The 56,621-nt window shown below is 69.6% G+C and carries 55 protein-coding genes (1 of these 55 running past the window's edge); 10 read left to right on the forward strand and 45 right to left on the reverse strand.

Annotated features, from left to right (window positions below; all coding sequences use genetic code 11):
- Positions 1-391: 391 nt before the first annotated feature.
- Complete coding sequence (locus ITJ62_RS16510) at positions 392-2,281, reverse strand: PQQ-binding-like beta-propeller repeat protein (protein WP_194604552.1); 1,890 nt, start codon at positions 2,279-2,281, stop codon at positions 392-394.
- 43 nt (positions 2,282-2,324) lie between these two features.
- A complete protein-coding gene (gene tyrS / locus ITJ62_RS16515) occupies positions 2,325-3,635 on the reverse strand; it encodes a tyrosine--tRNA ligase (RefSeq protein ID WP_121291724.1) in 1,311 nt (436 codons plus the stop codon).
- A gap of 168 nt (positions 3,636-3,803) precedes the next feature.
- Between tyrS and ITJ62_RS16520 the strand changes: the two genes are divergently transcribed.
- A complete protein-coding gene (locus tag ITJ62_RS16520; RefSeq protein WP_194604555.1) occupies positions 3,804-4,436 on the forward strand; it encodes a DNA-binding protein in 633 nt (210 codons plus the stop codon).
- On the forward strand, positions 4,433-5,032 hold the full coding sequence (locus ITJ62_RS16525) for a hypothetical protein (RefSeq protein WP_159879019.1): 600 nt from the start codon (positions 4,433-4,435) through the stop codon (positions 5,030-5,032). The genes ITJ62_RS16520 and ITJ62_RS16525 overlap by 4 nt, the downstream gene beginning before the upstream one ends.
- 9 nt (positions 5,033-5,041) lie before the next feature.
- Here the strand turns inward: ITJ62_RS16525 and ITJ62_RS16530 are convergent, their stop codons facing one another.
- The 9 genes from ITJ62_RS16530 to ITJ62_RS16570 all read right to left on the reverse strand — a co-directional run bounded on the left by ITJ62_RS16530 (position 5,042) and on the right by ITJ62_RS16570 (position 14,621).
- The gene (locus ITJ62_RS16530) at positions 5,042-5,659 is read right to left on the reverse strand and encodes a DNA-3-methyladenine glycosylase (protein WP_194604557.1); all 618 of its coding nucleotides are present in this window, start codon (positions 5,657-5,659) and stop codon (positions 5,042-5,044) included.
- A 15-nt stretch (positions 5,660-5,674) separates the two neighbouring features.
- Entirely contained in the window at positions 5,675-7,105 is a 1,431-nt protein-coding gene (gene argH, locus ITJ62_RS16535) for an argininosuccinate lyase (protein ID WP_194604560.1), read from the reverse strand.
- Between the two features lie 69 nt (positions 7,106-7,174).
- Positions 7,175-8,116: an ornithine carbamoyltransferase gene (argF, locus tag ITJ62_RS16540; protein WP_064294412.1), complete on the reverse strand. Its 942-nt coding sequence runs from the start codon at positions 8,114-8,116 to the stop codon at positions 7,175-7,177.
- A gap of 35 nt (positions 8,117-8,151) precedes the next feature.
- Complete coding sequence (locus ITJ62_RS16545; protein ID WP_194604569.1) at positions 8,152-9,336, reverse strand: acetylornithine transaminase; 1,185 nt, start codon at positions 9,334-9,336, stop codon at positions 8,152-8,154.
- Complete coding sequence (gene argB, locus ITJ62_RS16550; RefSeq protein WP_370581974.1) at positions 9,333-10,241, reverse strand: acetylglutamate kinase; 909 nt, start codon at positions 10,239-10,241, stop codon at positions 9,333-9,335. The genes ITJ62_RS16545 and argB overlap by 4 nt, the downstream gene beginning before the upstream one ends.
- Entirely contained in the window at positions 10,241-11,410 is a 1,170-nt protein-coding gene (gene argJ / locus ITJ62_RS16555) for a bifunctional glutamate N-acetyltransferase/amino-acid acetyltransferase ArgJ (protein WP_194604575.1), read from the reverse strand. The genes argB and argJ overlap by 1 nt, the downstream gene beginning before the upstream one ends.
- Positions 11,407-12,450, reverse strand: coding sequence for an N-acetyl-gamma-glutamyl-phosphate reductase (argC, locus tag ITJ62_RS16560; RefSeq protein WP_064294415.1), 1,044 nt, complete (start codon positions 12,448-12,450; stop codon positions 11,407-11,409). Before argC ends, argJ begins: the two co-directional genes overlap by 4 nt.
- 201 nt (positions 12,451-12,651) lie before the next feature.
- Complete coding sequence (locus ITJ62_RS16565) at positions 12,652-13,341, reverse strand: response regulator transcription factor (RefSeq protein ID WP_194604578.1); 690 nt, start codon at positions 13,339-13,341, stop codon at positions 12,652-12,654.
- A complete protein-coding gene (locus ITJ62_RS16570) occupies positions 13,338-14,621 on the reverse strand; it encodes a sensor histidine kinase (RefSeq protein WP_194604581.1) in 1,284 nt (427 codons plus the stop codon). Before ITJ62_RS16570 ends, ITJ62_RS16565 begins: the two co-directional genes overlap by 4 nt.
- A gap of 140 nt (positions 14,622-14,761) precedes the next feature.
- Here ITJ62_RS16570 and ITJ62_RS16575 point away from each other — a divergent pair, with 140 nt between their 5' ends.
- Together ITJ62_RS16575 and ITJ62_RS16580 are read left to right on the forward strand one after the other, a co-directional pair.
- The gene (locus ITJ62_RS16575; RefSeq protein ID WP_194604584.1) at positions 14,762-15,409 is read left to right on the forward strand and encodes a hypothetical protein; all 648 of its coding nucleotides are present in this window, start codon (positions 14,762-14,764) and stop codon (positions 15,407-15,409) included.
- Positions 15,410-15,445: 36 nt separating this feature from the next.
- Positions 15,446-17,005 (forward strand): UDP-N-acetylglucosamine 1-carboxyvinyltransferase, encoded by a 1,560-nt coding sequence (locus ITJ62_RS16580; protein WP_124769494.1) that lies wholly within the window; start codon positions 15,446-15,448, stop codon positions 17,003-17,005.
- A 73-nt stretch (positions 17,006-17,078) separates the two neighbouring features.
- Here the strand turns inward: ITJ62_RS16580 and pheT are convergent, their stop codons facing one another.
- The 10 genes from pheT to infC all read right to left on the reverse strand — a co-directional run bounded on the left by pheT (position 17,079) and on the right by infC (position 26,460).
- Positions 17,079-19,592, reverse strand: coding sequence for a phenylalanine--tRNA ligase subunit beta (gene pheT, locus ITJ62_RS16585; RefSeq protein WP_194604586.1), 2,514 nt, complete (start codon positions 19,590-19,592; stop codon positions 17,079-17,081).
- Positions 19,593-19,594: 2 nt separating this feature from the next.
- On the reverse strand, positions 19,595-20,635 hold the full coding sequence (gene pheS, locus ITJ62_RS16590; RefSeq protein ID WP_137243214.1) for a phenylalanine--tRNA ligase subunit alpha: 1,041 nt from the start codon (positions 20,633-20,635) through the stop codon (positions 19,595-19,597).
- Between the two features lie 91 nt (positions 20,636-20,726).
- Entirely contained in the window at positions 20,727-21,626 is a 900-nt protein-coding gene (locus tag ITJ62_RS16595; RefSeq protein WP_138944586.1) for an amino acid ABC transporter permease, read from the reverse strand.
- Entirely contained in the window at positions 21,623-22,270 is a 648-nt protein-coding gene (locus ITJ62_RS16600; RefSeq protein WP_079707378.1) for an amino acid ABC transporter permease, read from the reverse strand. Before ITJ62_RS16600 ends, ITJ62_RS16595 begins: the two co-directional genes overlap by 4 nt.
- Before the next feature lie 107 nt (positions 22,271-22,377).
- Positions 22,378-23,274: a glutamate ABC transporter substrate-binding protein gene (locus ITJ62_RS16605; RefSeq protein WP_064294420.1), complete on the reverse strand. Its 897-nt coding sequence runs from the start codon at positions 23,272-23,274 to the stop codon at positions 22,378-22,380.
- 91 nt (positions 23,275-23,365) lie between these two features.
- Positions 23,366-24,085, reverse strand: coding sequence for an amino acid ABC transporter ATP-binding protein (locus ITJ62_RS16610; protein ID WP_079707380.1), 720 nt, complete (start codon positions 24,083-24,085; stop codon positions 23,366-23,368).
- Between the two features lie 221 nt (positions 24,086-24,306).
- The gene (locus ITJ62_RS16615) at positions 24,307-25,107 is read right to left on the reverse strand and encodes an RNA methyltransferase (RefSeq protein ID WP_194604588.1); all 801 of its coding nucleotides are present in this window, start codon (positions 25,105-25,107) and stop codon (positions 24,307-24,309) included.
- Between the two features lie 102 nt (positions 25,108-25,209).
- On the reverse strand, positions 25,210-25,596 hold the full coding sequence (rplT, locus tag ITJ62_RS16620; RefSeq protein ID WP_064294422.1) for a 50S ribosomal protein L20: 387 nt from the start codon (positions 25,594-25,596) through the stop codon (positions 25,210-25,212).
- Positions 25,597-25,623: 27 nt separating this feature from the next.
- Positions 25,624-25,818, reverse strand: coding sequence for a 50S ribosomal protein L35 (gene rpmI / locus ITJ62_RS16625; RefSeq protein WP_056012069.1), 195 nt, complete (start codon positions 25,816-25,818; stop codon positions 25,624-25,626).
- 15 nt (positions 25,819-25,833) lie between these two features.
- Complete coding sequence (gene infC, locus ITJ62_RS16630; protein WP_194605353.1) at positions 25,834-26,460, reverse strand: translation initiation factor IF-3; 627 nt, start codon at positions 26,458-26,460, stop codon at positions 25,834-25,836.
- 269 nt (positions 26,461-26,729) lie between these two features.
- On the opposite strand from infC, the gene ITJ62_RS16635 reads away from it, so the two are divergent.
- Positions 26,730-27,101, forward strand: a complete 372-nt coding sequence (locus tag ITJ62_RS16635) for a DUF1844 domain-containing protein (RefSeq protein ID WP_056012072.1) — start codon at positions 26,730-26,732, stop codon at positions 27,099-27,101.
- A gap of 27 nt (positions 27,102-27,128) precedes the next feature.
- Here ITJ62_RS16635 and ITJ62_RS16640 read toward each other — a convergent pair whose 3' ends face one another.
- The 4 genes from ITJ62_RS16640 to hisB all read right to left on the reverse strand — a co-directional run bounded on the left by ITJ62_RS16640 (position 27,129) and on the right by hisB (position 30,012).
- Positions 27,129-27,956 carry an SseB family protein gene (locus ITJ62_RS16640; RefSeq protein ID WP_194604591.1) on the reverse strand — a complete coding sequence of 276 codons (828 nt, stop codon included), beginning with the start codon at positions 27,954-27,956 and terminating at the stop codon, positions 27,129-27,131.
- A complete protein-coding gene (gene priA, locus ITJ62_RS16645) occupies positions 27,940-28,686 on the reverse strand; it encodes a bifunctional 1-(5-phosphoribosyl)-5-((5-phosphoribosylamino)methylideneamino)imidazole-4-carboxamide isomerase/phosphoribosylanthranilate isomerase PriA (protein WP_079707068.1) in 747 nt (248 codons plus the stop codon). The genes ITJ62_RS16640 and priA overlap by 17 nt, the downstream gene beginning before the upstream one ends.
- A gap of 85 nt (positions 28,687-28,771) precedes the next feature.
- Positions 28,772-29,407 carry an imidazole glycerol phosphate synthase subunit HisH gene (gene hisH, locus ITJ62_RS16650; protein WP_194604594.1) on the reverse strand — a complete coding sequence of 212 codons (636 nt, stop codon included), beginning with the start codon at positions 29,405-29,407 and terminating at the stop codon, positions 28,772-28,774.
- Positions 29,404-30,012 carry an imidazoleglycerol-phosphate dehydratase HisB gene (gene hisB, locus ITJ62_RS16655; protein WP_079707070.1) on the reverse strand — a complete coding sequence of 203 codons (609 nt, stop codon included), beginning with the start codon at positions 30,010-30,012 and terminating at the stop codon, positions 29,404-29,406. The genes hisH and hisB overlap by 4 nt, the downstream gene beginning before the upstream one ends.
- A gap of 110 nt (positions 30,013-30,122) precedes the next feature.
- On the opposite strand from hisB, the gene ITJ62_RS16660 reads away from it, so the two are divergent.
- Positions 30,123-31,430, forward strand: a complete 1,308-nt coding sequence (locus ITJ62_RS16660) for a SufS family cysteine desulfurase (RefSeq protein WP_194604596.1) — start codon at positions 30,123-30,125, stop codon at positions 31,428-31,430.
- Entirely contained in the window at positions 31,427-31,864 is a 438-nt protein-coding gene (gene sufU / locus ITJ62_RS16665; protein WP_191941341.1) for a Fe-S cluster assembly sulfur transfer protein SufU, read from the forward strand. Before ITJ62_RS16660 ends, sufU begins: the two co-directional genes overlap by 4 nt.
- Positions 31,865-31,898: 34 nt before the next feature.
- Here sufU and ITJ62_RS16670 read toward each other — a convergent pair whose 3' ends face one another.
- The 3 genes from ITJ62_RS16670 to ITJ62_RS16680 form a co-directional block, all read right to left on the reverse strand.
- A complete protein-coding gene (locus ITJ62_RS16670; RefSeq protein WP_194604599.1) occupies positions 31,899-32,978 on the reverse strand; it encodes a histidinol-phosphate transaminase in 1,080 nt (359 codons plus the stop codon).
- A 31-nt stretch (positions 32,979-33,009) separates the two neighbouring features.
- Entirely contained in the window at positions 33,010-34,470 is a 1,461-nt protein-coding gene (locus ITJ62_RS16675) for an amino acid permease (protein WP_194604602.1), read from the reverse strand.
- Between the two features lie 89 nt (positions 34,471-34,559).
- On the reverse strand, positions 34,560-34,952 hold the full coding sequence (locus ITJ62_RS16680) for a LysM peptidoglycan-binding domain-containing protein (protein ID WP_137243224.1): 393 nt from the start codon (positions 34,950-34,952) through the stop codon (positions 34,560-34,562).
- Positions 34,953-35,223: 271 nt separating this feature from the next.
- Between ITJ62_RS16680 and lexA the strand changes: the two genes are divergently transcribed.
- Positions 35,224-35,922, forward strand: coding sequence for a transcriptional repressor LexA (gene lexA / locus ITJ62_RS16685; RefSeq protein WP_071262299.1), 699 nt, complete (start codon positions 35,224-35,226; stop codon positions 35,920-35,922).
- An 84-nt stretch (positions 35,923-36,006) separates the two neighbouring features.
- On the opposite strand, the gene metE is transcribed toward lexA, so the two are convergent.
- On the reverse strand, positions 36,007-38,334 hold the full coding sequence (metE, locus tag ITJ62_RS16690) for a 5-methyltetrahydropteroyltriglutamate--homocysteine S-methyltransferase (protein ID WP_194604605.1): 2,328 nt from the start codon (positions 38,332-38,334) through the stop codon (positions 36,007-36,009).
- Positions 38,331-39,329: a methylenetetrahydrofolate reductase gene (locus ITJ62_RS16695; protein WP_194604609.1), complete on the reverse strand. Its 999-nt coding sequence runs from the start codon at positions 39,327-39,329 to the stop codon at positions 38,331-38,333. Before ITJ62_RS16695 ends, metE begins: the two co-directional genes overlap by 4 nt.
- Positions 39,330-39,565: 236 nt before the next feature.
- Here ITJ62_RS16695 and ITJ62_RS16700 point away from each other — a divergent pair, with 236 nt between their 5' ends.
- Positions 39,566-40,480, forward strand: a complete 915-nt coding sequence (locus ITJ62_RS16700; protein ID WP_194604611.1) for a hypothetical protein — start codon at positions 39,566-39,568, stop codon at positions 40,478-40,480.
- Between the two features lie 9 nt (positions 40,481-40,489).
- Here the strand turns inward: ITJ62_RS16700 and hflX are convergent, their stop codons facing one another.
- Positions 40,490-42,094, reverse strand: a complete 1,605-nt coding sequence (gene hflX, locus ITJ62_RS16705) for a GTPase HflX (protein ID WP_228498742.1) — start codon at positions 42,092-42,094, stop codon at positions 40,490-40,492.
- A 41-nt stretch (positions 42,095-42,135) separates the two neighbouring features.
- Between hflX and ITJ62_RS16710 the strand changes: the two genes are divergently transcribed.
- A complete protein-coding gene (locus tag ITJ62_RS16710) occupies positions 42,136-42,759 on the forward strand; it encodes a class I SAM-dependent methyltransferase (protein ID WP_194604614.1) in 624 nt (207 codons plus the stop codon).
- A gap of 5 nt (positions 42,760-42,764) precedes the next feature.
- Here ITJ62_RS16710 and dapF read toward each other — a convergent pair whose 3' ends face one another.
- From dapF to ITJ62_RS16780, 14 genes are all read right to left on the reverse strand, one after another.
- Positions 42,765-43,646 carry a diaminopimelate epimerase gene (gene dapF, locus ITJ62_RS16715; protein WP_194604618.1) on the reverse strand — a complete coding sequence of 294 codons (882 nt, stop codon included), beginning with the start codon at positions 43,644-43,646 and terminating at the stop codon, positions 42,765-42,767.
- Positions 43,647-43,655: 9 nt separating this feature from the next.
- On the reverse strand, positions 43,656-44,570 hold the full coding sequence (gene miaA / locus ITJ62_RS16720; protein WP_194604621.1) for a tRNA (adenosine(37)-N6)-dimethylallyltransferase MiaA: 915 nt from the start codon (positions 44,568-44,570) through the stop codon (positions 43,656-43,658).
- The gene (gene miaB / locus ITJ62_RS16725) at positions 44,567-46,168 is read right to left on the reverse strand and encodes a tRNA (N6-isopentenyl adenosine(37)-C2)-methylthiotransferase MiaB (RefSeq protein WP_194604624.1); all 1,602 of its coding nucleotides are present in this window, start codon (positions 46,166-46,168) and stop codon (positions 44,567-44,569) included. Before miaB ends, miaA begins: the two co-directional genes overlap by 4 nt.
- 35 nt (positions 46,169-46,203) lie before the next feature.
- Positions 46,204-47,082, reverse strand: coding sequence for a regulatory protein RecX (locus tag ITJ62_RS16730; protein WP_194604626.1), 879 nt, complete (start codon positions 47,080-47,082; stop codon positions 46,204-46,206).
- 26 nt (positions 47,083-47,108) lie between these two features.
- Entirely contained in the window at positions 47,109-48,251 is a 1,143-nt protein-coding gene (gene recA / locus ITJ62_RS16735) for a recombinase RecA (protein ID WP_194604629.1), read from the reverse strand.
- Positions 48,252-48,532: 281 nt separating this feature from the next.
- Positions 48,533-48,757: a DUF3046 domain-containing protein gene (locus ITJ62_RS16740; protein ID WP_079707086.1), complete on the reverse strand. Its 225-nt coding sequence runs from the start codon at positions 48,755-48,757 to the stop codon at positions 48,533-48,535.
- Positions 48,758-48,849: 92 nt separating this feature from the next.
- A complete protein-coding gene (locus ITJ62_RS16745) occupies positions 48,850-49,158 on the reverse strand; it encodes a helix-turn-helix domain-containing protein (protein ID WP_056012120.1) in 309 nt (102 codons plus the stop codon).
- 219 nt (positions 49,159-49,377) lie between these two features.
- Positions 49,378-49,893, reverse strand: a complete 516-nt coding sequence (locus tag ITJ62_RS16750) for a CinA family protein (RefSeq protein ID WP_194604632.1) — start codon at positions 49,891-49,893, stop codon at positions 49,378-49,380.
- Positions 49,890-50,498, reverse strand: coding sequence for a CDP-diacylglycerol--glycerol-3-phosphate 3-phosphatidyltransferase (pgsA, locus tag ITJ62_RS16755; RefSeq protein ID WP_194604635.1), 609 nt, complete (start codon positions 50,496-50,498; stop codon positions 49,890-49,892). The genes ITJ62_RS16750 and pgsA overlap by 4 nt, the downstream gene beginning before the upstream one ends.
- A gap of 2 nt (positions 50,499-50,500) precedes the next feature.
- Positions 50,501-53,395 carry a DNA translocase FtsK gene (locus tag ITJ62_RS16760; RefSeq protein WP_194604638.1) on the reverse strand — a complete coding sequence of 965 codons (2,895 nt, stop codon included), beginning with the start codon at positions 53,393-53,395 and terminating at the stop codon, positions 50,501-50,503.
- A 77-nt stretch (positions 53,396-53,472) separates the two neighbouring features.
- A complete protein-coding gene (locus tag ITJ62_RS16765; RefSeq protein WP_194604640.1) occupies positions 53,473-53,964 on the reverse strand; it encodes a GNAT family N-acetyltransferase in 492 nt (163 codons plus the stop codon).
- A 58-nt stretch (positions 53,965-54,022) separates the two neighbouring features.
- Positions 54,023-55,261: an ABC transporter permease gene (locus ITJ62_RS16770; protein WP_138944604.1), complete on the reverse strand. Its 1,239-nt coding sequence runs from the start codon at positions 55,259-55,261 to the stop codon at positions 54,023-54,025.
- A complete protein-coding gene (locus ITJ62_RS16775; RefSeq protein WP_194604643.1) occupies positions 55,254-55,958 on the reverse strand; it encodes an ABC transporter ATP-binding protein in 705 nt (234 codons plus the stop codon). Before ITJ62_RS16775 ends, ITJ62_RS16770 begins: the two co-directional genes overlap by 8 nt.
- Positions 55,955-56,621 carry the 3' portion of a hypothetical protein gene (locus ITJ62_RS16780; protein WP_194604646.1) on the reverse strand. The gene runs 326 nt beyond the window's last position, so only the last 667 of its 993 coding nucleotides appear in the window; its start codon lies beyond the right edge, outside the window; its stop codon occupies positions 55,955-55,957. The genes ITJ62_RS16775 and ITJ62_RS16780 overlap by 4 nt, the downstream gene beginning before the upstream one ends.

Raw genomic sequence — 56,621 nt, forward strand, 5'->3', positions numbered from 1 at the left:
TGCACGCTGTTGAGTTCTCAAGGATCGGATGCTCCTGCCTTTGGCCATCACGACCGCCCTGCAGGGCAACTTCTCTAACTTACCACTTCTTCGGTTCTTGTCAAGTCGAGCCAGGAGCTGATCTGAGTGGACCGGAGTCCGTCTGATCCTCGCCGCTTCGATGACCCGAGAGCTGGGAAGTTCCAACCTAGTCTTGAAGTGAGACGATCTCAAGTGTGAGTTTGACTCACGTGGAGATGCTCGGCTTTTGGCTGGGTATCAGTCCCACTTGAGGCCGGGAAGCTCTTCCGCTTCCCGCACCTTTGGGGTGACGAGTGATTACTTTACGCAGACCGCCAGGGGCTGGCAAATCATGGCTGCATCCCGGGCGTGTCGCCCGGATCCACGCGCTTCAGTCCCGATCAGCGTCACCGATGCCGAGGACGGCCGCTGAGCCGGAACCGGCCGCGACGACCGTCGCGACGGCGAGTGGGCTTCCGCCCCAGGCGGTGAACGAGTACTCGTCTCCGGCGGAGTCGACCGACCAACCGCGCTCGCCCGTGGTCGCGTCGATGCCGACGAGCGTGCCGTCGAGCGTGAGCAGGAGGGTCCGGTCGCTGTATCCGACGAGGCTGCCCTCGGCGTCCTGCTCCTCGTATCGGATCTCACCGTCTCGAGCGCCGACCCCGGTGTACCCGCCTTCGCCGTCGCCGAGCATGATCGTGTCGCCCACGGTGTATGCGCCGTCCCAGGTGCTCGTCAGTCCGCTGCGCCACTCGACCTCGCCGGATCGCGGGTCGAGGCGGCGGACCCGCTCCCCCGACTGGTCGGCGACGACCAACAGCCCGCTCGCGTCGAGCACCACCGGCAGCGCCCCGGTCGCCTTCCAGCGCTCGGCGCCGGTGCGGTCGTCCACCCCGCGGATCGTGGTGTCGTTGCCGGAGTAGTCGATCGCTACGAGATCGCCGCCCACCTGCTGGTAGTACCAGGAGAGGTCGCCCTGCCAGTCGATGGTCGATCCGTCGTCGAGCGAGTAGACCGCACCGTCGTAGAAGAGCTTGTCGCCCGCGGTGGTCGCCCGCTCGCCGGCGTCACCGTTGACCTCCCAGACCGGGTCGGTCAGATCCGTCGACCGATAGCGGCCGACGGTCCCGGTGCCATCGGCCGTGGTCGACGAGATGAGCAGGTCACCCTCGAGCCCCGGGACGAACGCCGCCGGTGCGGCGAAGTCGGCGAAGCCGATCCCCTCGACACTCGAGTGCTCCTGCGAGGTGGAGACCACGTGCCCGTCGCGACGGCTCACGGCGACCATGAGGTCACCCTGGCTCAGCACGATCGCTGCCGCATCCGGTGGGGAGACGACCACCGGTGCGTCGAAGCGGTCGAACTCCGGAGAGAGCTCGGTGACGCGGCGGTCCCAGAGCGTGTGGCCGTTCGCCGTGTTCACCAGGGAGACCACCGTCTCGCCCGGAACGTCGTCGAGGGCCGTCTGATCCAGTGGCCGGTCGGTCGACCACACGAGCAGCGCGGTGTTGGGGCTCGCGGTGTACCCGTTGAGGTAGAGCTCGTCGCCCGCGGGCACCTCGTCGTCCAGCGGATGCGCGAGTTCCCACGTTCCGACGGTCGGTTTCGTCGGGAGGTCGCGGAGGAGCGCGAGCCCCTCGACGCGGTGGGGAACGGCCGCGACCACGAGGAGCACGATCGCGACGATCGCAGCGACCACGGCCAGCGCGAGTCCACCGAGGATGAACCGTCCTCGGCGCGAGGGGGTCCGCTTGACCGCGGTAGGCAACGAGTCGGGGTGCCAGAGGGCACGGGGCGCGGTCGGTTCCCCAGGTGCCTCCCCCGCGGCGCTTGCCGAAGCCGGCTCGTCCGCAGCGGCTGTCGCCGGGTGCGGAGTCGACGCCTGCGCCGGCGCCGGGTCGGTGGATTCGGGATCCGGGACCGGTGTCGGCACCGCGCTCGGCGCGATCGACGTCGCGGTACCGGGGTTCGTGGGCTCAGTCGTGTCGACGTCCGGCGAAGGCAGTCGATCGGCTTCCGCTGCTGGGGCACCGGTCTCGACGTGGGGTGCATCGGTCTCGACGAGGTCGCCGTCGTCGGCCGGCGTGGGCCGGTCGTCCGTCGACTCCGGCTCGGGCTCGGCCGCCGGCTCCGGCTCGTCCGCCGCCTCGGCCGGCGTCTCCACCGTCGACAGCTCGCCCGTGCGCAGCGGCAGCATGGCCCCACAACTCGGGCACACACCGTCGCGACGGTCGACGATCTCGGTCCCGCACGCCTCGCAGAGCTGCACTCGGAGCATCCCCTTAAGGTTCGATGACGACGACGATGCCGTCGTCGGCGGATCAGGCGGGCGCTCCGTCGAGGAACAGCCCGGCGAGGGTGCGCTTGCCGCGGCGCAGCACGGCCACCCCGCCCGTGAGGAACCGGTCGTCCAGGGTCGCGTCGACGTCGTCGATCTTGCGGTTGTTCACCGAGACGCCTCCCTGGGCGACCGCGCGTCGAGCCTCGCCGAGGCTCGAGCACAGCTCCGTGTCGACGAGCGCCTGGATGACGAGCGTCTCCGCGGCCACCCGCGCGTTCGGCAACTCGGTGACGGCCGACCGCAGCGTGTCCGCGTCGAGTGCGTCCAGATCGCCCTGACCGAAGAGCGCGGCCGACGCGGCGATGGCCGCATCCGTCGCGGCGACCCCGTGGACGAGCGCGGTGACGGCGTAGGCGAGGGTCTTCTGCGCCTCCCGCTTGAACGGTTCCGACTCGGTCGCGGCCGCCAGTCGCTCGATCTCCACCCGATCGAGGAACGTGAACACCTTCAGCCGGGCGATGACGTCCGCATCGTCGGTGTTGACCCAGAACTGGTAGAACGCGTACGGGCTCGTCATGCTCGGGTCGAGCCAGACCGCGTTGCCTTCGCTCTTCCCGAACTTCGTGCCGTCCGAGTTCGTGATCAGCGGGGTCCCGATCGCGTGGACGGTGGCCCGCTCGACCCGGTGGATGAGGTCGGTGCCGCTCGTGAGGTTGCCCCACTGGTCGCTCCCGCCGGTCTGCAGGACGCAGCCGTATTCGCGGTACAGCTCGAGGTAGTCCATCCCCTGGAGGATCTGGTAACTGAACTCGGTGTAGCTGATCCCCGCCTCCGAGTTGAGGCGAGCACTGACCGCGTCCTTCTTCAGCATCGTGCCGACGCGGTAGTGCTTGCCGATCTCCCGCAGGAAGTCGATCGCGGAGAGCGGTGCGGTCCAGTCGAGGTTGTTGACCATGCGCGCGGCGTTGTCGCCCTCGAAGCTGAGGAAGCGTTCGATCTGCGCGCGGAGCGACTGCACCCACTCGGCGACGGTGTCCGGCGTGTTCAGCGTGCGTTCGGCGGTCGGTCGTGGGTCGCCGATGAGGCCCGTCGAACCGCCGACGAGTCCGAGCGGGCGGTGTCCGGCCAGCTGCAGCCGACGCATGACGAGCAGCTGGACCAGGTTGCCCAGGTGGAGGCTCGCAGCCGTCGGGTCGAACCCGCAGTAGTAGGTGATCGGTGCTCCACCGAGCAGACGCTTCAGCTCCTGCTGATCCGTCGACACGTGGACGAGCCCGCGCCAGACGAGTTCGTCCCAGACGTCCTCGAAGGTCGGATCGTTGCGCTGGTCAGGAAGAGCGAGGTTCGACACGCTTGCAAGGCTATCAGCGCGGCATCGGCTGCTGGATCGGGCGCATCGGCACCGGCGCGATCGCGGCGACCGTGACGTGCAGGAATTCCTCTCATGCGTCAGAGTTGTGGAAATACCTGCATGTTGCGACTAGGGTGATCGAGCCGACCCACCGCCGAGAGGAGAGCCGTGTACGTGCTGACCGTCGATCAGATCGCGAGCCGGACCGGCCCTGATCGCGCCGCCGGTGTCATCGAGTCGATCAACGAACGGTTCTCGGACCGCCTGCTCCTCCAGGCCGAACGCACGGCGGGCGACGAGTTCCAGCTCGCCACCGAGGATGCCGAAGTCGCGCTCGCCATCGCCTTCGACCTCCTCCGGGATCGCGGCTGGAGCGTGGGCTTCGGCCAAGGCGACGTCCGGCGTCCGCTCCCCGAGTCGACCCGAGCCGCGACCGGTCAGGCCTTCTACGCCGCACGGGAGGCCGTCACGCGGGCCAAGCGGGCGCCCTTCCGATTCGCGCTCGAGGCGGCCGACCAGCAGGGCGGCGCCGACGTCGAAGCGCTCATCGTGCTCCTGCTCCACCTCCGCGACCGGAGGACCGCCGGCGGATGGGAGGTCGCCGACCTGCTCGCGGCCGGCGTGACCCAGTCCGAGGCCGCGGCACGACTCGGCATCACCGAGAGTTCGGTCAGTCGCCGGGTCGCGGCCGCCGGAGTACGAGCCGAAGCCGCGGCGACCACCGCGCTCATCCGCCTCCTGGCGAAGCTCGACCAGGACGCCTCCGTGCACCACCCCGACGACCGAAAGGACGAGCGATGAACCTCGTCACGCTCACGCCCATCACCTGGCCGACCGTCATCGGCCTCCTCGGAAGCGCGCTCGTCTTCCTCCTGCTGGCCCGGGTGCTGAGCGCGCGTCTCGCGGACCGTCTCATGGTCGTGGCGGCTGCCCTCATGGTGATCGGGGCCCTCCTGGTCGCGCTCGTCCCCTCGGTCCCGCCGACCGGTCCGGCACTCGTCCTCCTCGGCGTCTTCGTCCTCGCCGTCGCGGTCGCCGGCGGTGGCCCGGTCGCCTCCTTCGTCCTCGCCCTCGCGACGAAGGGCAGCGTCGCCCCCGGGATCCACGGCGGCATCCTCGTGGAGCACCGGAACCCGAGCGCCTCGCAGGTCGTCGGACGTCCGATCGAAGTGCTGCGCGGCGGGACCGCCATCGGGATCCTCGAACGGCTCGCCCTCGTCGCCGCGTTGTTCTCCGGCTATCCGGAGGCGATCGCGGTGATCGTCGCGGTGAAGGGTGTCGGACGCTTCACCGAACTCGACTCGGCCGAGGCGCGCGAGCGGTTCATCATCGGCTCGCTCGCCAGCCTCCTCTGGGCTGCCGGGGTGGCGTCGATCCTGCTGCTCGCGCGAGGCTGAGTCGGCGGGTCAGTCCACGGCCCTGGGCGAGCGGCGGTAGGGCGAGACGGTCGTCTCCCCCGGGAGCACGAACCGCCACGGGTAGGCGGCTCCCCCACCGACCCCGCTGACGCCCGTCCGCGGACCGGTCGCCGAGGCGAGCGGGCGCTCGGGCAGGAGCAGGTCGAAGGGCGGCTCGGCGAGGTCGTCACCCGACTGGTCGAGCGCGATCCCGAGCGCCACGGTGAGCCGCGCCGGTCCTCTGGCCAGGTCGCGATCCGGCACCCGTTCACCGCGTCGCAGCCGCGCGAGCTCCAGGCCCGCGACGACCTCGCCGGCGCGCAGGAGGACGGCCGACGCCGTGCCGACCGGTGAGCACACGACGTTGATGCAGACGTGCATGCCGTAGCTGAAGTACGCGTACAGATGCCCGGGCGGACCGAACATCGGACTCGTGCGCGGGGTCGGACCACGGTGCGCATGGGATCCGGGATCCTCGCCGACCCCGAGATAGGCCTCGACCTCGGTGAGACGGACCGACACGGTGCCCTCGGGCGTCGTGTGGGACAGCACCGCTCCGAGCAACGCGGGCGCGACCTCGAGAGCCGATCCCGAGGTCAGCGCCCGCAGCGGGCCGGCCGTCGTCATCGGACCCCGGCCCGTCTAAAGCGAGAGGGCCTGCGACAGCGCGCCAACCCGCCCGACGAGCGTCACGAGCTGGTCCTGGACCCGCTCCGGCGCAGTCCCACCGGCGCCGAGTCGGCTACCGATCGAGCCGTCGACGGTCAGGACGCTCCGCACGGCCGGCGTGAGATGTTCCGAGACACCCGCCAGTGCGGCGTCGTCCGGTTCGTCGAGTGCAAGGCCGCGCTCCTCGCAGTACCGCACAAGCTCGCCGCTGATCTCGTGAGCGTCGCGGAAGGCGACACCCTGCTTGACGAGCCACTCGGCGACGTCCGTCGCGAGGGAGAACCCCTCCGGTGCCAGCTCGCGCAGCCGTGCCGTGTCGAAGCGGAGCGTCGCCACCATCCCGGTGAACGCCGGCAGCAACACCTCGAGCTGGTTCACGGAGTCGAACACCGGTTCTTTGTCCTCCTGCAGGTCGCGGTTGTACGCGAGCGGCAGCGCCTTCAGCGTCGCCAGCAACCCGGTCAGGTTCCCGATGAGTCGCCCGGACTTCCCGCGGGCGAGCTCGGCGATGTCGGGGTTCTTCTTCTGCGGCATGATGCTCGAGCCGGTCGAGTAGGCGTCGTCGAGGGTCACGAACCCGAACTCACGGGTGTTCCAGACGATGATCTCCTCAGCGAACCGGGACAGGTTGATCCCGATCAGCGAGGTGATGAACGCGAACTCGGCGACCACGTCGCGGCTGGCGGTGGCGTCGATCGAGTTCTCGGTCGGCCGGTCGAGCCCGAGCTCGTGTGCGACGAGCACCGGGTCGAGGCCGAGGGAACTGCCGGCGAGCGCTCCGGAACCGTACGGCGAGGCGCTCGCCCGGGCGAGCCAGTCGCGGAGCCGTTCCAGGTCGCGGGTGAGCGGCCAGGCGTGCGCGAGCAGCTGGTGGGCGAGCAACACCGGCTGGGCGTGCTGCAGGTGCGTGCGGCCGGGCATCACCGCGTCCGGGTGGGCTTCGGCCTGGGAGACGATCGCGTCGATCAGGTGGATGACGTCGCGGGCGATCACCCGTCCGTGATCGATGAGGTAGAGGCGCACGAGCGTCGCGATCTGGTCGTTCCGGCTTCGTCCGGCGCGCAGCTTCCCGCCGAGTTCCTTGCCGGCCCGTTCGACGAGCCCGCGTTCCAGCGCCGAGTGGACGTCCTCATCGCTCTCCGCCGCGACGAACGTCCCGTCGGCCACGTCGGCGTCCAGGACGTCGAGGGCGGCGAGCATCCCACCGAGCTCGTCCTCGTCGAGGTACCCCGCCGACGCGAGCGCTTCGGCATGCGCACGGGAGCCCGCGATGTCGTATGCGGCGAGGACCCAGTCGAACTGTGTGGACTTGCTCAGACGGGCGAGTTCCGGCGACGGTCCGCTCGCGAAGCGTCCACCCCAGAGTGCCCCGGATTCGCCTGCTCGGTTCTGCTGATCTGCCACGATGGGCCTCCTGTACTGCTGGCGTCCGGAGTGCTCCGGACTGGTCGGTCGGCCGCAGCCGGGGAAGGGTCAGGCCGCGGAGCCGGCGTGCTGCTGCTCGAGCAGCCACACGAGCAGGGCCTTCTGCGCGTGGAGGCGGTTCTCCGCCTCGTCCCAGATGATGCTCTGCGCACCGTCGATGACCTCGGCCTCGACCTCGAAGCCGCGATCGGCGGGCAGGCAGTGCATGAAGACGGCGTCGGACGCTGCGAGCCCCATGAGCCTGCGGTCGACGCGGTAGCCGCCGAAGATGGCGACGCGTTGCGCCTTCTCGTCCTCCTTGCCCATCGACACCCAGGTGTCGGTGATCATCACGTCGGCATCCGCCGCCGCCGTGTCGGGGTCGGTGGTCACGAGCACGGAGCCGCCCGTCGTCGCGGCGATGCGCTCCGCGTCGGCGACGACGTCCGCAGCCGGGGCGAACTCGGCCGGGGCGGCGATGCGGACGTGCATCCCCGCCGTCGCGCCGGCCAACAGGTAGGAGTGGGCCATGTTGCTCGCACCGTCGCCGAAGAACGACATCGTCAGACCGGCGAGCTCGCCCTTGTGCTCGCGGATCGTGAGGAGGTCGGCGAGGAGCTGACACGGGTGGAAGTCGTCGGACAGCGCGTTGACGACGGGCACGGTCGTCCCGGCCGAGATCTCCTCGAGACCGGACTGGGCGTAGGTCCGCCAGACGATCGCCGCAACCTGACGTTCGAGGACGCGAGCGGTGTCGGCGGCCGTCTCCTTGCCGCCGAGCTGGCTGTTGGCCGTCGAGATGATGAGCGGTGATCCGCCGAGGTCGGCGATCCCCACGGCGAAGGAGACGCGTGTCCGCGTCGAGGACTTGTCGAAGATGACCGCGACGGTCTGCGGGCCTTCGAGCGGCTTCCGCGACCAGCGGTCGCGCTTCAGCTCGGTGGCGAGGTCGAGGATCTCGGCCTGCTCGGCCGGGCTGAGGTCGTCGTCGCGGAGGAAGTGACGGGTCATGGCTGGTGGTCCTGTTCGTGTGGGTCGATGGCCGATCAGGCCTGGACGGCGTCGAGCGCCGCGCGGAAGAGGGAGGTGAACTCGTCGATCTCGGCGTCGCCGATGATGAGCGGCGGCGCGATCCGAATGCTCGTCGCGTTCGGGGCGTTGATGATGAGCCCTCGGTCGAACGCCGCGGCCGACAGCTCGGCCGCCACCGGGGCGCTCAAGCCGATGCCGATGAGCAGCCCGTGTCCGCGGACCTCCTCGACGAGCGGGGACCCGATGGCGGTGATGACGGCCCGCAACTGCTCACCGCGCGCAGCGGCGTTCTGCACGAGACCGGCGCGCTCGATCTCCTCGAGCACCGCGTTCGCCGTCGCGGTCGCGAGCGGGTTGCCGCCGAAGGTGCTGCCGTGCTGGCCGGGTCCGAACAGCTCGGAGGCGGCGCCGAAGGTGACGAGGGCGCCGATCGGCATTCCACCGCCGATCCCCTTGGCGACGGTGATCGCGTCCGGGACGATGCCGTCCCGCTGGAACGCGAACCATTCCCCCGTCCGACCGGCCCCGGTCTGGATCTCGTCGATGATGAGCAGCACGCCATGTGCCTCGGTGAGTGCCCTGGCACGGGCGAGGTAGCCCTCCGGCAGGTCGATGACGCCGGCTTCGCCCTTGATCGGTTCGAGGATCAGCGCGGCGACCCGGTCGTCGATCGCCGCCTCGAGTGCCTCGATCGTGGTCGGGATGTGCTCGACGCCACCCGGGAGCGGGTGGAACCCCTCCTGCAGGGCGGGCTTGCCGGTCAGGGCGAGCGCCCCGAAGGTCCGCCCGTGGAAGGAGTTCTCCAGGGTGAGGACCCGGGTCCGCGATCCGTCGCCGTGGTTGAGTCGGGCGAGCTTGAACGCCGCCTCGTTCGCCTCGGCACCGGAGTTCGCGAAGTACACCCGACCGCCCTCGCCCGCTCCGGCGAGACGCTTCAGTCGGGCCGCGAGCTCGAGCTGCGGCGGACTCGAGAAGTAGTTGGAGACGTGCGCAAGCGTGCTCGCCTGTCGCGTGATCGCGCCGACGAACGCCGGATGCGCATGTCCCAGTGCGTTCACCGCGATGCCCGCGAGGAAGTCGAGGTAGCGGTTGCCCTCGGCGTCCCAGACGTGGCATCCCTCACCGCGCGTCAGCATGGCGATCGGCGTGTTGAACGTGCGCATCATGTCGCGGTCGACGCGGCTCTTCCAGTCGCTCATGAGTCCTCCGGGACGACCTCGGTGCCGGAGCCGTTCTGGGTGAACACCTCGAGCAGGATGGAGTGGGGTACGCGGCCGTCGATGATGGCCGCCTTGGCGACCCCGCCGTCGACGGCGTCGAGACAGGCGGTCATCTTCGGGATCATGCCCGATTCGAGCGTGGGCAGCATGGCTCGGAGCTCACCCGTCGTGATCTGCGAGACGAGCGAGTCGCGGTTGGGCCAGTCGCTGTACAGCCCGGCGACATCGGTCAGGATGACGAGCTTCGCGGCACCGAGTGCCACCGCGAGCGCCGCGGCGGCCGCGTCGGCGTTCACGTTGAGCGTCTGGCCGGGCTGGTCGAGGTCGGGGGCGATCGAGGAGACCACCGGGATGTTACCGGCGTCGAGGTAGGCCTGCACCGAGGTGGGGTCGACGCTGACGACGTCGCCGACGAGCCCGATGTCCACGGTCTCGCCGTCGACGAGGATCGAGCGACGACGCCCGCCGAACAGGCCCGCGTCCTCGCCGGACAGTCCTGCGGCGAGCGGGCCGTGTTCGTTGATCCGCCCCACGAGCTCGGGGTTGACCTGACCCGTGAGGACCATCCGCACGACCTCCATGGCCTCGGGGGTCGTGACCCGGTACCCGCCGCGGAACTCGCTGTGGATGTCGAGCCGGTCGAGCATCGCGGAGATCTGCGGGCCGCCACCGTGCACGACGACGGGCTTCAGTCCCGCGTAGCGCAGATAGACCATGTCCTCGGCGAACGCCTGCGCGAGCTCGTCGCTCACCATCGCGTTGCCGCCGAACTTGACGACGATCGTCTGGTCGCGGAAGGTCTTCAGCCAGGGAAGCGACTCGATGAGGGTGGCGGCCTTGATCGCCGCCTCCTCGGGAGAGTTGTCTCGATACTGGGTCATCATCAGCTCGCGTACGCGCTGTTCTCGTGCACGTAGTCGTGCGTGAGGTCGTTCGTCCAGATGGTGGCTCCCGTGTCACCGGCGTGGAGGTCGATGAGCACGTGCACGGCGCGCGGCGACAGGTCGACGAGGTCGCGCGACTGATCCGGCTCGCCGGCCGTGCACACCTGGACGCCGTTCATGGCCACGTCGATCCCGTACGGGTCGAACTCGGCGCCCGTGGTCCCGACGGCCGCGAGCACCCGGCCCCAGTTCGGGTCGTTGCCGAAGATGGCCGCCTTGAAGAGGTTGCTGCGGGAGACCGCGCGGGCGACCTCGACCGCGTCGTCCTCGGACACCGCGCCGACGACCTCGATCGCGACGTCGTGGGCCGCGCCCTCGGCATCGGCCTGCAACTGCAGGGTGAGGTCGCGACAGACCTCCGTCAGCGCCTCGGTGAAGGCGGACAGCTCCGGGGTCACGCCACTCGACCCGGACGCGAGGAGCGACACCGTGTCGTTGGTGGACATGCAGCCGTCGGAGTCGAGGCGGTCGAAGGTGACACGGGTCGCGCTGCGGAGCGCCTGGTCGAGCTGTGCCGGCTCGAGCACGGCGTCGGTCGTGATGACGACGAGCATCGTCGCGAGCCCGGGGGCGAGCATGCCCGCGCCCTTCGCCATGCCGCCGACGGTCCATCCGTCCGCGCTCCGAACGGCCTGTTTCGGCTTCGTGTCGGTCGTCATGATCGCGGTCGCCGCGGCGAGGCCGGCCGCTTCGCTCGCACCGTCCTCGTCGGCGACCGCGCGGGTGGCGTCCCAGACGCCCGCGGTCAGCTTGTCGAGGTCGAGCTGTTCGCCGATGAGCCCCGTGGAGCAGACGAGGACGTCGCCGGCCGAGACCGCGAGTCGCTCTGCGACGGCCTCCGCGGTCGCGTGCGTCGTCTGGAAACCGCGCGTCCCCGTATAGCAGTTCGCGCCGCCGGAGTTCAGGACGATCGCCGAGACGATGCCGTCCTGCATGACCTGCTCGCTCCAGAGGACCGGGTTGGCCTTGCACCGGTTGCTCGTGAACACCGTCGCCGCGTGCTGCAGCGGACCGACGTTGTGGACCACCGCGAGGTCGAGGCCCCCGGAGGTCTTGAGGCCGCAGGCGACGCCCGCCGCGAGGAACCCTGCTGCTGCTGTCACACTCACGGTGCCACTCCATTCACACTCAAGCCGGTCGTCTCGGGGAGCCCGAGCGCGATGTTCGCCGATTGGATCGCCGCGCCGGCGGTCCCCTTCACGAGGTTGTCGACGGCGGTCACGACGACGACCCGTCCCACCGTCTCGTCGACGGCGAGTCCGATCAGCGCGGTGTTGGCGCCGAGGACGTCGGCCGTCCGGGGGAACGAGCCCTCGGGCAGCACCTGGACGAACGGCTCGTCGGCGTAGGCCGTCTCCCAGGCCTCGCGGACCGCTGCCGCCGTGGTGCCCGGGACGATGCGTGCCGTCGAGGTGGCCAGGATGCCGCGCGACATCGGGACGATGACCGGGGTGAACGAGATGGACGCGCGATCGGCACCGGCCGCCCGGAGGCTCTGCGTGATCTCGGGGATGTGACGGTGGGTACCGCCGACGGCGTACGGGTTGGCCGTGCCGAGCACCTCGCTCGCGAGCAGGTTGACCTTCAGGCTCTTCCCCGCGCCGGACGGCCCGACGGCGAGCACGGAGACGAGGTCGAGCGGCTCGATCACCCCCGCGGCGATGCCGGGCGCGAGGGACAGGGCGACGGTGCTCGCGTTGCATCCAGGAGCGGCGATCCGCTTGGCGCCCACGAGAGCGTCGCGCCCCCGACCGGTGGACGTCTGGAGCTCCGGCACACCGTAGGCCCAGGCGCCGAAGTAGTCGCCGCCGTAGAAGGCGTCCCAGTCGGCTTCGTCGACGAGCCGGTGGTCGGCTCCGCAGTCGACGACGAGGGTCTCCGGTGGAAGCGATGCCGTGACCTCACCCGACTTGCCGTGCGGCAGGGCGAGGAAGACGACGTCGTGTCCCGCGAGCACCTCCGGCGTCGTCGCCTCGAGGACGAGATGCCGGAGTGATCGGAGGTGTGGCTGGTGGTCGACGAGCGGTTGACCGGCGTTCGCGTGCGCGGTCACCGTCCGGACGTCGAAGTCGGGGTGGTCGGCGAGCAGCCGAAGCAGCTCGCCTCCTGCGTAGCCGGATGCTCCGGCCACCGCTACAGAGAAGGACATGGCTCTACCTTATTGAGTGGACGCTCGAGGGGCGGAGGCGGCGACTCCTGGACGACTGCACGGTCACCTGGACCGTGCGCGCACCGGGGTCGCCTATCGTCGCTCTGCGGTAGCGCGTGCGGACACGGGACGGCGGAGGGCGCGGAGCGTGATCGCCCGCGAAGAACCCTGTGCCTGGAAACGTGCCATGTCGAGAGCGTACTACGACGACGAGGATGCCGACGAATCCGCGCCCGGAGCAGCCCGCTCCGCGATGAGCGCGGCCTGGACCCGCGACCGTGCGTCGAGCTTCACGAGGATCCGGGACACGTGCGTGCGGGCCGTCGCCTCGGACAGCCCGAGCGCGGTCGCGATCCCGGCGTTGCTCAGCCCCGCGCGCAGCTGCTCGAGGACCTCACGCTCCCGTGGTGTGAGCGTGGCCAGACCGGGGTGCGCCGGAGCCGGTGCCGGCACGACCGGAGGTCTGGCCGCGGCGAGCCGTTCGAGGACTCGGCGGGTCACCTCAGGGGCGAGCACCGCCTCGCCCGCTTGCACTCGTCGGATCGCATCGACGAGGCCGGCAGCGGAGACCGTCTTCACCAGGAAGGCGTTCGCCCCGGCCGCCAGCGCCTCGTCGACGTACCGGTCGAGCGCGAAGGTGGTGAGCATGATGATGCTCGGCGGTGGGGCGACCGCGGCGAGGATGGCCGGGATCGCATCGATCCCGGAGGAACGCGGCATCTGGACGTCGAGCAACACGACGTCCGGTCGGTGTCGCACGGCTTGCGCGACGACGGCCTCCCCGTCCGCCGCCTCGGCGATGACCAGGATGTCGTCCGGCTCGTCGAGCAGCGCTCCCAGACCCGCTCTGACGGCCGCATGGTCGTCCGCGATGAGGACCGTGATGGTCATGACGCCCCTCCTGCGGTGACGACCGCGGGGGTGGCCGGCGACACCGGGGTCGGCACGGTGAGCGCTGTCCGCCAGTCGGGACCGTCCGGCCCTGCGACGAGGTCGCCTCCGACCAGGCGTGCCCGCTCGGCCAGGCCGACGAGGCCGACCCCACCGGACCCGGCGAGCACCGAAGACGCGGTCGCCGTCGGCAGCGGGTTGCTGAGCGTGACGGACAGGGCACCGGGCGGGAGCGAGACCTCGACCCGCACGGAGGCACCCGGCGCGTGCTTCGCGGTGTTCGTCAGGCCTTCGACGAGCGTGCGGAGCCCGACGATCGAGGTCTGCGCGGGGACCTCGGCGAGCGCCGCGTCGTCCGGTGCCCGTACCTCCACCTCCAGTCCGTTGGCACGGGCGACCTCGACCGCGCGGCGGACCGACTCGGCCGTGAGTCGGTCTGGTGCCTGGGCCAGCTCGTCGGCCGACTGGTCACCGCGGAGCACGTCGATCATCGTGCGCATGTCGGCGAGCGCGTCGAGACTGCTGGTCCGGACGAGTGCGAGGCTGCGCCGCAGCGCAACCGGGTCGGTGCCGTCGCGTCGTTCCAGGGCCGCCGCCGACTGCATCGCGATCGCCGAGAGGTGACCGGCGATGACGTCGTGCAGCTCCCGGCTGAGCTCGAGCCGTTCACGGGTCACGGCGTCCTGTCGGAGCGCAGCCGCTGCCTGGGCGATCGTGTCCGCGCGCTCGCGCTGGCGTTCGGCCTCGAGACGGGGATACCGGACCATCCTGCCGTACCAGATCGAACTCGCCAGGATGACCGGGACGATGATGAGCGAGCCGAGGACCACTCCCCGACCGAGCCGGGTGACGGCCTGGACGTCGTCGGTGAACCAGATCACCGCGAAGACACCGACCGACACGACGGCGAGCGCGGTGCAGGCGAACGCGGCGACGTCCATGACCCGGGACCGCGAGTAGAGCGCCGCCGCATAGGCGAGGTCGGACACGACGATGAGCATCCCGAGGCCGCTGCCTCCGGTGGTGAGCGCCTCGGCGAGGGCGATCAGGACGCCGACGGCCAGCGTGGTCAACGGACGTCGGCGGCGGAGCAGGTGCACCGCCAGGATGGCGACGAGGAACGCGAGCGTGAGGAGGAGCGGCGGTTCCGACACGGTCGTCCCCCAGGGGACATGGATCCCGAGGAGGGCGAACAGGAGTCCCATGGCCGCGCACACCGTGGTGATGACCGGCTCACGGTGTCGATCCACCCATGCGCGCGGTCCTTCGAGAGCAGCCATACCTCCATCACACCAGCTCGAGCCGCGCGGCGCGAGCGTCGGAGGGACGAGCCGGCGTACGCAGTTCCGCTGACCCAGTCGCCGGCGGATCAGCAGCACGGTCGATGTGGCACGGCATCACCCCGCGACACCATCGGAACATGGACAGCTTCACTGAACTCTTCGGCACGAGCCCACTCATCTGGGCCATCCTCGGCGCGGAGGCCGCGTTCTGGATCCTCCTCTTCGGCGGGCTCGCGGTCCGCTACCTCCTCCGGCGGCGCCGGCTCAGCGCGATCATGTTGATCGGTGTACCGGTCGTGGACCTCGTCCTCCTGGTCCTGACCGCGACCGACCTCGCGTCCGGCGAGGAGCCGAACGTCACGCACCTCCTCGCGACCATCTACCTGGGCTTCACGGTGGCGTTCGGCCACGCGCTCATCACGAAGGCGGACGTCTGGTTCGCACACCGGTTCGCGGGCGGTCCAGCACCGCGGCCGAAGCCGAAGTCCGGGCCCGCGTACGTCCGGGCCGCCTGGTCGGAGTGGCGTCGGGTGGTCCTCGCCGTCGCGATCGCGGTCGCCGGGCTCCTCGCGATGCAGGCCATGGTCGGCTGGACCGTCCCCGCCTCCTTCGCCCTCGCGAACGAGGACGTCATCTGGGGCATGATCATCAAGCTCGTCGCGGTCACCGCCATCTGGTTCGCCGCAGGCCCGGTGTACGCCGTCCTCTTCCGGAGCTCCGCGCCCGCGTCTGACACCACGGAGCGGGTTTCGAATTCCGTTCCGACATCTCAGGGGCGTCCCTAACGGCGCTCTATCTCATATCTGAGATAGAGTGACGACATGGAAGACACGGCAACGTTTGAACGAACGGACCCTGCGGCACCGCTCCGGCAGGTCGGAGCACTCATCCGCGGCGCCCGTCAGGGACGCAAACTCACCCAGGCCCAGCTGGCGGAACGCGTCGGCACGAGCCAGAGCGCGATCAACCGGATCGAGCAGGGCAGTCAGAACATCAGCATCGACCTCCTGAGCCGGATCAGCACCGCGCTCGAGAGTGAGATCGTCAGTTTCGGCGAACAGAAGAAGAACTCGCACCTCCGCGTCCAGGGTGGCCGACAGCTGCACGGGACCATCGCGGTGCGTTCGAGCAAGAACGCCTCGGTCGCGCTCCTGTGCGCCGCGCTCATGAACCGCGGCCGCACCACGCTGCACGGCATCGCCCGGATCGTCGAGGTCGACCGCATCATCGACGTCCTGCGCAGCCTGGGCGTCTCCGTGGTCTGGTCGCCCGACGGCCAGGACGTCGAGATCCACGTCCCGGACGACCTCTCACTCGAGAGCATCGACGAGGACGCCGGTCGCCGGACCCGCAGTGTGCTCATGTTCCTCGGTCCGCTGCTCGGCCGCTACGACACCTTCGCCCTCCCCTACGCCGGTGGTTGCGACCTCGGGACCCGCACCGTCGAGCCACACCTCATCGCGCTCCGGCCGTTCGGCCTGTCCATCGAGGCGACCGCCGGCTGGTACCAGGCCACCGTCGCCCCCGACGTGCCCGAGGAGCTGAGCGTCGTGCTCACCGAGCGCGGCGACACCGTGACCGAGAACGCCATCATGGCCGCCGCGGTACGCGACGGCGTCACGACCATCCGCAACGCCAGCCCGAACTACATGGTGCAGGACCTGTGCTTCTACCTGGAGCTCCTCGGCATCACCATCGAGGGCATCGGGAGCACGACGCTCCGGATCACCGGCCGCAGCGTCATCAACGAGGACGTGGACTACTGGCCGAGTGAGGACCCGGTGGAGGCGATGAGTCTGCTCACCGCCGGGATCGTCACCGACTCGGAGATCACCGTCACGCGCGTGCCGATCGAGTTCATGGAGATCGAGCTCGCGACGCTCGGCGAGATGGGACTGCGCTACACCCGCTCCCCCGAGTACGCAGCCGCGAACGGTCGGACCCGTCTCGTCGACGTCACCGTGCACCCCTCGAAACTGCACGCCCCGATCGACAAGATCCACCCCATGCCGTTCCCGGGGCTCAACATCGACAACCTCCCGTTCTTCGCGGTCATCGCGGCCTGCGCCGAGGGCGACACGCTCATCCACGACTGGGTGTACGAGGGCAGGGCGATCCACCTCACCGACCTGACCCGACTCGGCGCGAACGTCCGCCTGCGCGACCCGCACCGCATCGACGTCTCCGGGCCGACGCACTGGTCCGGCGCCGAGGTGAGCTGCCCTCCCGCGCTGCGACCGGCAGTCGTCATCCTGCTCGCCATGCTCGCCGCGAAAGGTACGAGCGTGCTCCGGAACGTCGACATCATCGCTCGCGGGTACGAGCAGCTGCAGGAGCGGCTCATCACCCTGGGTGCGTCGATCGAGACCTTCCGCGACTGAGTCCGTCCCGTCCGACGGACGCGGCCCCGCAGATCGTCGATCCGCGGGGCCGCTGTCGTCCGGTACGACCGGCTCAGTCCCGGATGCTCGCGCCGAAACGCTCGGCCGCCACCGCCGCGCCGGCGAGCTTCGCGTCGCTCGCCTCCGCCGCGGTGAGCGTGCGGTCCGGCGCGCGGAACCGCAGCGCGAAGGTCAGGCTCTTGCCGCCCTCGGGGACGCCCGAGCCGCGGTAGTCGTCGACGAGGCGGATGTGCTCGAGCAGCGAACCGGCTCCGACCCGGACGGCGTCGAGGACCTCGCCGGCGGAGACCGTCGCGGGGACGAGCAGCGAGAGGTCCTGCGTCGCAGCGGGCAGGGTGCCGATGCCGACGGCCTCGGGCAGTGCGTCGCCGAGCGCGATGATGCGATCCAGGTCGAGTTCCGCGACCGCTACGACGCGCGGCAAGTTCGCCTCCTCGGCGACGGCCGGGTGGACCTCCCCCGCGTACCCCACCAGGACGTCGCCCACGTGCAAGGCCGCGGTCCGTCCGGGGTGCAGTGCCTGGTGGCTGCCCTGCGAGACGGTGATGTCGACACCGGTCGCCACTGCGACGGCCTGGACGGCCTCGAGCGCGTCCGCGATACCGGCCGCGACGGCGGGCTGGCCCGGCTGCTTCGCGACGGCGTTGCCGACCGCGAGGAATCCCAGATGACGCGGTTGGGCCGGGACGCCCGCCTCGAGCTCCTCGAGCTGGGCCTCGCTCGGACGGACCGCCGCCTGCGGGAGTTCGGCCTGGCCGAACGCGCCGTGACGGGACGGACGGAACACCGCGCCGACCTCGAAGATCGAGAGGTCGGTCAGACCGCGCGAGACGTTCCGGTGGGCCACCGCGAGGAGACCGGGCAGGATCGACGCGCGGAGGAAGGGGGCCTTCGCGTCGAGCGGGTTCGCGAGCTTCACGGCCGGGAACTCACCCGGCTGCGGAGCGCCGAACCGGGCGTTCTCCTCGGCGGAGACGAACGGGTAGGCCAACACCTCGGTGGCGCCGCCGTAGGCGAGCGCGTCGGCGACCCCACGGCGCAGCCGCTGCGAACGCGAGAGCCCGCGTCCCGGAGGCGCGACGGGGAGCACCGACGGGATGCGGTCGTATCCGAGGATCCGCGCCACCTCCTCGGCGAGGTCCTCCTTGCCGGTGATGTCGTGGCGCCAGCTCGGCGGCGTCACGAGCAGGCCGCCATCGGTAGCCTCGACGGCCGCGCCGATCTCGGCGAGCGCGGATCGTGTCTCGTCCGCTCCGAACGTGACGCCGATGAGGCCGTTGATGTAGTCGTCGGGGAGCAGGATCGGCTCGCGATCCGGCGCCGTGGTGACGGTGGAGCCGAGGTCGTCCGTCCGGCCGCCGGCCAGGTCGACGAGCAACTGCGCGACGCGACCGGCGGCCGCGACGGCGATCTGTGGATCGACACCGCGCTCGAACCGCTTGGACGCCTCGCTCGGCAGCTTGTGGCGACGCGCGCTCCGCGCGATGGACACCTGGTCGAAGTTCGCGGCCTCGATGAGGACGTTACGCGTGGCATCGGTGATCTCGGTGTCGAGGCCACCCATCACGCCCGCGAGCCCGATCGGGCCCGAGTCGTCGGTGATCAACAGGTCCTCGTCGTGGAGCTTCCGCTCCTGGCCGTCGAGCGTGACGAAGGTCTCGCCGGACCGCGCGCGCCGGACGACGATGCCGCCAGTGAGCTTGTCGAGGTCGTACCCGTGGATCGGCTGCCCGAGCTCGAGCATGACGTAGTTCGTGATGTCGACGACGAGCGACAGCGAGCGGATGCCGGCGAGCTTCAACCGGGCAACCATCCACGGCGGGGTCGGCTTCGTCGGGTCGACGTCGCGCACGACGCGGGTGACGAACACGCTCGACCCGACGCGACCGCGGATCGGCGCAGCATCCTCGACCGTGACGGGGAAGCCGTCGAGTGGCCCGGTGAACGCCTCGGGGACGCTCGCCGCCGGGTCGCGGAAGGCCGCACCGGTCGCGTGCGAGTACTCACGTGCGACCCCTCGGATCGAGAACGCGTAGCCGCGATCAGGCGTCACGTTGAGCTCGACCGCAGCGTCGTCGAGACCGAGCAGGCTGATCGCGTCGGTGCCGACGGGTGCCTCGACCCCGATCGTCGAGAGACGCAGGATCCCGTCGTGGTCCTCACCGAGACCGAGCTCGCGAGCCGAGGCGATCATGCCGTCCGACACGTGGCCGTAGGTCTTGCGAGCGGCGATCGGGAACGGACCGGGCAGGACGGCGCCGGGCAGGGTGACGACCACCTGGTCGCCGACGAAGAAGTTGCCGGCGCCGCAGACGATGCCCCGCACGGCGCCCTCGGCGTCACCCTCGGCGACGCGGACCTGGCACCAGCGGATGGTCTTGCCGTTGGACTGCGGCTCCTCGACGAACTCGAGGACCTCGCCGACCACGATGGGACCGGTCAGCTCGAAGCGGTGGACGTCCTCCTCCTCGAGCCCGACGCGCACGAGCGCGGCGTGGACGTCTTCAGGGGTGGTCCCCGGGGCGAGTTCGACGAACTCCCCGAGCCAGCTCAATGGAACACGCACGACTACACCACCATCCCGAACTGCTGGGAGAAGCGGACGTCGCCCTCCACCATCTCTCGCATGTCCTGCACGCCGTCGCGCAGCATCAGGCCGCGCTCGACACCCATCCCGAAGGCGAAGCCCGAGTAGACCTCGGGGTCGATACCGGCGGACCGGAGCACGTTCGGGTTGATCATGCCGCACCCACCCCACTCGATCCAACGCGGCCCGTCCTTGAAGGTCGGGTGCCAGAAGTCGAGCTCGGCGCTCGGCTCGGTGAAGGGGAAGTAGCTGGGACGCAGGCGGACCTTCGCGTCGTCGCCGAAGACGCTCTTCACGAAGTGGTCGAGCGTTCCGCGCAGGTGCGCCATCGTCAGGCCCTTGTCGACGGCGAGACCCTCGAACTGCATGAAGACGGGCGTGTGCGTCGCGTCGAGCTCGTCCGTGCGGTAGACGCGCCCGGGGGCGAGCACGTACACGGGGAGTTCGCGCTCGAGCAGCGAGCGCACCTGGACCGGCGAGGTGTGCGTCCGCAGGACGAGGTGTGACTCCAGCGGCTCCACGAAGAAGGTGTCCTGCATCGCGCGGGCCGGGTGGTCGGCGTCGAAGTTCAGTGCGTCGAAGTTGAACCACTCGCTCTCGACCTCTGGCCCCTCGGCGATCTCCCACCCCATGCCGACGAAGATGTCGGACACGCGGTCCTGGAGCAGCGTGAGGGGGTGCCGGGCACCGGGCAGGCGTCGCAGCGGGACGGCGGTGACGTCGATCGCCTCGGCGGCGAGGCGTGCCTCCGTCTCGGCGGCGACGATCTCGCCCTCGCGCTCGCTCAACGCCTTCGAGACGCGCCCGCGAGCCTGACCGACCAGCTTGCCGAGCGCGGCCTTCTGGTCGTTCGGCACGCTGCGGAGCGATCCGTTGAGGGCGGCGAGCGGTGATGCTTCGCCGGCGTGGGCTGATCGGACCGCTTTCAGGGCGGCCGAGTCGGTGGCTGCGGCGATCGCTTCGAGAGCGGCGTCGACCGCGGCGTTCACCGCTGGTTCGGAGATTGGGGATGCGTCGGACACGAGAGCCAAGTCTACCCAGGCGGTCGGCCCACATGGGCGACCGTCCTCGCCCCGACGGGGGCCCGATTGCCCGGGCTCCGTCGGGACGACGTCAGATGCTCGCGCCGGACGACTGGTTCCCCGCCTGGATGCCGAGGATCTTGGTCGTCGTGTCCTCGGTCACGGCCTGTTCCTTCGGCGTCCGTGGCGACCGTCTGGTACGCACCTCGACGATCTTCGCGACGCCCGAGAGGATCAGGCAGAGCACGATGTAGATCGAGCCCATCACGATGATCGAGGGGATGATCGGGCTGCCGTACAGCGCCTGCGAACCGAACTGCTTCGCGAGGTAGAGGAGCTCCTGGTAGGTGATCAGGAAGCCGAGTGCCGTGTCCTTGAGCGCGACGACGAGCTGGGCGATGATGACCGGAAGCATCGCGCGGATCGCCTGCGGGAACAGGATGAGGCGCAGGACCGCGGACTTCCGCAGGCCGATGGCGTAGGCGGCCTCGCCCTGCCCCTTCGGCAACGACTCGATGCCCGCTCGGAAGATCTCGGAGAACACCGCGCCGTTGTACAGCGTCAGCGCGATGGCGACGGCGACGAACGGCGTCACGAAGGTGAAGCCGAGGGGTGGCAGCCCGTAGTACATGAGCATCATCAGGATGAGGACCGGGACCGCCCGGAAGAACTCGATGAAGATCGTGAACGGGACGCTGATGATCTTGTGGTCGGACAGTCGGCCGATCGCCAGCACCAGTCCGAGGACGACGCTGCAGACGGCGGCGACCGCGAACGCGGACAGGGTCGCGCCCGTCGCCTGGAGGATCTGCTCCCAGACGCGCGGGAAGGTGAAGAGCTTCCACTTCGAGGCGGTGAACTGTCCGGTCTCGATGAAGCGGAAGACGACGAAGGCGAGGATGCCGGCGACGACGAGCACCGTCGCCGCACCGATCCAGCGATAGCGGACGATGGCCTTCGGGCCGGGGGTGTCGAACAGGACGGAGCTCATCGCGCGATCCTCCACTTCTTCTCGAAGGCCCGTTGGGCGAGGGACAGGAGCGACACGAGCGCCACGAAGATGAGGGCCACCCACAGCAGCCCGATGAGGAGCGGCTCACCTCGCTCGGACAGGTTCGCGCGGATCGCGCCCGCTTCGGCGACGGAGAAGCCGGCGGCGACCGTCGTGTTCTTGAGCAGGGCGATCAGCACGCTGAACAGCGGAGGCAGGACGGCACGGAACGCCTGCGGCAGGATGACGAGCGTCATGGTCTGTCCGAACGGCAGCCCGATCGCGCGTGCGGCCTCGGCCTGACCGATCGGCACCGTGTTGACGCCGGACCGCAGGACCTCCGCGACGTAGGTCGCTGTGTAGAGGCTCAGCCCGATGATCGCGAGCGTCGTGTAGCTCACTTCGGGGAGCCCGAGCTTCGGGTAGCCGAAAGCGAAGAAGAAGAGGATGAGGGTCAGCGGGGTGTTGCGCACCGTGTTGACGTACACGGTGCCGAAGAGGCGCATCGCCGGGACCGGCGAGACCCGCATGGCACCGACGATGGTGCCGAGGATGAGCGCGAAGAACCCCGACACCACGAAGAGCAGCAGGGTGTTGCGGAAGCCCGTGACGAAGAGGTCGAGGTTGTCGAGCAGGACGTTCATGTCGCGCACGCCTTTCGGGAGGGGGACGCCCGTGGCGGGCGCCTGGGCGGAGTCGACGGGACAGCTCCCCCGGACGGCCGCTGGTCGGCGGCCGCCCGGGGCGCTGCTTAGTAGTCGTCGACCGCCGGCTGGGTCACCTTGGTGCCGGAGGCGCCGAGGGTGGCGTCGTAGATCTTGGTCCAGGTGTCGCCGCCATCGGTGAACATCGTGTTGATGAAGTGGCGGAGGGCGTCGTCACCCTTCGGCAGACCGATGCCGTACAGCTCGGTGCTGAACGGCTCGCCCACGACCTTGAGCTCGTCGGGGAACTGCGCCGCATACCCGATCAGGATCGCCTGGTCGGTCGTGACCGCGTCGACCTTGCCGTCGTTCAGGGCCTCGACACACTGCGAGTAGGTGTCGAACTCCTCCGTCTTGGTGTCGGGGAAGTTGTCCTTGATGTTCTGGATGGGCGTGGAGCCCGTCGCCGAACACACCGTCTTGCCGGCGAGGTCGTCCTCGCCCTTGATGTCGTCGTTGTCCGCGGCGACGAGCAGGCCCTGGCCGGTCTCGAAGTACGGTCCGGCGAAGTCGATCTGCTCCTTGCGCTTGTCGGTGATCGAGTAGGTGCCGACGTAGTAGTCGATGTCACCGTTCACGATGGCCGACTCGCGGTTGGCGCTCGGGATCGCCTTGAACTCGATCTTGTCGGCGTCGAAGCCGAGCGACGCGGCGATCCAGGTGGCCATCTCGACGTCGAAGCCGGAACGCTCGCCGGTGGCGGCGTCGAGGTAGCCGAGACCGGGCTGGTCCTCCTTGACGCCGATGCGGACCTTGTCGGCCTTCACCATCGCGTCGTACGTGGGGCTGCCCTCGAGCTGGACGTCGGTGGCGACCTCGAAGAGTGCGCCGCCGTCGGACGCGCCGTCGGTCGATCCGGTGCCGGCGTCGCCGCCGCTGCACCCGCTGAGCGCGAGCGCTGCTGCAGCGACTCCCGCGGTGATGAACATGAGCCTCTTGCGCATGTTTTCCTTCCTTCCTTGGTGCCCGGGACGGGCCGATCGGTTGGTCAGTTCCGGGTCGCCGCGCGGGTCGCGCGATCCGGAGTCGGATGGGTCAGTGGGTGAGGAGCTTCGACAGGAAGTCCTTCGCCCGCTCGGACTGCGGGTTCGTGAAGAACGACTCGGGGTCGGTGTCCTCGAGGATCTCGCCGTCGGCCATGAACACGACGCGGTCGGCGGCCTTCCTGGCGAAGCCCATCTCGTGGGTGACGACGATCATGGTCATGCCCTCACTGGCGAGCTGCACCATGACGTCGAGGACCTCGTTGATCATCTCGGGGTCGAGGGCCGAGGTCGGCTCGTCGAACAGCATGACCTTCGGCTTCATCGCGAGGGCGCGGGCGATCGCGACGCGCTGCTGCTGCCCGCCGGACAACTGTGCCGGCAGCTTGTCGGCCTGCACGCCGATGCCGACGCGCTCGAGCAGCACCTTCGCCGCATCGTCGGCGTCGCGCTTCTTCTGCTTGCGCACCTTGATCGGGCCGAGGGTGACGTTCTCGCGGATCGTCTTGTGCGCGAACAGGTTGAACGACTGGAACACCATGCCGACGTCGGCGCGCAGCTCGGCGAGCTGCTTGCCTTCCTCCGGCAGCTTCTTGCCGTCGATCCGGATCTCCCCCGAGCTGATCGTCTCGAGCCGGTTGATCGTCCGGCAGAGGGTGGACTTGCCGGACCCGGACGGTCCGATCACGACGACGACCTCACCCTTGTTGACGGTGAGGTTGATGTCCTTCAGGGCGTGGAACTCGCCGTAGTGCTTCTCGACGTTCTCCATGACGACGAGGGGCTCGCCGCGCCCTGCCTGGATCGGGTTGCTCGTGGTCTCGTATGCGCCGGCGGCACCATGCGAGGCTGCTGCATCGGGTTCCGTCGGGCCGGAGTTCGGGGACACTGTTGGCTCCATGTAACCCAAACTAGGTGACCGTGTGTTTCGTGCGCATGACGGAAGCGCTACGGTTACCGTTTCGTAACCTCGACGGTCGACGCCTCAGGCGCTCAGGCGTGCTGCGCGAACGCGCTCTCGAAGACGCACACCGACGCCGCAGTGGCCAGGTTCATGCTCTCGGCACGGCCGTAGATCGGTACCGTAACCGCACGGTCGACGAGCTCGAGGTGCTCGTCGGTGAGTCCCCTGGCCTCGTTGCCGAACACCCATGCCGTCGGCCGCGCGAGCACGCCTTCCGACCGGGCCACGAGGAGGTCCTCGCCCTTGATGTCGGCAGCGAGCGTCTGCAGTCCCGCTGCACGGGCTCGTTCCAGCACGGCGGGCAGCTCGACATCGACCGCGACGGGCAGGTGGAAGAGCGAGCCGGTCGTGGAGCGCACGACCTTCGGGTTGTAGAGGTCGACGGTCCGTCCACTCAGGAAGACGGCGTCCGCGCCGGCGGCGTCGGCGGCTCGGATGATCGTCCCGAGGTTGCCCGGATCGCGGACCTCCTCCAGGATGACGACGAGCTGCGGCTCTCCGGCGAAGATGTCCTTGATCGAGGTCGGGAACTGCTGCGCGACCGCGATGAACCCCTGCGGGGTGACGGTGTCGGCCATCGACTCGAGGACCTGCTCGGTGACGAACTCGACCTCGAGTCCTGCATCGGTGGCCGTGGCCCCGATGTCGGTGTAGCGCTCGAGGGCCGTCGGCGTCGCGTACAGCTCGAGGATCAGGTCGGGCCGGAACTGCAGGGCCTCCGAGACCGCCTGTGGTCCTTCGAGGAGGAACAGGCCGGTCTCCTGTCTCGCCGGACGCTTGGCGAGTTTGGCGACGGAACGGACGCGCGGTGACCGCGGATTGTCAAGCACGCATCCATCCTATGGGTCGCACTCCGGACAGACGAAACGGCCCGATCCCTGGTGGGATCGGGCCGTTCGAACACGTCCTCCGGTCGGACGCAGGGCTTCCGACTACGCGGAGACCTTGGGCGCCGAGGTGTCGGCGGGCAGCGCGGCCTTGGCCGACGCGACGAGGGCCGCGAAGGTGGCGGGCTCGTGCACCGCGAGGTCGGCGAGGATACGGCGGTCGACCTCGATCCCGGCGAGGCCGAGACCCTGGATGAAGCGGTTGTACGTCATGCCGTTGGCACGCGAAGCCGCGTTGATGCGCTGGATCCAGAGGCGACGGAAATCACCCTTGCGCGCACGACGGTCGCGGTACGAGTAGACGAGGGAGTGAGTGACCTGCTCCTTGGCCTTGCGGTACAGACGCGAACGCTGACCGCGGTAACCGGCGGCGCGCTCGAGGATGACGCGACGCTTCTTGTGAGCGTTGACCGCCCTTTTGACTCTTGCCATGTTCCTAGTTCCTTACGGGTAAACGGTCTAGCGACCGAGCAGCTTCTTCATGACCTTGGCGTCGGCGGGCGCCAGCACCTGGTCCTGGTTCAGGCGACGGGTGCGACGGCTGGACTTGCTCTCCAGGTTGTGTCGCATACCGGCCTGCTGCTTCATCAGCTTGCCGCTGCCGGTGACCTTGAATCGCTTCTTGGCCCCGGAGTGGGTCTTCTGCTTCGGCATGGGATTCCTCGTTTCTTATCGGTTCTCGTCGGCGGATGACTCCGCCGGAGCAGCCTCGTCGGCTTCGTCGGCGTCAGCCGGACGTGCCTTGGATGCCGCACGTTGTGCGTTGGCTTCGGCTTTCGCCTCGGACTTGTTCTTGAGCGGACCGACGACCATCACCATGTTGCGACCGTCGACCATGGGGGTGGACTCGACGGTGCCCCACTCGGACACGTCCTCGGCGAACTTCTGGAGCAGGCGGACGCCCTGCTCTGGGCGGGACTGCTCGCGGCCGCGGAACTGGATCATGGCTTTCACCTTGTCACCGGCCTTGAGGAAGCCCTCGGCGCGCTTGCGCTTGGTCTCGTAGTCGTGCTGATCGATCTTGAGGCGGAACCGGACCTCTTTGAGGATCGTGTTCGCCTGGTTGCGCCGGGCCTCTTTGGCCTTCTGCGCAGCCTCGTACTTGAACTTGCCGTAGTCCATGATCTTCGCAACGGGCGGCTTGGAGTTGGGTGCGACCTCGACGAGGTCGAGATCCGCTTCCTGCGCGAGGCGAAGGGCGACCTCGATTTTGACGACGCCGACCTGTTCTCCGCCGGGACCGACGAGTCGGACCTCCGGGACGCGGATACGGTCATTGGTACGGGGATCGCTGATGCGGAGCTCCTCTGACTGGGTGGGATGCCACGCGACCAGGTCCGATACCTGCGACGCGACGAAATCGGTTCACCACACACCCGTACCCTCCGCCGGTGTTCAGAACACCTGTCGGAAGGCACCACGCCCGACGACCCGAAGCGGTGAAGCGACAGGCGGAGCGTGACAACCCGGTAACCTTGTGAAGCGGTCAAGCGCGGGTGGGAGAATCTCCTCTTTCGTACCGAGACATGTCTCGGAGCACCGCACGAGTCTAACAGAGGATCCACGTGAACAACACCACCAGCCCGTACGACCACGACGACGAGTCGGGAGGGGCCGATCAGGCCACCCGGGACATCGCCGACGTCCCCGCCGTCGAGGTCATCACCACCGCCGCCGTGCACCTCATGAGCGCTGCAGCGGTCAAGTGCGGCCTCGCGGACGCCCCCGACGCCCAGACGGACCTCGACGAAGCCCGCAAGCTCATCAACGCCCTCGCCGGGCTCATCACCGCGGGTGCCCCGGAGATCAGCGACATGCACGCCCGCTCGCTGCGCGACGGCCTGCGGTCCCTGCAGCTCGCCTTCCGGGAGGCGTCCACCATCCAGGATCCCATCGGCAAGGGTCCCGGCGAGAAGTGGACCGGCCCGGTCACCTGATCGCAGCGCGGCGCTCCGCCTCGCCGATCAGTCGGCGGGGCGGAGCGACACCGCGAGCGAGTCGACGCGCGTCGCGATGACCTCGTCCGCGGCCCAGCGCTGAGCGAGCCGCGCGAGCACCGCGTCGAGCTCCTGCTGGGTCAGTCCCTGCAGCAGGCCGAGCTCGACCACGAGCTCGGATCCGGCGAGCTTCGCCTCCGGGTCTCCGGCTCGCAGTCGCACACTCACGACCGCGAGCTCCTGCTCGATCGATCGATCGAACGCGCCGCGCACCAGCGGGTCCGCGAAGCTGGGCGTCCACGGCTGCGACTGCGCGATCGCCCACAGCGCGGGGCGGCGTACGGCGAACTCGGTGCTCGACGTCGGATCGAGGACCACCACGTCCGTCTGCTCACTCGCGGCCGCCAGGGCGACCCGGACGCCGTCGGCCGGAATCGGCCTCGCCGTCCGGTTCCACGCGGACATCGCCTGCACCGAGCTGAACACCGGGAGCACGGTACGGCCGTCCGGACCAGTCACGGTCACGATGGACAGCTCCTGCGACTTGTCGACCAACTGGCCGTGCTCGTTCTCGCCGGCCTCACCGAGGTGGGCCACGAGCGGGATGAGCAAGCGGGAGTCCCGGAACGCGTCGACGACCTCGGCCTCGCCGACCTCGCCGGCCCGGAAGCGTCGAAGGGACTCGATCAGCCGCTCGGGCGCACTGCCGTCGTCACCGGAACTCGCGTTCGGCTGGAAGCTCCGACCGGCCCAGGGCTGACCAGCCGAATCGGCACCACCCATCGCATGGTGGGCATGCCCGCCCGACGGACCGTGCCGGTCGGGCTCGGAGGATTCGTCAGCGGCCCGAGACATCCAGCGCCTCGGCCAGGGTGAACGCGCCGTTGTAGAGCGCCTTCCCGATGATGGCCCCTTCGAGCCCGAGGGGGACCAGCTCGCGCAGCGCGACCAGGTCGTCGAGGCTCGAGATGCCGCCGGAGGCCACCACCGGCCGCTCCGTGCGCTCGAGCACCTGTCGGAGCAGTTCGATGTTCGGCCCCTGCATCGTGCCGTCCTTCGTGACGTCCGTCACGACGTAGCGTGCGCAGCCCGCCTCCTCGAGACGGTCGAGGACGGTCCACAGGTCGCCGGCGTCCTGCGTCCAGCCGCGAGCGGCGAGCGTCGTGCCACGGACGTCGAGGCCGACCGCGATCGCCTCGCCGTACTGGGCGATGACGCTCGCGGCCCACTCGGGGTTCTCGAGCGCCGCGGTCCCGAGGTTCACGCGTGCGACGCCCGTCTCGAGCGCCTGCTCGAGGGAGGCGTCGTCGCGGATGCCGCCCGACAGTTCGATGTTGACGCCGCGCGCCTTCGAGATGACCTTGCGGATGATCGACCGGTTGTCGCCACGACCGAACGCGGCGTCGAGGTCGACGAGGTGGATCCACTCCGCCCCCTGACGAGCCCAGTCCAGGGCCGCGTCGACGGGCTCGCCGTAGTTCGTCTCCGAACCGGCCTCGCCGCGCGTCAACCGGACGGCCTTGCCGTCCACGATGTCGATCGCGGGGAGCAGCGTCAGGCCGGCCGTCGTGTTGAACTCGTTCATGATCCACCGTCTCTTCGGGAGCTGCGAGCCCCTCGGTTCCCGGCACACAGCATGCCTCGTGGCACAAGCACCAGATCCTAGTCGGCTATAGGGTGCCGAGCCAGTTGGACAGCAGGCGGATACCGGCGTCGCCCGACTTCTCCGGGTGGAACTGCGTCGCTGACAGCGGACCGTTCTCGACGGCCGCGAGGAACGGCACCCCGTGGGTCGCCCAGGTGAGGCGCGGCTCGGGGAACGGCGGCATGACCTTGAGGGTCCACTGCTGTGCGGCATAGGAGTGGACGAAGTAGAAGCGCTCGTCGGCGAGGCCGTCGAAAAGCACGGACCCCGCGTCCGGCGACACCGTGTTCCAGCCCATGTGCGGTAGTACGGGCGCCTCGAGTTCCGTGACCGCGCCGGGCCACTCCCCCAGGCCCTCGGCCTCGGAACCGCGCTCCAAACCACGCTCGAACATGACCTGCATCCCCACGCAGATGCCGAGGACGGGACGGCCTCCCGCGAGACGACGGTCGATCACCTCGTCGCCGTGGGAAGAACGGAGGGCGCCGATCACCGCATCGAAGGCACCGACCCCCGGCACGACGAGACCGTCGGCGGCCTGGGCGGCCTGGCGGTCGCCCGTCAGCACGACGTCGGCGCCGGCGAGCTCGAGGGCCTTGACGGCGGAGTGCACGTTGCCGGAGCCGTAGTCGAGGACGACCACCGACGGGCGTGCACTCACAGCGCGCCCTTCGTCGACGGGATGCCCTGGACCAGCGGGTCGAACGCCTTCGCCTGCCGGAAGGCCCGCGCGAACGCCTTGAACTCCGCTTCGGCGATGTGGTGCGGATCGCGACCGCCGAGGACGTTCACGTGCACGGTGAGGCCCGCGTTGAAGGTGATCGCCTCGAAGACGTGACGCACCATCGAACCCGTGAAGTGCCCGCCGATGAGGTGGAACTCGAATCCGGCCGGTTCCCCGCCGTGCACGAGGTACGGACGACCGGAGATGTCGACCACGGCCTGCACGAGCGCCTCGTCGAGCGGGACCAGCGCGTCGCCGTACCGCGAGATGCCGGCCTTGTCGCCGAGCGCCTGACGGATCGCCTGGCCCAGGACGATACCGACGTCCTCGACCGTGTGGTGGACGTCGATGTCGACATCGCCCGTCGCACGGACGGTCAGGTCGGTCAGCGAGTGCTTCGCGAAGGCCGTGAGCAGGTGGTTGTAGAACGGGACGGAGGTCTCGATGCTGCTCGTGCCGGTGCCGTCGAGGTTCAATTCCAGCTCGATGCTGGACTCGCTCGTCGCGCGCTGGATCCGGGCCGTGCGCTGCTGGGTGGTCATGGGATCCAGTGTATCGAGCGCACCGACGCTGCACGCCGTGTGTCGACGGGTGGGCATCGTCGCGTCATGCGGCTGCACCAGGGCGTGGCGACGCCTATCGTTGAGAGGTCATGACTTCCACACCCAGCATCGCCCCGGCCGTCCCACTCGACGCGACGGAGATCGCCGCTCTCCGTGAACGGTTCCCGATCCTCGCCCGGGAGATGAACGGACACCCGCTCGTCTATCTGGACTCCGGCGCCACCTCGCAACGCCCGATCGAGGTCATCGACGCGGAGCGTGACTACGCGACGCACCAGAACGCCGCCGTCCACCGTGGCGCCCACCTCCTGGCCGCCGAAGCGACGGAGCTCTTCGAGGACGCGCGCGCGACCGTCGCCGCGTTCATCGGTGCCGACGAGCGGGAACTCGTCTGGACCTCCGGCGCGACCGCAGCCCTCAACCTCATCGCCGGGGCCATCGGGAATGCGAGCGCCGGCCTCGGTGGTGCCGCCGCCGAGCAATTCCGCCTCGGCCCAGGTGACGAGATCGTCGTCACGGAACTCGAACACCACGCGAACCTCATCCCCTGGCAGCAACTCGCCGCACGCACCGGTGCGACCCTCCGTCACCTGCCGGTCGACGACCACGGCGTGCTGCGTCTCGACGCCGCAGGCGACGTCATCGGCGAACGCACGCGCATCATCGCGTTCACACACGTGTCCAACGTCACCGGGGCGATCGCGCCGGTCTCCGAGCTCGTCGCCCTCGCCGAACGCGTCGGCGCGCTGACCGTGCTCGACGCCTGCCAGTCCGTCCCGCACCTGCCCGTCGACGTCGCGTCCCTCGGCGTCGACTTCCTCGTGTTCTCCGGTCACAAGATGCTCGGTCCGAACGGCATCGGGGCCCTGTGGGGTCGCCGCCGGCTGCTCGACGCCCTTCCCCCCTTCCTCACCGGCGGGTCGATGATCACGACCGTCACACTCGACGGCGCGGAGTTCCTGCCCGCCCCGCAACGGTTCGAGGCCGGGACCCAGCCGGTGTCGCAGGCGATCGCCCTCGCGAGCGCCGTCCGGTTCCTGCAAGCGGTCGGCATGGACCGTGTCCACGCCACCGAGGCGGCCTACGGACAGCGACTCGCGGCCGGACTCGCCGCCATCCCCGGCGTCACGCTCATCGGCCCGCCGGCCGGGACACCTCGCGCCGGGCTGGCGAGCTTCGACCTCACCGGAGTGCACGCCCACGACGTCGGTCAGTTCTTCGACGATCGCGGCATCGCGGTGCGCGTCGGGCACCACTGCGCGCAACCACTCCACCGCCGGCTGGGCCTCACCGCGTCCACCCGCGCGAGCAGCTACCTCTACACGACGGAGGCCGAGATCGACGCCTTCCTCGAGGCGGCCACCCTCGTCGGTCCGTTCTTCGGGGCCTCCCGATGAGCGGCCTGGAGAGCCTCTACCAGGAGCTCATCCTCGACCACGCCCGCCAGCGCCACGGCTTCGGGTTGCGGGACGCGCCCGCCGCCGAGTCGCACCAGCTCAACCCCACCTGCGGCGACGAGGTCACCCTGCAGCTCCATCCCGGGCCCGACGGTCGTCTCGCACCGATCGCCTGGGAGGGGCACGGCTGCTCGATCTCGCAGGCGTCGAGCTCCTGCTTGAGCGACCTCGCGGCAGGCCTCACACCGGCCGAGCTCCAGGCCCTGGTCGACGAGTTCCGGACGGTCATCCGCTCGCGGGGCACGCTCGAGTTCGACGAGGAACGGTTCGGAGACGCCGCGGCGTTCAGCGGCGTCTCGCGCTACATCGCCCGCGTGAAGTGCGCCATGCTCCCCTGGGTCGCCGCCGAGGAGGCCATCTCCCGCCTGCCGTGAGCAGGCGCCCCACCTCCGCCCGGCCGAGGGCTGGTCAGGCGGGGCTGATCGCTGCCAGGGCCTCGAGGAACGCGGTCGTCTCCGCTTCGGTGCCCGCGGTCACCCGCAGGTGGTTCGGGATGCCCACGTCACGGATCAGGATCCCCCGCGCAAAGAGCGCCTCGAACGCCGCGTGCGGATCGGCGACGCCGCCGAACAGCACGAAGTTGGATCCGCTCCGCTTCGGGTCGTAGCCGAGACGCCCGAGCTCGACGACGAGGCGATCGCGCTGGGTCCGGATGTCGTCGACCATCGCCAGCATCTCGTCGGCGTGCCGGAGCGCGGCGGTCGCGGCCGCCTGCGTCAGGGCGCTCAAGTGGTACGGGAGCCGGACGAGTCTCAGCGCGTCGACGACCGCGGGGTCGGCGGCGAGGTACCCGAGACGGACCCCGGCGAAGGCGAATGCCTTGCTCATCGTCCTGGAGACGATCAGGCGCGGACGCCCCTCCAACAGCGTGAGCGCGCTCGCCTCGTCGTCAGGAGCGAACTCCGCATACGCTTCGTCGACGATCACCATGCCCCGCGAGGCCTCGTAGACCGCGGCGACGGTCTCGAGCGACAACGGTGTTCCGGTGGGGTTGTTGGGCGAGCAGAGGAACACGAGGTCGGGATCCGCCTCGGCCACCTGACGCGCGGCGGTCTCGGGCGAGAGCTCGAACTCGGCGTCGCGCGTCGCGGGGATCCACCTGGTGCCGACGCCGGCGGCCAGGAGCGGATACATCGAGTACGTCGGCGTGAACCCGAGGAGTGATCGCCCGGGACCACCGAAGGCCTGCAGGATGTGCTGCAGCACCTCATTCGACCCGTTCCCCGCCCAAATCTGCTCCGGGGACACCCCGTGACCCAAGTATCCCGCCAGGGCCTCGCGGAGTTCCGTGAACTCGCGATCGGGGTATCGGTTCACCGTGAGGACCGCCGACGCGAGCGAGGCGACGATGTCGTGCGCGACCGCTTCAGGGATCGGGTGCGTGTTCTCGTTGACGTTGAGCGCCACCGGCACCAGGGCCTGGGGAGCGCCGTACGGGCGCTGTCCTCGGAGGTCGTCGCGGATGGGGAGGTCGTCGAGAGCGGTCACTCCACAATGCTAGCCACTCCGGCCGGCGCGCTCAGTCCGCCTGACGCTCCCGACGAAGAACCTCGTGCCGGGGGCTCGCCGGGTTCAACAGCGAGTGGCGTCGCCCGTAGGCGAAGTACACGATGAGACCGATCACGAGCCAGACCCCGAACCGCAGCCAGGTCTCCCAGTGCAACTGCAGGATCAGGAAGCCGGACGCCAGGACGCCGAACGCCGGGACGAACGGCATCAACGGCAACCGGAAGGAGCGGGGCTCGTCCGGCTTCGTGTACCGGAAGACGATCACCGACACGCAGACCACGATGAAGGCGGCCAGGATGCCGATGTTCGTGAGGTCGGCGACCTGCTTGATCGGGAACACACCGGCGAAGACGGCTGCAGCGCCGCCGGCGATCCAGGTCACCCGCTGCGGCACGCCTCGCCGGTCCGTGCGCGAGAACCACCGCGGAAGGAGACCGTCACGACTCATCGAGAACCAGACACGGGTGACGCCCAACAGGAACGTCAGCATCACGGTGAGGATCGACAGGACGGCGAACACGGAGATGATCGTCGCCACCACGGGCAGGCCGACACTCTGGAACGCCGATGCGAACCCGGCGGTGGGGTCGATGTCGGTGTAGTTCTGCATACCGGTCAGGACGAGGGTGGCCGCGACGTACAGGAGCATGGCGACGATGAGGGAGAGGATGATCGCCTTCGGCATGTGCTTCTTGCCGTCCTTCGCCTCCTCGGCCGCCGTGCTCATCGCGTCGTATCCGAAGACCGCGAAGAAGACCGTCGCGGCACCGGCGAACACCGGCCCGAAACCGCTGGGGAGGAACGGATCGTAGTTCTCCCCGTTGATGTAGAAGACCCCGAGGCCGATGATGAACAGGATGAGCAGGACCTTGATGCCGACCGCGATGAGCTCGAATCGACCGAAGGCCTTCGTCCCGCGACTCAGGATGAAGGTCACGAGGAGACAGACGAAGATGGCGGGGAGATTGACGAGGCCGCCCTTCCCCTCGTCGGCGGTCGAGGTCATCCAGGCCGGCATGTGGATCCCGATGCCGGACAGGAAGGCGTCGAAGTAGCCGGAGATCCCGATCGCGACCACCGCGACGATCGCGATGTACTCGAGCAACAGGTCCCAGCCGATGAACCAGCCGATGATCTCGCCGAGCGCCACATACCCGTAGGTGTAGGCGGACCCGGCTCTCGGGATCATGCCGGCGAACTCCGCGTACGACAACGCCGCGGCCGCGGAGGCGAGACCCGCGATCAGGAACGAGAAGAGGACGGCCGGCCCGACAGCGGGCGAGGTCTCGCTCCCATGAGCGACGAGTCCGGCGAGGGAGAAGATCCCCACCCCGATGATGCCACCGACCCCGATGGCCGTGAGTTGCCAGAGCCCGAGGCTCTTGAACAGCTTCGAACCGGAGGTCTCATCCTCGATCTCCGCGATCGGCTTCTTCCGGAGCAGCGAGCGGCTCCGATCGTCTGTACTCATGCTTGCCTCCGACGATGCTGCGGGCGTCGTTGCACCGCGCCATCGACGATAGCTGAGAACCAGCGCGGAGTGACCCGCCGATTGTCGGCCTACTCGGCCGCGTACCGCTGCGGGATCGCCAGGCGCTGCCCGGGCTCGACACCGGCGGTGCTGAGCTGGTTGAGGTTCATGATCTCGGCGATGACGTCGCGCGGGTCGGCGTCGGGCGCGATGGACTCGGCCAGCTGCCAGAGCGACTCGCCCGGGTCGACCGTTATGTACGTGAACGTGGCTCCCGCCGCCGCTGTGTTGGCCGCGGCACCGCCTGCGGAGAGTCCGACGACCGCGACGCCGATGACCAGCGGGATGGCGGCGAGCGTGGTGAAGACGACGCGGCCGCGCTTCGTCAGGCGGAGTCGGCGTGTGGACGGTGCGTCTGACGCCGGTGCCTGCGCCGTCCGTGCGGGAAGCGCCCGGTGGGACCCGATCAGTGCTGCGCTCATGTCAACCCTCCAAGAGTGTGCTCATCGTGTGATGAGGACTCGTACCCGACACTCGACCAGGAGTGCCGGATACGAACCTGTGTTCCGAATATATCTTCGATTGTTCGAATACTCAACCCTGTCTTCGTACCTGAGACGCGCGGGATCGGCGACACACTCGAACAGATGTTTGTCTGGACGAGCTGGTGCGGATACAGTTTCGAGTGTTGGAAGCAGTACACCACCACCCACCGACATCGGTCACCGACAGCCGATCAGGGCAGGAGCGAAGATGGCAGCGAACACGGCGGGCGACGGAGCCCGGGAGCGCCAGATCGGCGGCACCCGGCGACGGAAGAGCCTGAGCGACAAGCAGCTGGCGATCCTCGACGTCATCCAGCGTTCGGTCTCGCAGCGCGGGTATCCGCCGAGCATGCGCGAGATCGGCGACGCCGTCGGGCTCGCCTCCCTGTCGAGTGTCACGCACCAACTCGGACAGCTCGAACTCAGCGGATACCTCCGACGCGATCCCAACCGTCCCCGCGCCATCGAGGTGCTCATCGACCTGCCGAGCGCCGTCGAGGGGAGCGATCCCGACTCCGCTCCCCCGGTCGGCGACGCAGCCATGGTCCCGCTCGTCGGTCGCATCGCCGCCGGCATCCCGATCACGGCCGAGCAGCAGGTCGAGGAGATCTTCCCCCTGCCGCGTCAGCTGGTCGGCAAGGGCAGTCTGTTCATGCTGAAGGTCGTCGGCGACTCGATGGTCGACGCCGCGATCTGCGATGGCGACTGGGTCGTCATCCGCGAGCAGAAGACCGCCGAGAACGGCGAGATCGTCGCGGCGATGCTCGACGAGGAGGCGACCGTGAAGGTGTTCCGCCAGCGCGACGGTCACACCTGGCTGCTCCCCCGGAACTCGGCCTTCGAACCGATCCTCGGCGACCACGCCGAGGTCCTCGGCAAGGTCGTCGCCGTGCTCCGGACGGTCTGACCGCCCGGATCGCTCCGCGACACCGACGAGGGCCGGGACGATCCGTGGATCGTCCCGGCCCTCGTCCGTGCCGGACCGACGACGTCAGCCGGTCGCACCGACCCGTGCGCGGACCGCACGCGTGGCCTCGACGATGTTGGCGAGGGAGGCGACCGTCTCCTCGTACCCTCGCGTCTTGAGTCCGCAGTCCGGGTTCACCCAGACCTGGCGCTGCGGGATCCCCTCCAGCGCGATCTCGAGCAACGCCGTCACCTCAGCGACGCTCGGCACCCGAGGCGAGTGGATGTCGTAGACGCCCGGGCCGATGCCGTGGTCGAAACCACTCGCCCGGATGTCGGACACGACCTCCATCCGAGACCGGGCCGCCTCGATGCTCGTCACGTCGGCGTCCAGGCGCCGGATCGCGTCGATCACCACACCGAACTCGGAGTAGCAGAGGTGGGTGTGGATCTGCGTCTCGGCGCGCACGCCCGCGGTCGCCAGCCGGAAGGAGCCCACCGACCAGTCGAGGTACCACCCCTGGTCGGCCCGCCGGAGCGGGAGTAGTTCGCGGAGTGCTGGTTCGTCGACCTGGATGATGCGGATGCCGGCCCGCTCCAGGTCGGCGATCTCGTCGCGCAGGGCGAGGGCGACCTGGTTCGCCGTCTCGGCGAGCGGTTGGTCGTCGCGCACGAACGACCAGGCGAGGATCGTCACCGGGCCCGTGAGCATGCCCTTCACCGGCTTGGTGGTCAACGACTGCGTGTAGGCCGACCACTCGACCGTGATCGGCGCCGGCCGCGAGACGTCACCCCACAGAATCGACGGACGGGTGCATCGCGAACCGTAGGACTGCACCCACCCGTGCTCCGTCACGGCGAACCCGTCGAGGTGCTCGGCGAAGTACTGGACCATGTCGTTGCGCTCGGGCTCACCGTGGACGACGACGTCGATGCCGAGGTCCTCCTGCAGCGCCACGACGCGCCCGATCTCCGCGCGCATCGTCGCGACGTAGGCCTCCTCGTCGAGCGTCCCGGCGAGCCGCTGCGCGCGGGCGCGACGGATGTCGCCGGTCTGCGGGAAAGAGCCGATCGTCGTCGTCGGGAGGAACGGCAGGCCGAGCGCCTGCGCCTGCGCCGTAGCGCGCTCCTGGTAGTCGTCTCGGGTGAAGTCCGCCGGTGCGAGCGCTGCCGTCCGTGCGCGGATGGCGGCATCGACGACCCCGGGCGCGGCCAGCCGATCGTCGAGCGCGGCCGACGCTGCGGTGAGCTCGGCCGCGATGGACGCACGCCCTTGGGTGAGACCGCGTGCGAGGACCGCGATCTGATCCACCTTCTGGTCGGCAAAGGCGAGCCAGCTCCGGAGACGGGGGTCGAGCTTCGTCTCCACCGACACGTCGTGCGGGACGTGCAGGAGCGACGTCGAGGTGGACACCGCGAGCTGAGGGAAGCGCTCCGCCGCGCTCGCGAGCAGGTCGGCCGCGGCCACGAGGTCGCCGCGCCACACGTTGTGGCCGTCGATCACGCCAGCGACGACGGTCTTCGACGCGAGTCCGGCCGACGAGTCCGGCAGGCCTCCTCGGACGAGGTCGACACCGACAGCCTCGACCCCCGAGTCGGCCAGCACCGGGAGGGCGTCGCCCAAGGCGCCGTAGGGAGCCGCGACGAAGATCGACGGGCGGTCCGACACGGCGGACAGGACGGCCGTCGATCGTTCGAGCGCCGCGAGGACCGTCGACCTCGGCACGTCGAACGTCTCCGAAACGAGTGCGGGTTCGTCGAGCTGCACCCAGGGCGCGCCGGCAGCGGCGAGGCGCCGGAGGAGTTCCGCGTAGACGGGCAGCAACGCCTCCAGTCGGTCGATCGGGGCGAATCCCGCTGAGGCCCCCTCGGCCGCCTTGGACAGCAGCAGGAACGTCACGGGGCCCACGATCACCGGCCGCGTCACGTACCCCTCGGCGAGGCCCTCGCGGAACTGCTCGACCACTCGGTCGTCGGAGAGCGCGAACGGCGTCGACTCGCCGATCTCCGGGACGAGGTAGTGGTAGTTCGAGTCGAACCACTTCGTCATCTCGAGCGGTGCGAGGTCGCCGGCGCCACGAGCGATCGTGAACGCCCCGGCGAGGTCGACCCGACCGTCGGCCCCGACGAGCGACGAGAAGCGCTCCGGGACGGCGCCGACGGTGAGCGCGGCGTCCAGGACCTGGTCGTAGAACGAGAAGCTCTCGGGGATCGCGGCGCTCGTCGGGTCGAGGCCGAGCCCCGCGAGGCGGGCACGCGTGGCGGCGCGCAGCTCGGAGGCCGTCCGCTCGAGCGCCTCGGCGTCGATCCGGCCGGCCCAGAAGGACTCGACGGCGCGCTTCAGCTCCCGGTTCGGCCCGATGCGCGGGTAGCCGAGGATGGTGCCGACGGGGAAGGCGGAGGTGGGGTTCATCGTGCGTCCTTGCTGGTGAGTGGATCGGGGATGGGATGACGGACCGGTCGGTCGCCTTGCACGGGGATGCCGGCACGGTGCAACACGTCGAGCACCGTCCGATGCTGGTTGAAGGCGTAGAGGTGGACGCCCGGCGCGCCGCCCGCGACGACGTCGCGGATGAGTCGGGCGGAGTAGTCGATGCCGATGTCGATCCGTCCCGCTTCGTCCGGCTCGACCTCGAGCGCGATGGCAAGGTCGCTCGGGAGCGCCTCGCCGCTGAGCTCGAGCACCCGACGCAGCCGCGCCGGACTCGTGATGGGCATCACGCCCGGCAGGATGGGCATGGTGACGCCGTGACGTCTCGCACGTTCGGCGAAGGCGAGGTAGTCGTCGGCATGGAAGAAGAGCTGGGTGATGGCGAGCGTCGCCCCCGCCGCCTGCTTGGCCAACAGGGTGTCGAGGTCCTGCGTCGTCGACCGTGAGCGCGGGTGACCGTTGGGGAACGCGGCGACCGCGATCCGCGGCCGATGGCGTCGCCCGAGCTGCACCGCACCCGGGAGGCCGACCAGCGACCCCTCGGCGTAGGGCTCGTGCTCGGCACTGACCCGGCCGATGAGCTGCACGAGTTCCGCGGCACTCCCCAGATCACCGAGGAAGGCGTCCCCCTCGACGGCTCCGGCGGGCGGGTCGCCGCGGAGCGCGAGGAAACTGTGCACCCCGGCATCGAGGAAGTCCTTGATGAGTCGGCTGGCCTGCGCGTGCGTCGAACCGACGCAGGTGAGATGGGCCATCGGGTCCACCGAGGTCGACGTCCGGATGCTCCGCAGCACGTCCAGGCTCGCCGTTCGCGAGGAACCACCGGCGCCGAAGGTGACGGAGATGAACTCCGGGCCGGCGGCGGCCAGGTGCTCGACAGTCCGTGCGAGCGCGATGCCGCCGTCGAGCGTCTTGGGCGGGTACAGCTCGAACGAGAAGGGGGTGCGCCCGGGACAGGCGGGCTCCGTCGTGATCATGAGGTCTCGTCTCGGTGGCAGCGGATCGAGAGCCGGCGACCACGCAGCACGCAGCGGTTCCGCTGGTGTGTCGTGGGCGGGTGCCGGGCTCGGCTGTCGCTCCGATTCCGCCGGTGAGGGCGGGTACGATGCGCACGACGATAGCAACGCCCGACGATCCGCGCGACGGACATCCGTCCGACAGCGTCATCCTGCGACACATTCCCCCGGCGGCGCTCCGGTCCTACGCTGATGCCATGACCGTGGGCACCAGGCACCGGGGCGACGAGCGTCCAGCACTCGGCTCGCGCGTCATCGCGTCCTGCGTGGCGGTGGTGCTCGCCGTGTCCGGGTGCACGACCGCCGGTTCGCCCGTGCCGCCGACGACGCGCGCAGCCTCAGCGGAGGACCTCGTGATCGAGTTCCGCCAGAACCGCGACCAGTACGCGAGCGCCGCCGCGATCGTCCGGGTCGGCAACGGCGGCGACCACGACATCACGATCGTCGGACTCGAGCTGGCGGGGTCGGCGTTCACCGCGCCGACCGTCCGGGACCGATCCTCGACGGTCCGCGCTGGACAGACCACGGACCTCGCCGTCGAGCTGCCCCCGATCGACTGCGACGCTCGCGACGGGGAGTCGCAGGTCGATCTCCTGCTCCGACTCGACGACGGCGCGGTCCTGTCCGCCGCCGACCTCCCCGATCCGACGAACGCGCTGCAGCGGATCCGTGCCTCGACGTGCACGGTGGCGGCCGTGCAGCGCATCGCCGAGGTGGCCGCAGCTCCCGGGATCCGCCTCGAAGGTACCGGAGCCACGACGGTCGCCGTCATGACGGTCACGGCGGTGCCGACCGGCGCTTCGGGTCGGCTGGAGCTCGTCGCGCTGCGCTCGACGGTGCTGCTACGACCGGCGCCGACGGACGTCGGCGCTGACCCATCCCAGAACTGGCCGCTCAGCTTGACCGTCGACGCCGCAAGCGGTCCGCAGTCCATCGAACTGCGGATCGTCCCGACCCGGTGCGACCCGCACGCCCTGGCGGAGGACAAGGTGGGAACGCTCTTCCCGCTCGTCGTGCGGATCGACGACGGTCCGGAGGTCGTCATGACCCTCCCGCTCGACGCCGACACGGCGGAGGCGCTCAAGGACGCCGTCCGCGCGCGCTGCGAGTGAGGAGTCGGCTCAGCCGGCCACGGCGGGTGCCGGGACGACCTCGGCGAACGGCGCGAGGGCGGCGGCGAGCTCGGCACCGACCAGGGCGTGCACGATCGTGCCACGCTCGTCGTAGTCCGTCGACAGCACCTTGCCGCGTTCGTGCAGCAGCGTGACCAGGTCTCCGCGGTCGAAGGGCACGATGACGTGGACCTCGTTGCTCGGCGACGGGATCAGCGTCTCGATGCGCTCCATGAGCTCGTCGATCCCGAGACCGGTCCGGGCCGACACGAAGACGGCGTCCGGGACGAGTCCGCGGAGCACGAGCAGCTGGCCGTCGTCCACGAGGTCGGCCTTGTTGAACACGACCAGCTCGGGGATGTGCCGAGCACCGACCTCGCCGATGACATCGCGCACGGTGGCGATCTGTCCGGCCGGGTCCGGGTGCGCGGCGTCGACGACGTGCACGATGACGTCGCTGTCGGCGACCTCTTCGAGCGTCGAGCGGAAGGCCTCGACCAGCTGGTGCGGCAGGTTGCGCACGAAGCCGACCGTGTCGGCCAGGGTGTACTCGCGTCCGTCAGAGGTCACGTTGCGTCGGACCGTCGCGTCGAGCGTCGCGAAGAGCGAGTTCTCGACGAGGACGCCGGCCTTCGTGATGCGGTTCAGCAGGCTCGACTTACCGGCGTTCGTGTACCCCGCGATCGCGACCGACGGCACCGTGTTACGGCGACGGTTGGCCCGCTTGGCCTCGCGCGCCGGCTTCATCGCCGTGATCGACTTGCGCAGTTTCGCCATCCGGGTGTGGATGCGGCGTCGGTCGAGTTCGATCTTCGTCTCACCCGGGCCCCTCGACCCCATACCGGCACCGGCACCACCGACCTGGCCACCGGCCTGACGGCTCATGGACTCACCCCAGCCGCGGAGGCGGGGCAGGAGGTACTCGAGTTGGGCGAGCTCGACCTGCGCCTTGCCCTCTCGGCTCTTCGCGTGCTGGCTGAAGATGTCGAGGATGACCGCCGTGCGGTCGATGACCTTCACGCCGACCGCGTCCTCGAGGGCGCGACGCTGGCTGGGTGCGAGCTCCGTGTCGGCGATCACCGTGTCGGCGCCGAGCGCCTGGACGATGGACTTCAGCTCCTGGGCCTTGCCTCGACCGAGATACGTGCTCGGGTCGGGGTGCGGTTTGCGCTGCAGGAGCCCGTCGAGGACCACGGCGCCGGCGGTCTCCGCGAGCGCTGCGAGTTCGCGGAGGGAGTTCTCCGCGTCGTGGAGCGCACCCTGCGGGTAGACGCCGATGATGACGACGTTCTCCAGCCGGAGCTGCCGGTACTCGACCTCGGTGACGTCCTCGAGCTCGGTCGAGAGCCCGGCGACGCGACGGAGGGCCTGTCGGTCCTCGCGGTCGTACTGTTCGCCGTCGTCGGAGCTGCCGCCTGAGGCATCGCCCGTCTGCAGGGCCGCTGCACCGCTGCCGAACAGGGTGTACCCGCTCGATCGGGACGCGGCGCTCGTGAGCACGCGTGCGACGACGTCGTCGGGATCGGTGACCGAGGCGTCGTCCACCACCGCCTCGACATCGACATCGGTGTCGTCTGCGTGGTCCTGGGGTGCGTCCATCGGTGGTCTAGGCATCGCGTTAACCCTACTTCCTCCTGGTCCGGTACCGTTCCTGTATGTCGAACGAGCACTACTTCACCGCCGAACCCGCGAGCGAGTTGCAGCTCAAACCGATCACCGCACGCCTCGGCGGCGTCGACCGGTCGCTCGTCTCGGCGGGCGGTGTCTTCAGTCCGGGTCACCTCGATCAGGGCACCCAGGTGCTGCTCGCGAACACCCCTCCTCCCCCGCCGACGGGCGACCTCCTCGACATCGGCTGCGGCTGGGGTCCGATCGCCCTGTCGCTCGGGCTCGCGTCGCCGGACGCGACCGTCTGGGCGGTCGACGTCAACGAACGGGCGCTCGACCTGACGCGGATCAACGCGGAACGCCTCGGGCTCGACAACATCCGTGCCGTCCTCCCCGACGACGTCCCCGACACGGTCCGCTTCGCGACCATCTGGTCGAACCCGCCGATCCGCGTCGGCAAGGACGAACTGCACCGCATGCTCATGCACTGGTTGCCGCGGCTCGAGGACGAGGGTGACGCCTGGCTCGTCGTGCAGAAGAACCTCGGCTCGGACTCGCTGCAGAAGTGGTTGCAGGAGCAGCTGCCGACGTCGTTCCACGTCGGACGTGCGGCCATGGCCAAAGGCTTCCGCGTCCTGCACGCCCGGCGTCGGGAGCTCCGTTCGGCCTGACCGGCTCAGGCCAGGGTGATCGTCCCGGAGTAGACGAGCGTCGCCGGTCCGGCCAGCACCACGTGCTCGCCGTCTGCGCCGGGAACCATGCGCACCCCGAGCACTCCGCCCGGCACCTCGACGCGCCAGTCGTTCGGAGCCGCCGCGCCCGCCCAGTGGCGGAACGCGAGCGCCGCGGCAGCCGTCCCGGTGCCACAGCTCAGGGTCTCGCCGCTCCCGCGCTCGTGGACGCGCATGCGGATCCGGGCCACGCCGTCGGCGATGAGCGGCTCACCCGGGACGACCAGCTCGACGTTGGCACCGTGCGGCGGTACGGGGTCGAGCTGTGGGACGTACTCCAGTTCCGCTCCGTCGAGTTCGGCGGCGTCGGCGACGGCGACGACGACGTGCGGGTTGCCGACGTCGATCCCGATCCCCGGGCGCGCCACGGGCAGCCCCTTCACCCGGACGAGCGTCTCGCGCTCGTCGAGGCTCCAGCGGCCGAGGTCGACGACGTAGCCGAGCGGGTCGTAGCCGACCATCCGGACGCCGGCGCGGGTGCCGATGGCGAGCTGCTCGCCGGGAGCCAGCTCCACGAGCCCGCTCTCGAGCAGGTAGTGCAGGAACACCCGGATGCCGTTGCCGCACATCTCCGCGACCGAACCGTCGGCGTTGTGGTAGTCCATGAACCACTCCGCGGCAGGGTCTTCAGCGAGCACGGCCGCCCCGGCATCGAGGTTCGCGGACCGGACGGCGCGGATGACGCCGTCGGCCCCGATCCCGAAATGCCGGTCGCAGAGCGCCGCGATCTGGCCAGGATCAAGGGCCTCCTGGCCGTCGGGGTCGGAGAAGAGCACGAAGTCGTTGCCCGTGCCGTGGCCCTTCGTGAAGGAGAGTGTCGACGCCATCCGACCAGTCTACGGGCGCACCCGGCGGGCCAGCTCACTCGCCTCGGCGCTGCCGCCCTCCACCCACGTGATCGCCGGATAGCGCTTGAACCAGCTCACCTGACGGCGCGCGTACCGCCTCGTCAGTCGCTGGGTCTCGGCGATCGCCTCAGCTTCGGTGAGCTCCGACCGCAGTTGCGCCACCGCCTGCGCGTAGCCGATCGCACGGCCGGCGGTCACACCCTGCTCGAGGCCGTAGCCGAGCAGCTCGGCTGTCTCCGCGACGAGTCCCGCGTCCCACATCATCTCGACGCGCCGGTCGAGGCGCTCGACGAGGACCTCTCGCGGCGTCGACACCCCGATGACCTCGACCGGCCGCCAGGGGACGGGGCGTTCCGGAAGCGCTGCACCGTGGCCGCGCTCGGCCAACTCGTGGACTTCGAGTGCGCGCACGACCCGGCGGGCGTTCGCCGCATCGATGCGGTCGGCGGTCGCGGGATCGGCCAGGCGGAGCCGCTCGATGAGCGCCGGGAGCCCCTCCTCCGCGAGTTCCCGTTCCAAGCGCTCGCGCAGGGCGCGGTCTCTCGGCGGGAACCGGAAGTCATGGATGACGCTCGAGACGTACAGCCCGGAACCGCCGACGAGGATCGGCGTCACCCCACGCGCGGTGAGGTCGTCGATCACGGCACGAGCCGTCGGCTGGTACCAGGCGACGGACGCCTCCTCCGTGACGTCCAGGACGTCGAAGAGGTGGTGCGGGATCCCGCGCCGCTCCTCCATGGGCAGCTTCGCGGTCCCGATGTCCATGCCCCGATAGAACTGCATGGCATCGGCGTTGACGATCTCGGCTGGACGCCCCGCCTCGCGGAGAGCGGTCGCCAGCTCGAGCGACAGTGCGGACTTCCCCGTCCCGGTCGCTCCGACGACCGCGAGGAAGCCGGTCACCGACGTTCGCCGTCGCTCGGGTCGTAGATGGGAGACGTGGTCACGCCGACGGTCGGTGCCCCGATGCGCAGGCCCGGCAAGCCGAGCGAGACCCGGCCCGGCTCCGCCGCTGCGGCCGTCGTCGGCACACCGCAGGAATCGGCTTGAGCTCGATCCCAGGCGTCTCCAGCACGCGTCCGACGGACCCGCAGGGGCTCACCGCCGGGTGCGTCGGCGATGAGGTGGAACGACGCTGCCTCGGTGATGGTCACGGTCACGACGTCGCCCGGTCGCGGCACCTCGGAGCCCGCCGGCACCTCGAAGTGGACGAGCCGGGAGTCCTCGGCCCGCCCGCTCAGTCGATGCGTGGCGTCGTTCTTGCGGCCCTCGCCGACCGCGACGAGCAACTCGACCTGCCGGCCAACCTGACCCTGGTTCTCCTCGAGACTGATGCGGTCCTGCAACGCGATGAGGCGCTCGTACCGCTCCTGCACGACGGCCTTCGGGACCTGATCGGGCATGGTGGCCGCCGGTGTGCCGGCACGGATCGAGTACTGGAAGGTGAAGGCGCTGGCGAACCGTGCGGCCTCGACCACGCGGAGCGTCTCCTGGAAGTCCTCCTCCGTCTCGCCGGGGAACCCGACGATGATGTCGGTGGAGATGGCCGCGTGCGGGATCCTGGCCCGGACCCGGTCGAGGATCCCGAGGAAGCGCTCGGACCGGTAGGAGCGACGCATGGCCTTGAGGATGCGGTCGGAGCCCGATTGCAGCGGCATGTGCAGCTGCGGCATCACGTTCGGCGTCTCGGCCATCGCGTCGATCACGTCGTCGGTGAAGGCAGCCGGGTGCGGGCTCGTGAACCGGACGCGCTCCAGGCCCTCGATCGTGCCAGCCGCCCGCAGGAGCTTGCCGAACGCCTGACGATCCCCGAACTCGACACCGTAGGAGTTCACGTTCTGCCCGAGCAGCGTCACCTCGATGGCGCCGTCCTCGACGAGCGCGCGCAGCTCACCGAGGATCTCGCCCGGGCGACGGTCCTTCTCCTTGCCACGGAGCGACGGCACGATGCAGAAGGTGCACGTGTTGTTGCACCCGACGGAGATCGAGACCCAACCGCTGTAGCTGGAATCGCGTTTGGTCGGGAGGGTGGATGGGAAGGTGTCGAGCGACTCCAGGATCTCCAGCTGGGCCTCGTCGTTGTGCCGTGCCCGCTCCAGCAACGACGGCAGTGAGCCCATGTTGTGCGTTCCGAAGACGACGTCCACCCACGGGGCCTTCCGGAGGATGACCTCTTTGTCCTTCTGCGCCAGACAACCGCCGACGGCGATCTGCATGCCGCTGCGCTGCTTCTTGATCGATGCCAGGTGGCCGAGGTTGCCGTACAGCTTGTTGTCGGCGTTCTCGCGGACCGCGCAGGTGTTGATGACCACGATGTCCGCCTGCTCGCCGTCCGCCTTGACGTATCCGGCGGCCTCGAGTGACCCGCTGAGCCGCTCGGAATCGTGAACGTTCATCTGGCACCCGTAGGTACGGACCTCATAGCTCCGCTGCCGACCTGACTCGTCGATCGCGGCGGGTGAGGCGCTGATGACCGTGGGCGTCTCGACGATGCTGCTCATACCGGCAGTCTACGCGCGGCCTGAGACGCCTCCGGTCAGCGGAAACTCACGCCGGAACGCTTCGACCCCGACAGGGCGCGCGAGCACGCCTCACGGATGATCGCCGAGCCGTATCCGCGTCTCGCGAGATAGGCCGACAGACGTCGCTCGGCCGTCGCCTGATCGAGGGAGCGCAGTTGACCGGCACGCTTCTCGGCGACGACCAACGCTCGTCGGAGCTCGTCGTCGTCGTCGATGGCTTCGAGGGCCTCGGAGACGATCGAGGGGTCGATGCGTCGCGAGGACAGTTCGCGGCCGATCACCGCACGGGACTGCCCCTTGCGGGTGTGCAGGCTCTCGACGAGCTGACGCGCGAGTTCGGCGTCGTCGAGATAGCCGCGTCGGCGGAGCTCGGCGAGGACGTGCTCGACCTCGTCGGGTGCGGCGTCGTGGCCGCGGAGGAGTTCCGCGATCTCCCACTCGGAACACCCACGGCGGGCGAGTCGTCGCACCGCGAGCAGGTCGAGTTCGGCCAGCCGGACCTCCGGATCGACCGGAGCCTCGACCTCATCGGCTTCGGCGCGGTCGTCTGCGTCGTCGTCTTCCGGCGCCTCGACGGCCGAGGTCCAGGCGAGCGTCCGCGGGGCGGGCGCGGGTGGTGTCGTCGGGCTCGTCGCCGCGGGGGCATCGCTCGACACGTCGCGCGGCGGGGTGGTCTCCGTCTCGGCGCGCTCGGTGGACGTCCGCCGCAACGGAGCGACGGGACGCGCGACGGGCGCGGCCACGACCGGCGCCTCGTCGGTCTGCCCGACGAACCAACCGTCGGGCTCGGCAGCCGCATCGGGCGCCGGACGGCGACCGAACAGCGAGGTCACGGGGGCCACGTGCTCCGACGACTCGTCGGCCGGACCGGCGGGAGGGAAGGAGACGACCATGGTGACCTCGCTGTTCGGGGCGCGCGTTACGCGCTGCGCTTCGCGGCGGACTTCGCTGCGCCGGCGGCTGCGAGCTGCGGGGCTCCACCGGTCGCCGCCTCGAGCGCGGCGGCCTCGGCAGCAGCGACCTCGGCTGCGGCGGCATCCGCGGCCTTCTTGGTGGCGGCACCCTCGGCCCCGACACCGAGCTTGCCGAGGATCCGGCGCTCGATCTCAGCGGCGATGTCCGGGTTCTTCAGCAGGAAGTTCCGGGCGTTCTCCTTGCCCTGACCGAGCTGGTCGCCTTCGTAGGTGTACCAGGCGCCGGCCTTCTTGACGATGGCGTGCTCGACACCGAAGTCGATCAACGACCCCTCACGCGAGATGCCCACGCCGTACAGGATGTCGAACTCGGCCTGCCGGAAGGGCGGAGCCATCTTGTTCTTGACGACCTTCACGCGGGTGCGGTTACCCACGGCCTCCGTGCCGTCCTTCAGCGTCTCGATGCGACGGATGTCGAGGCGGACCGAGGCGTAGAACTTCAGGGCCTTACCACCGGCGGTCGTCTCGGGGCTGCCGAACATCACACCGATCTTCTCGCGCAGCTGGTTGATGAAGATCATCGTCGTGTTCGTCTGGTTCAGGCCACCGGTCAACTTACGCAGCGCCTGCGACATGAGGCGGGCCTGCAGACCGACGTGCGAGTCACCCATGTCGCCCTCGATCTCGGCGCGGGGCACGAGCGCCGCGACGGAGTCGATCACGATGAGGTCGATGGAGCCCGAGCGCACGAGCATGTCGGCGATCTCGAGCGCCTGCTCACCGGTGTCGGGCTGGGAGACGAGCAGGGAGTCGATGTCGACGCCGAGCTTCTTGGCGTACTCGGGGTCGAGTGCGTGCTCCGCGTCGATGAAGGCGGCGATGCCGCCGGCACGCTGGGCGTTCGCGATGGCATGGAGCGTGAGCGTCGTCTTACCCGAGGACTCAGGCCCGTAGATCTCGACGATGCGGCCACGCGGGAGCCCTCCGATGCCGAGTGCGACGTCGAGGGCGATCGAGCCGGTGGAGACGACCTCGACCGGTGCGCGCTCGTCGCTACCGAGGCGCATCACCGAGCCCTTGCCGAACTGACGGTCGATCTGGGCGAGTGCGGTTTCGAGGGACTTCTCGCGTTCAGCTGGACTTGGCATGGTGTGCTTCTCTCTGCTCGGTGTCGGGTGCCTATAGGCTGTCGCCGCGTGTTCCGGGACCCGCTTCTGCTGAAGGTCGGGGCCCGAGGGCGACAAGGCGTCGGTCGTTCCTGATGTCTCCGACGGTACGCGCCACCACCGACATACACCGGCGGACGGCCCGATCCGTGCAGAACGCACTCACGAATGATCCTGTGGAGGACACTAGCACCACTAGAACGGATGTTCGATACCGATCGGGCGGCGTGTCGAAGACCGCTTCGCCCATGACGCGGGACGCGCTACGCGCCCGGCTGCAGCCGTCCGACTCCGTGGCGTCGCTCGTCCGGCACGTCGGTCGCGGTACACAGCGCGATCCAGACGTCGCGGGGCGGGACACCGGCGCGCAACGCCTCCTCGGCGGTCTTCGAGCCGAACTCGGTGAGTCCGAGGTCACCGGTGAGCACCGCTCCGTACGCCGCGCCGAACTCGTCGGCGACGGCCGTCCTGAACTCACTCAGCTTCATTCCTGCTCCTGTCCGTTCCTCCGTCGTCCGTCCGGACGCGGAAACGCCCCGGGAGAGGGATCCCGGGGCGTTCTCCTGCCATGCTCGCTCGATCAGCGGGAGACGAGTTCGTCCAGCTCGTTGACCAGTTCGTCCGGAACGGTGTCCGGGATGTTCGGGGAGAGACCCTCGATGACCGCGAGGCGGTCGCCGACCTCTCGCATGATGACGGAGATGGGGGTGTCGAGGGCGTCGGCCACCGAAGCGAGGATCTCGCTCGACGCCTCCTTCTGACCTCGTTCGACCTCGCTCAGGTATCCGAGTGCGACGCTCGCCTTGCTCGCCACCTGGCGCAGCGTGCGACCCTTCTGCAACCGGAAGTCCCTCAGCACGTCGCCGATCTCTTGACGGACTAGAACCACGTGACCCTCCCTCTGTGCTCTACGACCTCGTGTCGTACAGCGCTCTGCTTCTGCAACGCGGATTCACGTCGTCCCAGCTGATCGCCGTCTCGTTCGTGGATGGCCAACATTACAACCACCGTATGCCGAACAGTAACCAGGATCACTGGGCTTTTCTTGTGAATACGTCATCTGTAACGCGATGGAAACGGACGGTATTCCGCCGATCGGAGTCGGCGTTCACTCGAGTGCGCCGAGTTCGCGCTCGAGCGCTTCCAACGCCAGCTCCACGGTCCGGTGTCGGATCTCCTGACGGCCTCCGTCCAGGGTGAGCGGCACCACCCGTCCACCCGCTCGCGTCACGATGCCCACGAAGACGGTCCCGACGGCCTGGCCGTCCTGCGGGTCGGGTCCGGCGACGCCGGTCGTGGCGATACCGACGTCTGCCGGAAGCCCGTCGATCGCCAGGGCACGGCGCACGCCGTCGGCCATCTGGAGGGCCACCTCCGGGTGCACGGCGCCATGGAGCGCGAGGAGGCCGGCGTCGACTCCGAGCAACGAGTGCTTCAGGCGGGTGTCGTACGCGACCACACCGCCCCGGACCGTCGCGGACGCGCCGGGCACGCTGATGAGCGCCGCGGCCAGCAGCCCGCCGGTCAGGGACTCCGCCACACCGATCGTCAACCGGGCGTCGATGAGCGCGTGGACCGCCGAGGCGGCCCCGGCGTCGGCCGACTTGACGGCATCGGACGTCATCGCTTGACCTGCCGGTCGGTGCGCGACCCCCGGACGGCGGTGACGACGTAGTCGATGCCGCTCGCGATGGTCAGGAGCACGGCGATGGTCATGAAGACCGCGTTCACCCAGAGCACCCAGTCACCGAGGAGCACCCAGAACGGCGCGAGGGCGAGCGAGATCGCGACGGCCTGTGCGAGGGTCTTGAGCTTCCCCATCCACGCGGCGGCGACGACATGGTCGGAGATCACGATGAAGCGGTGGACGGTGATGCCGATCTCGCGCACGAGCACGACGATCGTGACCCACCACGGCAGTTCGCCGAGGATCGACAACGCGACGAGCGCTCCGCCCGTCAGCACCTTGTCGGCGATCGGGTCGAGGATCTTGCCGAGGTCCGTCACGAGGTTGCGACTGCGGGCGATGTGCCCGTCAATGCCGTCGCTGGCGATCGCGACGACGAAGAGCAGGGCAGCCCACCACCGCAGTGCGCCGTCGGATCCGTCGTCCGCCAGCAGCATCCACATGAACACCGGCGCGAGCACGATCCTCGCGACGGTGATCGCGTTCGGGAGGTTCCAGTTCGAGATGCGCGGCGCAGCGGCCGACGCGTTCGATGCCGTCATGTCTACTCCCGACCGGTGAGACTCCAGGCGTCTTCGTCAGAACCGCCCTCGACCTCAGGATAGTCCTGGAACTGGGCCTCGACCGGGTCCGCACCGTAGCGGTCGGGCTCGACGCCGCCGGCGGCACCGACGACCGGGGCGGCCGCGGCGGCTGTCGAGGCCGCCGCTGCGGGGGCCGGAGCGGCCGAACCGTCGTCCTCGCCGCGCAGACGGGCCAAGACCCCCGGCAGCTGCTCGGCGGTGACGAGGACGTCGCGGGCCTTCGAGCCCTCGGACGGGCCGACGATCTCGCGGGACTCCATGAGGTCCATGAGCCGGCCGGCCTTCGCGAAACCGACCCGGAGCTTCCGCTGCAGCATCGAGGTCGATCCGAACTGCGTCGACACCACGAGCTCCGCTGCGGCGAGCAGGAGTTCGAGGTCGTCACCGATGTCCGCGTCGATCTCCTTGCGCTCCGCGACGGCCTGGACGTCCTTCCGGTACTCCGGCCGCGCCTGGTTCGTGACGTGTTCCACGACCCGCTGGATCTCGTTCTCTCCGACCCATGCACCCTGCACGCGGATGGACTTGTTCGCACCCATCGGCAGGAACAGGGCGTCGCCCTGACCGATGAGCTTGTCGGCGCCCGGCTGGTCGAGGATGACCCGCGAATCGGTGACGCTCGTGACGGCGAAGGCGAGGCGCGAGGGGACGTTCGCCTTGATGAGGCCGGTGACGACGTCGACCGACGGACGCTGCGTCGCGAGGACGAGGTGGATACCGGACGCACGGGCCAGCTGCGTGATGCGGACGATGGAGTCCTCGACGTCGCGGGGGGCGACCATCATCAGGTCGGCGAGCTCGTCGACGACGACCAGCAGGTACGGGTAGGGCTTCAGCACGCGTTCGCTGCCCGCGGGGAGGACGATCTCATTGGCCACGACGGCCTTGTTGAAGTCGTCGATGTGCCGGTAGCCGAAGCTCGCGAGGTCGTCGTACCGCATGTCCATCTCCTTCACGACCCACTGCAGCGCTTCCGCCGCCTTCTTCGGGTTCGTGATGATGGGCGTGATGAGGTGCGGGACGCCCGCGTACGGCGCGAGCTCGACGCGCTTGGGGTCGATGAGGACCATGCGCACCTCGCTCGGCTTCGCGCGCATGAGCAGCGAGGTGATCATGGAGTTCACGAAGACCGACTTGCCGGAGCCGGTCGACCCGGCGACCAGGAGGTGCGGCATCTTCGCGAGGTTCGCGACGACGTAGCCGCCGCCGACGTCCTTGCCGACGCCGATCGTCATCGGGTGGTTGCTGTTCGTGGCCGCCGTCGAGCGCAGGATGTCGCCGAGGGTGACGATCTCGCGGTCGGTGTTCGGGATCTCGATACCGATGGCGCTCTTCCCCGGGATGGGCGAGAGGATGCGGACCTCGTTGGACGCCACGGCGTAGGAGAGGTTCTTGCTGAGCGCCGTGACGCGCTCGACCTTGACGCCCGGGCCGAGCTCGATCTCGTACTGCGTCACGGTCGGGCCGCGGGAGAAGCCGGTGACCTTCGCGTCGACGCCGAACTGGTCGAGGACGCTCGTGATCGCGGCGACCGCTTCGTCGTTGGCCGCACTGTGGGTCTTCGCGGGCTCCCCCGCCGCCAGCGTCCCTGCGGACGGGAGACGGTACGGCGTGTCGTCCTGGCCCTGCTGCGCCATCGGGCGCGCCGAGAAGTCGATCTGGTCGGGTGCGCCGAGGAGCGCCGGGTCGAGGTCTTCGATGACCTCGGTCGCGCCGGGGATGCTGTCGTCGTGCAGACCCGTCTGCGGCTTGATCTCGCCCGTGTTGAACCGCTTGACGGCGCTCTCCGCCGCTTCGAGGTCGCCGAGGAGCTCGGAGCCGAAGGCGTCGTGCACCGGCGCGGCTTTCGGTGACGCGGCAGGCGCGGCCACCGGTTCGAGCGGCGAGTCGAATCCGCCGGACGGCTTCTCGAGGCCGAGGAGCTCGGTCATGTTGTCGCCCATGAGCGGGTCCTCGAACGTCGGGTCGTCCTCGCGGCGGCTCGTGTTGCGACGCCACCACGGCAGGGCCGCCGGCTCGTCGGGTTCCTCGTCGAGGTCGTCGAGTCGCTTCGTCCGTGCGCTCTTCGGCTCTGCGGGCTCTCCCTCTGGTGCCTCCGGCTGCTCGCCGAACATCCAGGTGGAGAACTGCCGCACGCGGGCACCGACGCGGTTCGGCGGCGTCTTGGTCACGATGAAGAGGCTGAGGAGGATCAGGAGCGAGATGAGGACGGTCGCGCCGATCGGGGTGATGATCGCGGCGAGCGGAGCGCCGAGGATCCATCCGAGGAGACCGCCGGCCTGCGCCAACGCGGGCAGGCCCTGACTCGGGTTCGGCTGGCCACCGTGGATGTGACAGAGCGCCGAGATGCTGATCAGGAGCAGACCGAGGCCGATGCTGATGCGACCGTTGTCGTCGACCGAGGCCGGGTGCCGGAACAGCCAGACCGCGAAGACGATCATGATGACCGGGAGCACGAAGGCGAGTCGGCCGAAGAGGCCACCGAACGACCAGGCGTCGAAGGTCTGAGCGACCGGGTCGGCCGCCCCGAACCACTCGACGACGGCACCGACGACGGCCAGCAGGAAGAGCAGGAAGGGGAAGCCGTCGCGACGGTCCTCCTTGGCGATGCGCTCGGGACCGAGGGCGCGGACCGCTCCACCGACGCCGTGCGCGAGGCCGAGCCACATCGAGGTCAGCACGCTGCGCTGCTCTTCGGCGGCCGGATAGGCGACGGTCTTCTGCTGCTTCGTCGTCGACGCGCCCGCCTTGGGGCCGGGCTTGGTGCTCGTCTTCGTGCTCGTGGTGCGCGACGAAGCGCCGCTCGGCGAGGAAGCGCTGCGCGAACGGCTGGTCGAGTTGGAACGTGCGGCCATGCGTTCACGGTACTCGTCGCCACCGACGCAGCCCGGCAAGCTGGCGGGGTGTCCACGATCCGCGATCCGCCGGGCGGTCAGCGCAGATTCAGGACCATCGTGTCGCGGGTCCCCCGCCGATCCACGGTCGCGAACCCCTCGGTGCGGTACAGCGAGACGGCGTGGTTCGCCCGCTCCACGCTCAGGCTGATGCGCTGGTACCCGGCCGCTCTGGCGAGCTGCACGGTCGCGCGGAGCAGCTGCCGTCCGACGCCCTGTGCGCGGTGGATCGGACTGACCCCCAGGATGAGTTCGGGGACACCGCCCGCCACGTACCCGAACCCGGGTGCATCGGACGGGAAGAGTCGATACCAGCACGCCCCGACGGGCGCACCGTCCTGCCCGACGGCGACGACCCCGGCGTCGCCGGGGCGACGCCAGCCCTGCACATACCGGGTGTGCTGCGCATCGGCGAGGACGGCGGACCGGGGACGGGGCGCGACGGCGTTCCAGTTCGCCGCCTCGACCATCATGTCGGTGAGGACGCGCACATCAGCCACCGCGGCTTCGCGGATCGAGTAGACCGCCATGGACGGATGGTACGCCAACGGTGTTTCGAGCAGATGACGTGTGAGGGGTCGCCGGCGCTCAGTACCGGATGGCGTCGATCACCTTCACGCGGACGGCGACGAGCGCCGGGAGGAGCCCGGCGATCGCCCCGACGGCCGTGGCGCTGACCAGCCCGAGGACCGCCGCCTCGATGGGGAACGGCGGGAAGTCCGTCACGAGCCCCTGACCGATGAACTGCTCGACGATCGGACTCTTCACGACGGCGACGGCGAGCATGACACCGATGACCCCGGCGACGAAGGTGGCGACGACACTCTCCATCATCACGGCGAAGAACACCCGCGGCGCGGTCGCCCCGAAACTGCGTCGGATCCCGATCTCGCGGATCCGCTGGCGGACGGTGACGAGCGAGAGGTTGATCAGCCCGAGGGCCCCGAGCAGGAGGATGAGTCCGGCGACGGCACCGACCACGAGCTTCAACGACAGGAGCGGGTCCTCCCCCGTCTGGCCGAAATCGTTGCGGAACACGTCGACGCTGTACGCGTCACCGAGTTCGGCACGCAGGTCGGACTGGATCCGCTGGGTGAAGGCCTCGGCGTCCGCGTTCGGGACCCAGAACTCGAACTGCGGCAGCTGACCGGGCTGGCCCATGCCCTCCTCGGCGCCGGCCACCGGACCGATGAGCGCCGTCCCCGCGGGCAGGATCGACAGCTGCGGTTCGGTGTCCCACTCGTTGCTCGCATACACCCCGACGATCACGGCCGTGACCGGGTGTTCACCGTGGACCGTGACCGTCGGGTGCGCCTCGATGGGCGGCGACCCGAGGCGCTGCCAGAACGCCGGGTTCACGACGATCGCGGGTGCGAGGCGGTCGCCGTCGTCCTCCTGGAACCAGGTGCCCTCGTCGAGCCTGATGCGGTGCATCTCGCCGTACGGGACGTCGACGACGGTCGCCGGCACCGCCACCGTCCCATCGGCGAACTGCACGTTGAGCTGAGTGCTGCCGGATTGCGAGACGTACCCGATGCCGTACCGCTCGGCGAGGTCGTGCACCGCCGTGATGTAGGTCTCCGGGTCGGGTTGCTCCGTTCCGGTGCCGTAGGCCGACGCCATGAGCGTGGCGGGTCGGCCACCGTAGCGTTCCTGCGACTCGGTCTGGGCCTGCGCCGCGAGCGACGACATGCCGACCATGCTCGTGAGGGCGCACACCGCGACGCCGACGCCGATGAGCGACAGGATGACCCGGCCACGATGGATCCGCAGCTCCTGGGCGGCCTCGACGACCGCTCCGACGATCGAGGTCAGGATCCTAGACATCCGCGGCCTCCAGTTCGTGATCGGGGGTGAGCACGCCGTGGTCGAGCCGGTGGTGGGTCGTCGCGAGTCGGGCGATCGCCCGGTCGTGGGTGATCGTCACGAGGGCGGCACCCGTGGAGCTCGCCACCTCGTCGAGCAGGGACATGACGGAGGTGCCGGTCTCGACGTCGAGAGCGCCGGTCGGCTCGTCCGCGAGGATGAGCCGTGGCCCGCGGACCAACGACCGTGCGATGGCGACGCGCTGCTGCTCGCCGCCGGACAGTTTCGTCGGCATCGCGTCGAGGCGGTCGCCGAGTCCGACGCGTTCGAGCATCGCGGCGGCGATCTCCCGGCGGCGCCAGAACGAGCGTCCGCTGGCGTAGAGGAGCGGCGTCGTCACGTTCTCGAGCGCGGTCCGTCCCGGCAGGAGGTTGAACTGTTGGAAGACGAAGCCGATCTGGGCGCCACGCAGTCGGTCTCGCGCACCGGAGCCGAGGCGTTCCGCCGGTCGTCCGTCGAAGACGAGCGACCCGGAGGTCGGCTTGTCGAGCAGGCCGAGGAGGTTCAGGAGCGTCGACTTGCCCGAACCCGATCGGCCGACGATGGAAACGCGATCGCCCTCGTTCACCTCGAGGTCGACACCGTCGAGGATCGTCAGCGGCGGCGCATCGGGGATCTGGACGACCCTGGTGACTCCGCGGAGTTCGAGGAGCGTCACCCGACCGACCCGTCGCAAGCCATGCTGCCGTCAGGAAGCGTGGTGCACCCCTCGGGCGCCGGTGCGACGGCGCCAGGGACGAACTGGAGCACCGAGTCGCCTTCGGCGACACCGTCGACGATCTGCACCTGCTGTCCGTCGTTCAGTCCGAGCGTGACCGGCCGTTCCTCCTGCGCACCGTCGGCGCCCACCACCCAGACGGTCCCGGTTCCGGCCGAGCCCTTGACCGCGGTCGTCGGGAGCACGAGGACGTTCTCGGCGACGCCGCCAGCGAGTTCGATCGTCGCGGCGAGTCCGGCGAAGACCCGGACGTCGCCGGGCACTGCGCAGGTGACGGAGGTTCCGCCGGCACCGGGTGTCTGCCCGGTTCCACCGCCCGTCGTCGGCTCCTCCTCGTCGCCACCGCTCGACGGTGTCGTGACGCGGACCGCCGGACAGACGAACGGGGCCGGGCCGCCGTTGATGGTGACCGTCGCCTCGCCGGGGATGGTGAGCAGGCGGTACTGCTTGTCGGCGCTCAACGCCCCGGTGATGGAGAACGTGGCCGGCGACACCTGCGCCACCGCGTCGCCGATCTGGACGGACTGCCCGTGGATGAGCTTGACGTTGCCGAGGGTGCCCGCGACCGGCGCGGTCACCTGCACGAACCGCTCCTTGCCCTCC

The organism is Plantibacter sp. VKM Ac-2876 (genome assembly GCF_015350715.1).
GTDB classification, from domain to species: Bacteria; Actinomycetota; Actinomycetes; order Actinomycetales; family Microbacteriaceae; genus Plantibacter; species Plantibacter auratus.

Excerpts from the sequence above, each read along its gene's own strand:
- sufU (WP_191941341.1), top strand. The coding sequence starts at position 31,427 with ATGAGCGGCCTGGAGAGCCTCTACCAGGAGCTCATCCTCGACCACGCC.
- ITJ62_RS16680 (WP_137243224.1), bottom strand. The coding sequence starts at position 34,952 with ATGAGCGCAGCACTGATCGGGTCCCACCGGGCGCTTCCCGCACGGACG.
- ITJ62_RS16580 (WP_124769494.1), top strand. The coding sequence starts at position 15,446 with ATGGAAGACACGGCAACGTTTGAACGAACGGACCCTGCGGCACCGCTC.
- ITJ62_RS16600 (WP_079707378.1), bottom strand. The coding sequence starts at position 22,270 with ATGAACGTCCTGCTCGACAACCTCGACCTCTTCGTCACGGGCTTCCGC.
- ITJ62_RS16730 (WP_194604626.1), bottom strand. The coding sequence starts at position 47,082 with ATGGTCGTCTCCTTCCCTCCCGCCGGTCCGGCCGACGAGTCGTCGGAG.
- ITJ62_RS16675 (WP_194604602.1), bottom strand. The coding sequence starts at position 34,470 with ATGAGTACAGACGATCGGAGCCGCTCGCTGCTCCGGAAGAAGCCGATC.
- ITJ62_RS16770 (WP_138944604.1), bottom strand. The coding sequence starts at position 55,261 with ATGTCTAGGATCCTGACCTCGATCGTCGGAGCGGTCGTCGAGGCCGCC.
- ITJ62_RS16660 (WP_194604596.1), top strand. The coding sequence starts at position 30,123 with ATGACTTCCACACCCAGCATCGCCCCGGCCGTCCCACTCGACGCGACG.
- argF (WP_064294412.1), bottom strand. The coding sequence starts at position 8,116 with ATGACCCGTCACTTCCTCCGCGACGACGACCTCAGCCCGGCCGAGCAG.
- ITJ62_RS16765 (WP_194604640.1), bottom strand. The coding sequence starts at position 53,964 with ATGGCGGTCTACTCGATCCGCGAAGCCGCGGTGGCTGATGTGCGCGTC.
- ITJ62_RS16565 (WP_194604578.1), bottom strand. The coding sequence starts at position 13,341 with ATGACCATCACGGTCCTCATCGCGGACGACCATGCGGCCGTCAGAGCG.
- ITJ62_RS16595 (WP_138944586.1), bottom strand. The coding sequence starts at position 21,626 with ATGAGCTCCGTCCTGTTCGACACCCCCGGCCCGAAGGCCATCGTCCGC.
- argB (WP_370581974.1), bottom strand. The coding sequence starts at position 10,241 with ATGATGACCCAGTATCGAGACAACTCTCCCGAGGAGGCGGCGATCAAG.
- dapF (WP_194604618.1), bottom strand. The coding sequence starts at position 43,646 with ATGGCGTCGACACTCTCCTTCACGAAGGGCCACGGCACGGGCAACGAC.
- pgsA (WP_194604635.1), bottom strand. The coding sequence starts at position 50,498 with ATGACGGCATCGAACGCGTCGGCCGCTGCGCCGCGCATCTCGAACTGG.
- ITJ62_RS16640 (WP_194604591.1), bottom strand. The coding sequence starts at position 27,956 with ATGTCTCGGGCCGCTGACGAATCCTCCGAGCCCGACCGGCACGGTCCG.
- ITJ62_RS16610 (WP_079707380.1), bottom strand. The coding sequence starts at position 24,085 with ATGGAGAACGTCGAGAAGCACTACGGCGAGTTCCACGCCCTGAAGGAC.
- recA (WP_194604629.1), bottom strand. The coding sequence starts at position 48,251 with ATGCCAAGTCCAGCTGAACGCGAGAAGTCCCTCGAAACCGCACTCGCC.
- ITJ62_RS16605 (WP_064294420.1), bottom strand. The coding sequence starts at position 23,274 with ATGCGCAAGAGGCTCATGTTCATCACCGCGGGAGTCGCTGCAGCAGCG.
- rplT (WP_064294422.1), bottom strand. The coding sequence starts at position 25,596 with ATGGCAAGAGTCAAAAGGGCGGTCAACGCTCACAAGAAGCGTCGCGTC.
- ITJ62_RS16575 (WP_194604584.1), top strand. The coding sequence starts at position 14,762 with ATGGACAGCTTCACTGAACTCTTCGGCACGAGCCCACTCATCTGGGCC.
- lexA (WP_071262299.1), top strand. The coding sequence starts at position 35,224 with ATGGCAGCGAACACGGCGGGCGACGGAGCCCGGGAGCGCCAGATCGGC.
- miaB (WP_194604624.1), bottom strand. The coding sequence starts at position 46,168 with ATGAGCAGCATCGTCGAGACGCCCACGGTCATCAGCGCCTCACCCGCC.
- ITJ62_RS16695 (WP_194604609.1), bottom strand. The coding sequence starts at position 39,329 with ATGATCACGACGGAGCCCGCCTGTCCCGGGCGCACCCCCTTCTCGTTC.
- ITJ62_RS16545 (WP_194604569.1), bottom strand. The coding sequence starts at position 9,336 with ATGAGCGACTGGAAGAGCCGCGTCGACCGCGACATGATGCGCACGTTC.
- metE (WP_194604605.1), bottom strand. The coding sequence starts at position 38,334 with ATGAACCCCACCTCCGCCTTCCCCGTCGGCACCATCCTCGGCTACCCG.
- ITJ62_RS16570 (WP_194604581.1), bottom strand. The coding sequence starts at position 14,621 with ATGGCTGCTCTCGAAGGACCGCGCGCATGGGTGGATCGACACCGTGAG.
- ITJ62_RS16700 (WP_194604611.1), top strand. The coding sequence starts at position 39,566 with ATGACCGTGGGCACCAGGCACCGGGGCGACGAGCGTCCAGCACTCGGC.
- rpmI (WP_056012069.1), bottom strand. The coding sequence starts at position 25,818 with ATGCCGAAGCAGAAGACCCACTCCGGGGCCAAGAAGCGATTCAAGGTC.
- hisB (WP_079707070.1), bottom strand. The coding sequence starts at position 30,012 with ATGACCACCCAGCAGCGCACGGCCCGGATCCAGCGCGCGACGAGCGAG.
- hflX (WP_228498742.1), bottom strand. The coding sequence starts at position 42,094 with ATGCCTAGACCACCGATGGACGCACCCCAGGACCACGCAGACGACACC.
- ITJ62_RS16760 (WP_194604638.1), bottom strand. The coding sequence starts at position 53,395 with ATGGCCGCACGTTCCAACTCGACCAGCCGTTCGCGCAGCGCTTCCTCG.
- ITJ62_RS16525 (WP_159879019.1), top strand. The coding sequence starts at position 4,433 with ATGAACCTCGTCACGCTCACGCCCATCACCTGGCCGACCGTCATCGGC.
- priA (WP_079707068.1), bottom strand. The coding sequence starts at position 28,686 with ATGAACGAGTTCAACACGACGGCCGGCCTGACGCTGCTCCCCGCGATC.
- ITJ62_RS16750 (WP_194604632.1), bottom strand. The coding sequence starts at position 49,893 with ATGACGTCCGATGCCGTCAAGTCGGCCGACGCCGGGGCCGCCTCGGCG.
- ITJ62_RS16710 (WP_194604614.1), top strand. The coding sequence starts at position 42,136 with ATGTCGAACGAGCACTACTTCACCGCCGAACCCGCGAGCGAGTTGCAG.
- ITJ62_RS16510 (WP_194604552.1), bottom strand. The coding sequence starts at position 2,281 with ATGCTCCGAGTGCAGCTCTGCGAGGCGTGCGGGACCGAGATCGTCGAC.
- argC (WP_064294415.1), bottom strand. The coding sequence starts at position 12,450 with ATGTCCTTCTCTGTAGCGGTGGCCGGAGCATCCGGCTACGCAGGAGGC.
- ITJ62_RS16740 (WP_079707086.1), bottom strand. The coding sequence starts at position 48,757 with ATGAAGCTGAGTGAGTTCAGGACGGCCGTCGCCGACGAGTTCGGCGCG.
- ITJ62_RS16530 (WP_194604557.1), bottom strand. The coding sequence starts at position 5,659 with ATGACGACGGCCGGCCCGCTGCGGGCGCTGACCTCGGGATCGGCTCTC.